The sequence below is a fragment of the Oligoflexia bacterium genome (assembly GCA_035326705.1).
Lineage (GTDB): Bacteria > Bdellovibrionota_G > JALEGL01 > JALEGL01 > JALEGL01 > JALEGL01.
The window spans coordinates 1-57,671 of the sequence record DAOLES010000005.1; the positions used below are offsets into that span (position 1 = coordinate 1).

Below are 57,671 nucleotides of genomic sequence, written 5' to 3' on the forward strand. Positions count from 1 at the left end.
ATGATGACCCGCTTCCTACTTTTTTACAACCATACTACTTAAACCTGGCAAACGCTTACCTTCTAAGAAACTTAAAGTTGCGCCGCCACCGGTTGAAATATGTGCCATTTTTTGGGCATAACCAGACTTAACCACGGCCGCCGCAGAATCACCCCCGCCAATGATACAATTGGCATCTAAATTGGCCAGCTCTTTGGCTAAGCCTATACTGCCAGCATCAAAGGGCTCTTGTTCAAACCAGCCCATAGGACCGTTCCAGAACACTGTTTGACAATCTTGCAACTGCCCAGAAAAATAGTCTAAGGTTTTAGGTCCAATATCCAAAGCCATGACATCATCATCAATTCTGTCATTTTTAGTCACATAAGCTTGATCAATGGCATCCATACTGCTTGCAACCTGATAATCCTTTGGAAAACAAACTCTTACCTTACGATCTCTGGCCATTTGTAATAATTTTTTAGCATAGTCCACTTTATCCGCTTCAAATCTGGATAAACCCACGCTTTTTCCTTCTGCTTTGAGAAAAGTAAACACCATGGCTCCTCCCAAAAATAAATAATCCACTTTTTTAAGCAAGCTTTCTAAAACTTTAATTTTATCAGAAACCTTAGCTCCACCCATGATCAATGCAAAAGGTTTGGGCGCATCTTTTAGCAATGGTTCTAAAGCCTTAATTTCTTGTTCAATTAATTTACCAATACATTTCTGACTATCTTTAAACAAACGTGGCAAAGCATCTACACTGGCATCCGCTCGATGACAAACACCAAAGGCATCGTTGACAAAAACATCATGGTTGGCTTTTAAACCCTGAGCAAAAATAGTATCGTTATCATTCTCTTGGGTATGAAAACGCAAGTTTTCCAGCATCAATAATTGTTGCTGATCTCGCGTATGCAAAATCTTTTTAACAGCATCGCCCACGCAATCATCTGCCAAAATCACTTCGCGATCAAGCACATCACATAAATAAGATGCTACCGGCAGCAACGAATACGCTTTAGTAAACTTACCTTTAGGCCGTCCCAAATGTGAAATAAGGGTTACATACGCCCCTTGTTCCAAAAGATAATTCAAGGTAGGCAAGCTGGCCTGGATTCGCGTATCATCTGTAATGTTACCCTTTTCATCCAAAGGAACATTGTAATCCATACGGCACAAGACTCGTTTTCCAGCCAAATCAATATCTTCTAAGCATGTAATGTGATCTTGATAAAGTGAAATCATGCTTTGTCCCTGAGCTGGATAGAATCTATTTTATGAAAGGGTAAAAAAATGTGTTGTGGGGGTACTTTTTGCAAATTAATCAAGGTACTGCCTACAGCATTGATTTCAATAAGCAGACCTGATTCTTTTTCTACCACAACCTTGCCTGAAATACTTTCAACCGGCACTTGCAGTTCTCTCATATTGTCAAAATAGCTTGTAGGCAATGGCGTGCACAACCATGCAATCACAGCCTTACCCACCAATGAATCTGATATTTTAGTCATGGCTTGGTGTTAACGTCACTCCAGCATAAATGCAAGCAATTTAAACTTTTAACCACTCCAGACTTGAAGTTAAACCAATTGTACTGGCTGATCTTTCTTTTTGAAGAACTGACATTCCGTTAAGTAATCAGCAATATCTTGAGAAAGTAACAAAAGCACCTCTTCATCCCAGTAAAAAAGTTTTTCTTTAGACCCAGCTTCTTGCAATAAGCTATTAATTAACTCTACAATGCGTGTAAATGCAAACTCCCAAGAATTTTTTGCCTCATCTGCAGTCCACATAATATATTCTTTATCCGCAATATAAATCCGATACCCATGTTTTTCAGGCTCATAAACTTGTCTTAACTTTTTCAATTTTACACCATTAATTTTTAAATGCGGCTGAATTGATTTTAATAAGTCAAAAGCTCCACCTTCAGCTATATGTTCATACTCAGCAAAAAATTCTCTTTCTACAACATCAAATAACTCATAATTATTGTCTTTAAAATAATCATACAACTCTTGATCAACTTGGTTATCAACATATTTAAAAAAACCCAATTCAAGTAATCGTTCAATCCGATCATCTTTTATATCTATGGCTTTATGAGAATCAGCATTTTCCTTAAGTACTTTATCCAGTTGTTTTAAATCGGTATCAAAAATTTGAAACTGCTCTGGTTTTAGTTCCGAACGTAAAAATTTTCTTTTTTTAATGCTCTCTTTCAGTTTCTTTCCTTCCCAGCTAACACTTAAAATCATATCGTTAGCGCCAGAAACTATTTTTAAATTTTCAGAAACATCTTCTTTATAAACCATGCATCTAAAATCAATCAATGCTAAAATTTGGCCTGATTTACTTTGTAGAAAAAAACACTCCACATCTTCATGGCGGTCTGAAATAATCCGAAAGGCTTCAACATCCAGTTTTATTTCTTTCACTTTTTCAACCTTCAAAAAAGGTTCCCACTGATGGCGACTCCAATTTATCCCTCTTTTATATTCTTGAATTGCCTTGATGATATCTGAAGCAGGTAACATCAAGGCAAAACCGATCAAGACGACTTGTATCAATAGATTATTAAAAAAACCTTGCGCAAGCTCATCTCCAGAATTCAACATCAATTGTCTTATTAAGAAATATATTCCTACATATATAACAATAAAAATAATTTGTTCAATGATAGCCTTACGACATTCACTGTAATAGGATTGATGATGTTGTTCCTTCTCATTTATAAGAGTTGTTCTTTCTTCATGACTAAGCTCTCTTAACGTTTCTTTGATCATCTGATTGATACAACCACAGTTTTTTCTTGCTTTCAAAGTAAATTATCAATCACAAATTAATTATATGATATGTTAGTGATAGCGAGTCACGTAGCACACATACCCTAACAAGCCATATACAATGTAAATAGTGCCCTGCACCTATGCACAATCTTATTTTTATTATTTTTAAATACTTGTCATCAAATTTTTAACTACATCATAGTCATTTAATAAGGTGTTAATCCACAAAAAGAGAAAATTGTTTTTTGTGAAAAATTAAGGGGTTGAGGGTTTTAGTCCAATCAGCTTGGTGTTTATAAAAAATAATGCATCCTAAATTTTTTATAGCCCTATAATAAACATAAAACTAACTTCACAATAAGACCAGAACCACAAAACTCATATGATGACTTTAGTTTTAATTGTGTCTAATGCTGATGTGAGTGCCCTGGATGACCGTGATCCGCATCTGCTGCTACTTGCGCTTGCGCTGATTTTAAAACTTGGACTTGGTATGCATTGCCCTCTTGTTCAATTTGCACAGGTGCCGTAACTTTACACCAACTGGGTTTCCTCTGACCTCGCAGTTGTTGATAAACGGCAAAACTGATGTGTGCCCCTTCATACTCATGATCCTCTACCTGATCGTGATCATGGTCATCATGATTGTGACTATGGTCTTCATGATCATCTTGCTCATCATGTGCCTGACCATTGCCAGAGTGAAATGCAATCCTCACCAGAGCAACATGTAAATTTTTGCTTTCAAGGATTTCTTTTGCAATGTCGTGCGTGACAAAAGCTCCACCTTCTTGCTTAATCTCAAGCAATTGCCAAGTATGATTGATATGCTCACCATTGTTATCGGTTGATTCAAAAAGCAAATAATCTGAGTTTTTCATTAAATCTTGAAACTCCAAAAAAGGACTTTGTGGTTCATCGCTACCTATTTCAAAATCATTTAAGATTAACCTTAAATGTTCTCCATCCATACTTAAAGATGCCATAAAACCTGCCATTGCCAAACCACATTGATAGCTTTGCCTGTGTTGCTTGGAAATAACATCATCGCTTTGAGGGAGCTTACACGCTGCGCATAAAACCATAGCAATTAAAAAAAATACACTCTTGTACTTTATCATCATTCATCCTCCTTGTTTGCAAAGACAGGCATGTCAGGAACTTCATTTTTTTCAACAACTTGGCAATCAATATCACCTTGATGCGCCTCACATGAAAAAAACAACATCTGATTGGCGTCTGTTAATACAGCTCTTGCCCAAATTTTTTCTTGTGCTTGCCAAATAACCAATTGTCTAAGCTCTTTGTTTTCCAGTTGATCAACAAGATGATCAGTGACACTGTCATACCAAGTTTCCATTTCAACAATGCTTAAGTTTTTAAGATCTTGGCTATGATCATGGTCATGCCCATCTTGATCATAGTCATGTTGTTGATGATCCTCACTATGATTGTTTGTTTTATCTTCGTGATCGTGAACATGCAGATCTTCTGCATCTCCATCATCACTTTTGAGCTGCACAACACTTTGATCTTGACGTAAAGCTTTTACAGCGCGAACCGCTTCTAGCGAGTCTGTACTTTTCATGCCTGTGCAAGCAAACAACAACAAAAGACTCAATGCAACTATACTATTGAGACTGTTCTTAGCTCTCATCTTTAGCCTCCAGAGCTCCAAGCAAGTCTTTGTTGTCTTCTGCTAAATCGCAATGATAGTTTTGATCATTCCCATGACAAGAAAACCTTAAATTGAGTTGATCAGGAAAAAGTAAGTTAACCACAATCCTACCTTGCATATATACAGTATTAGAGCCTACAAGATGTTGTTTGATCCATGCTGCATCACGGGTTTGAAGTCTGCTTTCCAAATCTTCAACACTTAAATTCACCGACTGAACAAAAATATCAATGCCTTTGGCACTGACAATAGAGTTAAAAAAGAAAATTAGAGTTAATAATAAATATTTTATTCTATGCATTGCTTCCCCTTCTTTAAAAATCATGAGCAGGATGTGCCCCAAACAAAAATTCAATTCCCAACCATAGACTATGCGCATACATTTCTTCTAAGTGCGTAGCCTGGTCATAATTGTACTGTAATCTTACTCTGGAAAACTCACTGGGATAAAAAGCCAACATCGGAGAAACACGAATCCGGTTATCCCTAAATGGATCAAAATCTCTAAATCCTACAGAAGACTCACTGCCACTTGCATATTCAAATCGAACACCTGCGGCCCAACGCGGACGGAATCCATACAAGACTTGAGAGTAGTAACCCCAATCACTTAAGGTGCCGCCAAAATTGAGTATCGTACTATCGATCATACCCAAGTTACTTTGATTCAAACCTGGATCAACATGATAATTTCTTAATAAAAATTCGCTTTCCCAAGTCAGAAATGGCCAGCCTCTTTTAGCATTCAATGGAACCCACTTTAAAACATAGTCCACCCCATAAACTTGAGTAAATGTATTTGCTCCAGCGCTGTTGGGTCCTGTTAACAATGAAAACCCTAGTCGTGATGCTGTGGTTTCAGAAAAATCCCAGCCGTTGACCCAGCGCAAAGCAAAAACCAATTCAGTCAAACCATTAACATCTCTGTCCACCAGATCTTGACTTCCAACCGCTGACTCTTGCGCTCCAGCAAAGCTGATCATGGTTGCCCCCGTTGCATTTTGTGCAGAAAAATACACTTGCGAATACCATGATACTGGCAGTAACCACGCTAACTGTGCCCCCAAACCGCGCATTCCATCTGCACCCAGAACTCTGGAATTAATAATGGGTTGATCTTGCCAATTCCAGGCATGAACATGATAAGGGTTGCTGCGTCCAATTTGTGTTAAAAACTGACCGCCTTTTAACTCTAAACCACCAGGCATGGACAAGGTTTTAAAAAAAGCCTCTTCAAGCTCTAAAAAGCTTTCGCCCTCTTTACTCAGTCCAAATAAGATATGTGTTTCTGCGGTAAAATAATGATCAACTGCCCCGGTTAAAGAAACTTCTACAGACTGTAAATTAAAGCCACTGCGCTTGGGGTCATGACCACCGGCTTGCAAAAAGCTTAAAGATTCATCATCCAGACTTGAACCGCCAACTGATAACAAAGCATTGATTGACAGATCAATGTATTTTGTCTGCGCATTTTGCACGCTTGTTTGTCCTCTACTGTCAAAGCTGTACAACCACAACAGGACCATCATGGACTTAAATAAAATATGTTTCATGAAAAAAACCTTCACCTGACCTTTAAATCAAGGGTTTTACGTTTAAAAAGCACCCATTAAAGAGCACGGTCTTTAATTGAATGTCTTCAAAATAATCAATAAAAAGTATAGGCTTGACTTGGCCCTACTTGAAAAATAAGCAATTAAACGTTTTGCGGAGGAGATCGGTTGCCATCAATACTGTAAAACCTGCTTTGTATAGTTAACGATGTATTAAAACAGCTTAATGTAAAAAATTCTGGCTCCGATAAAAAACTGACTGTTTGTTGAAAAGGTTTTTTAGACGTTAGCAAAAAAGTACATAAACCACACTCATCACCGTGATCATGCTCTACTGCATTGATCGAAGATGCATGACTTTGTATTTCATCATGGCAGGTATGGACATGCTCATGCCGATGAAAAAATGGCAGCATGAAAGCTGTGACCAAAAGGCAATGTATAAACCTTTTCAACATGACGCAACACATAACATACAATTTAAGTTTATTCAAGTCACTCTCTTTGGGCATTAGCCTTGTTGAGAAAAATAGCTTTGACTAAAATCAATAGTAAGGGAACGCAGGTAAACACACCCACGATAAATGCCCCTGAGGGTAAGTTCCAATAATATGAACCAAACATGCCAAAAACGCTCAGTATTGCCCCTATTCCCCAACCAAACCATAAACGTTTGGCGACATCTTTAAAGAACACTGCGCTAAGCAAAGCCGGGACAATTAAAAAAGAAAAAACAATGAGTATCCCTGCCACTTGCACCGAGCTGGTGATCACCACCGCAAACAGTGCATAAAAGAGAAAATCCATGCTCCAAAGGGATGCTATACCCAAGCTATTAGCCAACAGTGGTTTACGAAAAATATAATACAGCCCAGATACCCCAGAATATATGATAAAAACTTTGAGAACATCCGCCCATGTCGTCCACAATAATTGACCAATCATGCTGTGTTTAAGATGTTCTGAACCATGCGGCATTTGATCGGCCAAAACAATTAAGCTAGCAGAACAAAAAGCAAACAAAACACCTATGACCGCTTCCTGTGATAGTGTTTGCCTAAAACGATTGGATAAGGTTAAAAATGCCGCTGCCCCCAATGTAAAGCCAAGTGAAAATAAATATTTAACAAGTGATGACGGTTCATGAAAAAAGAAAAAAGGCACCGTAGCCCCTAATGCTGCAACTTGCGCCAAAGCCAAGTCCACAAATATCACACCACGTGCAAGAACGTGAATACCCAAATAACAATGGATACCCACCAAAATCAAACACATCAGCAAGGGTGCTGCTAAAAAATTAAGGGCTTCCATCACATTGCTTGTAAACAATTTGAAGCTGCACCGACCACATCATTCATCCAACTAAAATAACTGCTTTGTTTTTTCAACCCCCCAACCTCAGGTGCAACATTAACCACCCGCATTTTGGTTTTTTGCGCAATGGTATTGGCTGGCGTTTGATCAAAAATACTTTCCATTAAAATACAGGATATCTTTTTTTGTTTTATTTGAGCAATTAAGTCCTGAATATGCTTTGCAGTAGGTGGAATACCTGGTTTTGGTTCAATTGAAGCAGCATGCTCAAGACCAAAACGCTGCAAAAAATAGTTCAGCGTTGTATGGTAGGTAATCACAGACTTATTTTGTAAGAGTGATAATTGCGCCAACCATTGTTTCATATTTGATTGAATTTTATTTTCAAATTGTAAAACATTTTTTTGATAGTATTGACTGCTTTGCGGATTGAGCAGACTGAGTTTTTTTTCAATGGCTTTTGCCACATTAATAACACGAAGAGGATCAAGAAGAATATGCGGGTTACCTTCAGGGTGAACATCCCCCATGGCGCGAGTGATATTTCCTTGAGGAATCTCAATGGGCGTAACTGATTGACCCGCCACCAAACGGCCTTTTTTGCCCTGCATTAAGTCTAGGTTGCGTGCGCTGGTCACAATTTTATCCAACCATGCATCTTCCAAACCCAAGCCTATGGAAATAAGAAGGTCTGCTTTTCTTAGTTTTGCAATGTACGATGGCTTTGCTTGAATGTAATGCGCATCTTGTGAACCTTTAACCAGTGCTGTCACTTGATCCTTTGTTGTTATTTCTTTTACAATCGCTTCTAAGGTACTGGTTGTCGTAACAATTTCCAATACTTTTGCTTGCGCTGTATTAAAACAAAGAGCGCAGAGCAAACACAGTGCAACCCCAATCAACACTTTGTTTATATTTAAATTTTTTAACATTCTTAGTGACCTATCATTTTATTTCAAAAAAGTTGAGTATTCATACTGCAATACAATGCAAAACTATTCCGCTTCAATTTCCAAATCTCTACATGTCACACTATTGTTTTCATTAAAACAAAGTATCTGAGCATTATATATATCCGGATCTTGAGCATTAATTTTAAAGCGTATTTTCACTTGCCAGGCTTGATCATTATTTTTTTGGATGACAATATTATTTGGATTGGTAATATAGTTTTGTCCTACATCTGGATGCTCAGCCAAAGTTTTTTGCGCCATTTCCATAACCTGCCTTTTGATCACTTCATCATTGGCTTGACTTTTACCTTGAGCCAGTTTTTGTTCTAAAATCATAATCTTATTGTTTAGTTTTTGTAAAAGTTTCAAAATTTCTATTTCCGTAAGAGAAGCATCACTTTCTTCATGGCCGTGTTCATGACTGTGCTCTTCGCTTTCTTCAACACCCTCTTCATGATCAACTTCATGCTGTGAATCTTCAATTTGTTCATTCAATTGAGCTATTTTTGATTCTAGACGCCTAAGTTCTTGAGCATAGCTTTCTTCTTCAAAAACTGCTTCTAAACTCTTCTGATTGGAAGAGCAATGAACCAGCGTTAAACTAACGCCCACTATAAAAAAATTTTTTAATGCTAACATTGCTCTTCCCTCATTCAATTTATGGTCTGGATGGGTAGAGAACAAGCTTTAATCTATCACTCCTATTAATGAAGGGCAAAAGCTTTGTTAATTGGCTCACTTCAGTATAAGGAGGGGTTGTACACACGGCGGCCTCACAATGAGCGATCAACCCTTGTCCAGAAGTCTGCATTTCAACATGACAACAATCACAATACTGACTTGAATACCCAAAGCCATCGACGTAAAACACATAATAATGTTTAACTATTGCACTACCATTTAGAATATAAACCATTGCTGGTCGGTGTTCATTGTTCATTGACGTCGATCTTTCACCAAGACCGTATATCATCCATTTTTGTAATTCATCATAATTTGTGGCATCAAATTCACTAGAGTACTTTTCATAAACCACTTGTTTTATCGCTTCAATATTTTCTGAATTTGGGCTTTGGGCAAAACCAATACTTTGTATTGCCAATACTATCAATAAACATACTGTTATTTTTTTCATAAATTTCTCCTACACTATTTTTTATAATGTTATGCGGCTTCATAGCTTATTGATCTAGCAAAAATATTTACATTGTTATTTCATCATCTCTTTTCAACAACTAACTTTTTTGCTTTCAAAGCTGTAAGAAGCTTCAAACTACTTTATTTGATTAAGAATATTTCTAGTTCACCATTATTCAATGATGAATAAAAAATTAAGATTTTTATCCTATAAGATCAATAGGAGGAGAATTTTTAGGTGCCTGTAAAAAACACACACGGTTACGGAAACTGTTTTCATGTGTGTTGATAAATACTGATGTTTTTTCTAAAAAGTTAATCCCTAAGAATTGTGCTGATGGTATTCGATTATAATGATTTGATAAAAATACACACAAAAGACAATCTGAATGACCAACAAAGGAGTCATCTTCAGATAACTTTTCAATAGAAACGTCACTTGCTTGAAAAAATTGGGATTCAACTGCATGATGATGATCACAATTGCCATCCTGAAGACTTTCATGATCATGGCTATGAAAAGAAGCCGATAGGAGCGTGATTAAAAAAAGTACACAGACAAACAGTGAAACTTTTTTTTTGTATTGAATTCCCCAATGATGCATCGAGAAAATGGTTTAGCATAGACAGACTTTAAATGTCAATGGAACCTTGCCTAATAAAATGATCAAATTTTTTAAGGCAATACTTTTGCGTTATAAACGATTTAATAAAAATAAACTTAACTCAACCAACATAATGGTTCCCAGACTCATGAGCAAAGTCATGCTTAAAGGATGAGTAAACGGTTGAAAGTTAAAGGCAGGTGTTCGTACGGTCTTGACTTTGGCTTGCGCAATTTTGGCTTTGCGCAAATAATGCGAATCTTCCTCAATAGAATGCATGGACAAGGTATAATGCATGTCTGGAAACAGTTGATTAAAGTAATTCACCACATTCTCTCTACTGCTGTTGGGGAAATTTTCTTCATAAATTTTGGCAATGGCTTGCTTCATTTCATAAGCATTGGCAAATCTTTTGCTTCTATCTAAACTTAAACCTTTACGTATAACATACTCTAGTTCTGCCGGAACATTGCTTCTAAATTGCTTTAAGGGCGGAATATCGCATTTTCTGACCGCTTGCAGGGTCTCAATTTCACTGTTACGCAAAAATAAAGCGTGGTTGGTCAACAGTTCATAAAATATAATATTGATACTGAATTGATCTGAACGGTGATCCAGTGGTTTTCCCAAAGACTGCTCTGGGGACATGTAGCTAAACTTGCCTCTAATAATACCCGGCTGGGTCAAAAGGTTTTTATCCCTAACTTGGGCTATACCAAAGTCTGTAATTTTAAACACCCCACCCAGATTTACTAATATGTTGGGCGGGCTCATATCTCTATGAATGATATTCAAAGGTCGTTTGTAACGATCCTCTTTAGAATGGGCATAAAAAAGACCATCACAAATATCCATCATCATGATCAAAGCCACGTCAATGGGCATCATTTTATTTAAACGCTTTTGCTCATTGGTTACAGCTGATAGAGCCTTGCCATCCATCCATTCCATGGAAAAATAATAGGCCCCATCAACCAAACCAAAATCCATCAGTTGAACAATATTGGGGTGATCCAATTGAATAACAATCCGGACCTCATCCAAAAACATCTGCACAAATTTTTCTTGGCTGGCTAAACTTGGGTGAATTTTTTTAATGGCCACGGGCTGACCGGAAACATCTGTGGCTTTATAAATCTCTGCCATACCACCAATGGCAACTTTTCGATCAACATCATAGGCCCCAAATTTTTTACCCATGCTTATAAGTTTACGGATTTATTTAGTTTTATACAAGTGATTTCTCAAAAGATACGCTTCTAACTGCTGAGAAATCACTTTAAAATAAGATAATATTTATTTAAAAATCAATTGTCAGCTTTTGCTGGCATCTGAATCACATAACGATGCATGATACGCTCAAGGGGGCCTCCGTTATAAAAAGAAATACTCCCTGAAAGCTGCTGGTGCTCAAACTCACATATAATAATATCACCTGTATTTTTGTAATGGATTGAACAGCCGGACATTTCATCACTGGGATCATTGTTGTCGGTTTCAACATTGACTGCCGCATATCTGTTTAGAAGAAGGTTCAATGGAGTTTGTACATCATTTTTTTCATAGGTCTGTCTCAAAATTGGTGTTATGGCTTTATGATACCAAATTCTTTGTTTCATACCACCATTGTGCGAAAGATTTTCATGTTTAGAAAATAATGCAATTTTGCTGACTTGATTTTCATTATCAATCAAAGCTTGTAAATGACTTACAATTTCCGCAATAGATAGCTTAATATCTTTGCCTGTTCTCCACGGCATTCCTAAATTCCATAAGACATCTTCAGACGCTTGGTATTTTTCTTTAATATCAACACCAGGATACAGTTGAGGATTGGTAAATCTTACATAATAGTAATCAACCATTTGCACCGGTTTACCGCGCTCCAAAGCATGATTAGAAAACTGACACAAATAACCAATATTTTCTTCATCATATCTACAAGGTTGTTCTCTATGGTCTCGAGCATAATTGTATCTAGCCAAAAAGTCTTCACCACTACATTCTGATAAAGAACTCACCTTTGCATTGGTCACCACAAGCTCATTTTTTGAATTAATAAAAACTTCTGCATTAGCATGGTTAATTGTATAATTACTGGGGTTTTGTACTAAGGTTCTAATACTAGCATCAACAATACTGTTGCCTGAGCTAGATGGATAAATAATTCTATTTTTAGCTAAATCACCATAAATCAGATGAAAGCCTTTAAAAATATCTGTTTCTGAACGTTCAGACATGGTCTGGTTTTGTTGAGAAAATACTGTGTTTAGAATAAAAATAGTCACTAAGAGTATGTATTGAATAATTTTTTTCATGGCATAACGCAATACATCATAAAAAAGGGCGCGTCAAATAAAAAAAATTTATACCCACATTAAAGATTTAAGAGAACGATGCTTATTAAGCGTTAGTAGCGTAATAAGCTTTGTATGTTAACTATTCACTTTCAATGACTGTTTCGTCAAGCTCTTTTTTGGTCTTAATCCGACCACTGGCAATTTCACGCAAGGAGGTGACGATATCTTTGTTTTTAGTGATGATTAAGCGGTTTGAACCTCTGGCCAACTGACGGGCTCTCTCTGATGCCAAATGCACCAATGCAAAACGATTTTGTAATTTTTCTAAACAATCTTCAATTGAAATTCTAGCCATAGCTGGTCTTTCTATACTTTTTTATGCATTTGTCAATAGCCTTATTGTTTTTTACCCGTTATGAATATAGGACAAACCCTTAATAATTATATGAAATTTTGAACCCGTTCTTTTTGCCGGTGCATTGAAAATGCTTTTTGATCATCCAAAGCTTGTTTTAGGTCTTTAATACATTGTTCAACATCATCATTAATGATTACCTGATCGTACCAGAGCATCTGTCTTATCTCATGCTTAGCCAAATCTATTCTTTGCGCTATGTCTTTTGCGTCACCCCCACGGCCAGAAATTCTTTTTTTGAGCTCATCCATGGATGGCGGTAACATCAAAATAAACTGGGCTTTTGGATAAAGTTTTTTAATGTTTTTTGCTCCTTGCCACTCTATCACCAATAAAGCATGTTTTCCTTGGGCAACAATAGCTGTTATACCTTGCTTTGAAGTACCATAGTAATTGTCATAGACTTTTGCCCATTCAACAAAGGCATCTTGGGCTATCATCTGTTCAAACTCGTCTTTGCTAACAAAATGATAATCTACACCATTTTTTTCACCGGGTCGTTTTTCTCTGGTGGTATGCGTAATCACTCTAGAAAAGCGTTCATTTTGAGCCAATAAGTGATTGACTACTGTGGTTTTGCCTGCACCAGATGCCGCAGAAATAACAGATATTTTTTCCTTATTACTCAAGATTTTGTGCCTGCTCTCTTAATTTTTCCATATCTGTTTTTAACAAAATCACTTGATTGCTTATTTTAACTTCTGATGATTTAGAGCCAATGGTATTGATTTCGCGATTAATTTCCTGCATCAAAAAATCCATCTCACGTCCTACCACACCAGAAGAACTCAACAAAACTTTTAAGTGCTTAAGATGAATACCAAGCCTATCCAATTCTTCTGTTATATCTGTTTTATCTTTCAGTGCTATCAAATCATTTTCAAATTTCTTATTGTCTTGCACATAGTCTTTAGGCAGCTGGCTTATTTTTGTTTTTATTTTTTGACTTAAACCTTTTTGAAAACGTTTAAATTCCTGCTCAATTTTTTTTACATGCTTAATTACAGCGTTTTGCAATTGAAGCATGACTTTTTCAATGCCCTTACCTTCTCTTTTGCGCGACTCTTTAAGACTATCCAGACCTTTCTGCATCACTTTTAAATAATTTTTTTCCGCTTGATGAATATCTTTTTTTAATGGCTGTTTGTTAATAAAAATACTCCGATCAATATGAACCAAAGCCTCAATGTTTAAAGGCTCTTTTAAACCCATTTTTTTTCTTATGGCATCTAAGCTTTTCCAATGACTGATAATGCTTTTTTCTTCAAAACTAATTTTTTTTTGCTTTGCAATATTGTTTCTTTGCAAGACCACACTAAACTTACCCCGTGAAAAATTCATTTGGATCATTTTTTCTAGCTTATGTTCCAATTCAACCATATCTTTAGGGCATGTACACTTGATATCACGGTAACGGCTATTCACTGACCTTACTTCACAGGAGTATTCATAACCATTCACTTTAATATTGGCTTTGCCAAATCCTGTCATACTATTGGGCATCATTCATCCTTGTTTATTTTGTATTATCACTTGCGCACAAGCATAATCCTGACTGTGACTTAATGAAAGCATTACAGTTCTGGATTTAAAAAAGTCTAGCAGTGCTTTGCTGCAGGTTTCTTTTTGCCATATTGCTATATGTGGCTTATCACCGTCTTTTTGAACTTGAATATCTGTAATTTTAAATTTTTCTTCATTGGCGCAAGCTTTGACAAAGGCTTCTTTAGCACAAAACCGCGCTGTAAAATGCAATTCAGGGTGTTTTTTTGCCATACAATAATCAATCTCTGCACTTGAAAACAAACGCTGAAAAAAACGTGCATTGGCTTGATCCAAATGCATTTTAAAGCGATCAACACGCTCTATATCTATGCCTATTCCAACAATACTCAAGTCAAAGTTTATATCATATTCAATATTAATGTGAAATTTGCCCTCACTCTCTTTTACAATTATGTCAAAATACATTATGACTGAGCACATGAAAGATACACAGGTCATCTTGGGTGAGCATGTTACTATTGGTTCACACTGTACCATCATCAATGCAAATATTGGTAAACATACCCGTATTGGTCACAAAGTTTTTATTGGGAAAAATGTCCGTATTGGTGAACATGCAATCATTGAAGATGCCTGCAATATTGCTGACGACTGTGTTATTGATAATAATGCCTTGGTACCCTTTGCCTCTCAATTAAAGCCAGGCACTCACTTTAAAAAGTAGCTTTTTAAAAACGTTTCTTTACCTACCCATACCGGGTAGTTTTGGATTTTGTAAAAAATTTGTCTTAGCTTAATCTTGTTTTAAATTATGATAGCTTCTAAAAATCTGGTAACCGTCTTCACCCATGTAGTTTTTTAAACTTTTCTCTTCTGTCTGTTTTAAATCTACCAATATCAGCGCATCCAAGGCATTGTTAAATTCTGGGTCTACATTAAAATCAATAAACTTTGCTCCCAACTTAATGTAGTGTTTTATCAACACTGGTATCCCTGCAAACTCTTTTTCTTGATAATCAATGTAATTGGAAATATCCGTTAAACTATTAAAAAACTTAAGCATATCTTGAGAGGAATAATCATATAAAATTTCATCATTGAATGGAACTTTAACCTGGACATGTTTTTTTAAACTTTCCTCTCCATAATGCCTTAAAAGATACTGTTTAATAACTGTCTTGCTTAAAGGAGAAAATTCACCGCTGATGCTCACCGGACCAAAAAGTTTGGTGTATTTTGGATATCTGGCTACAAACTGTCCAATTCCCTTCCACAACAACAATAAAGGCGTAAAACTTTTTTGATACTCTAAGCTAACAAAAGATCGTCCCATTTCAATAGCCGGCTCAATCTCATTGATAAATCGTTGATCAAAACCAAATAAAGTTTGTGAATAAAAGTTTTGTTTTTTCTGTTTAACTTCATCACTAAGTGCAATCCTGTATGCCCCCACAATTTTTTTTGCATCATCATCCCAAACAAAAAGATGCTTATAATATGGGTCAAAGCTATCGGTATCAATGGCTTTACCCGTTCCTTCTCCAACTTTTCTAAAAGATCTTTCTCTTTGTTTGGCAATTTCATGCATGATTTTGGGTATTTGTTCATACTCTGCGACATAAACTGAAAAGTTTTTTGACTTTAATAACAAGGCTGACTCAGGTAAACGATCTATATCTGACTGTAAAACTGAAGTGTCATAGGACTGTTCTATTTCTTCATGCTCTTCTTTATACAACTCTATTTTTTTACCTTGCTTGGCTATGCTGTAGGTTAAAAATCTAAAGTAATCCGATAACTCTTCCCTACTTAAATGTTTGGGCAGTCTATTAAACTGAACCAAATTGCCATAGGTCATATGGATTGTTTGCTTTTGTTTATTGACCAACTCTCTGCCTAAGAGCAAGGTTCTTATTTTTGGGTGCAAAACACCCAAGGCTTGAAACCACTTGCTGTTTTGCCCATGAAAAAAAACAGGTAAAACTGAACATTGTGCTTTTTCAACAAATGCCGCACAACTTTTGCTCCAAACTGGATCAACCACACAGTTTTTATTGAGCTGGTAGCTAGAAACCTCGCCTGCAGGAAACATAGCCAAAACATTACCTTGTTTTAACCATTGAATCGCCTGCTTGGTTGCCTGAACATTTAACTTTTTTGACTCAATATCCTCATAGGGTTCAACAAATAGAAAATTCTCTCTTAATGGTTTAAAAACTTTTAAAATTGGATTGACCAATACTTTGATTGCCGCATTTTGCTCTAAAAATTGCCGGGTTAAAATCATGCCCTCAACGCCACCAAAAGGGTGGTTTGCAACAATTAAAACCTTGTTTAAACGATCATATGTCGTTTTTGTACTTTTATGTTCTCTGACCGAGATTTGCCAATCAGATAAAACTTTTTCTAATAATTCTTTAGCACTTAATGCATGCTCATATTTCAAATAAGCAGCCTCAATTTGATCATAGGCCAAAATTTTTTTTACCAACTGTGCCAACATAATATAAAAGTCATTTACCATAGACATGCCAACATCCAAACCTCTGTGACAAAAAATAATCAAAATCAAAACTTGACATTTACTGGCTTGGTCCTAACTTCCAGATGTAAGCTTACTCGTATAAACCCTATAAAAAGGAGGCTTTAGCATGAGCATACAAAAATACAACAGAGATTTTTTTAACCTACCTTCACATATTGATGGCTTTTTTGATAACTTTTTTTCACCCTCAACATTCAGAGGTTTGGAAAAAAACTTTTCAGATTTTTTGAGCCCCACAAGCTCGATTTCTGAACAGGATAAATCTTATACCATTCATATGGATTTGCCTGGTGTAAAAAAAGATGACATCAATATTGAAATGAAAGACGGTACTTTGTTGATTAGTGGTGAACGCAAAGAAGAAACCAAAGGCAACACCGTGATGAATGAAGTACGCTATGGCAAGTTTCAACGCAGCTTTAAGCTACCGCATCTTAGTGATAACAGTAAAGTCAGTGCTGAGTTTAGAGATGGTCAACTTAATATTGTTGTTGAAAAGGCAGAAAAAGAGCAAAGTAAAATCATTCCTGTTAACTGAATTTAAATATAAAAAAGGGGCTATGGCAGCCCCTTTTTATTAAAATAGCTTTTGATTTTATTGATAAGTTATTTTTGATCTTTTTTCCATTCGCATAAGCTAACAAATTTTTTCATGATATTTTCCATACGTTCTTCAATCTGCTTTTTACCTTCTTCACTTTGAATAAAATAATCAGACGCATAAACAAAATTTGGAACAATTAAACATCTAAAGTCCAACATCATGCTGTTCATAAAAGACATGGCTGACATATAACTGCGCTCACCCCCAGCATAAAAAGCCATAGCCAATACTTTTTCTTTCCAGGCTTGCCCTGTTAATTCAATAAAGTTTTTCAAAGCAGCATTGACGTCGTAGTTGTAAATAGGTGCCGCAATAAACACGCCATGCACTTTTTTAAGAAGTTTCTGATAGCTTGCCAAATTAGGCGCTGTAAAACATTGACCACCATCACACATGGGTAAGCTTACTTTTCTTAAATCTACAATTTCATAACTATGTTGACCTTTATCATTAAAAGAATCCATAATCTCTGCCGCAATATCGGCAAACCTAGCACTTTTACTGTTTGGGTTTAAGCTGGATTTGATAATTAAAATATGAGCCATGATTAAGCAAGCTTACTCTGACGCAATTTCTTTACGCTGATGTCTAACAATCTCACCTTTGACCATATAAATAATATCTTCACAGATACTGGTGGCTAAATCTGCAATACCTTCTAAACGTCTGGTAATGGTAAATACATCCAATGCTACAGAAATATGATTGGCATCATTTTTCATGATATCTTTAAGTTTAGATAAAATATTGGCCTGCAATTCATCCACTTGATCATCTAACTTAATCACAGCTTTAGCCAACACATCATCTCTTTGAAAAAATGCTTTTAAAGTCTGCTCAATCATATTCACTGTTTTTTCTGACATTTGACTGAGTTCATCTGGAATAGCAATAGGAGAACGTTTGGCATAATGCAAACAACGTTTAGAAATACTGGTTGCACTATCTCCCATACCCTCTAAGGCATTGTTAATTTTCATAACGGCTGTAATAAACCGCAAATCTTCTGCCACAGGTTGGTGTAGAGCTAAAAGTTTTAAACACTCTTCTTCAATGGCCACTTCTTTAGCATCAATTTTTTTGTCTTGAGCAATCACTTCATCAGCTAGTTCAGTATTGCTTTCATTGAATGCAACAATTGCTTTTTCAACACTGTCTTTGACCAAAGATCCTATAAATAAAAGATCTTTTTTAATATTATCCAATTCTCTATGTAAATGTCTTTGCATAGCCTCTACCCAAACTTTCCTGTCACATAATCTTCTGTTTGCTTTTTATCTGGTCGTGTAAAGATTTTTTTGGTTTCTCCATACTCAACCAAATCACCCTGATACATAAATGCCGTTTTATCGGACACCCTGGCTGCCTGTTGCATGCTGTGGGTTACAATAACAATTGTATAATCTTGTTTTAACTCAATCAATAAATCTTCTACCCTGCTGGTAGAAATGGGATCCAAAGCTGAACAAGGCTCGTCCATTAAAATGATTTCTGGTTCCATGGCCAAAGCTCTGGCAATACACAAACGTTGTTGTTGACCACCAGAAAGAGATAAACCATTTTGATCAAGTTTATCTTTAACTTCATCCCATAAGGCTGCCCGCTTTAACGCTCTTTCAACACATTCATCCAAATTGCCTTTGTAACCATTGACGGATGGTCCCCAAGCAACATTTTTGTAAATTGATTTTGGAAATGGATTGGGCTTTTGAAATACCATGCCAATCTTTCTCCTTAAATCAACCACATCCACAGCCTTAGAAAAAATAGACTCATTTTGAAAATGGACATCGCCTTCGCAACGAACAGATGAAATAAAATCATTCATCCTATTCAGTGATCTGAGTAAAGTACTTTTACCACAGCCACTGGGCCCAATAATAGCTGTTACACTGTGTTCATCTATATCCAAATCAATATGATTGACCGCCTTAAAATCTCCATAATAAATAGAAAGGTCTTTAATTTTAATAATATGTTGTTTTTTTTTCTCTTCCATCATCTTCTACTTACGTTTTTCAAATTTATGTCTTATCCATATCGCCAGCGCATTCATGGTTAATAAAAATACCAATAACACAATGATTCCAGCTGCGGCAAGATAATGAAACTCTATTTGTGGACGCGAAGCCCAATTAAACACTTGAATGGGTAACACCGCAAACGGATCATGAATACTCTTAGGAACAAAGGCAACGTAAGTCAATGCTCCAATCATAATCAATGGAGCCGTTTCCCCCACCGCTCTGGATAGGCCTAAAATAGTTCCCGTCATCATCCCTGGAATACTGGCGGGTAAAACATGATCCCGTACCATTTGCCAGCGTGTAGACCCTAAAGCCAAAGCAGCATAACGGATAGAATTAGGAACTGCTTTTAGGGCCTCTGATGAGGCTATAATAATGGTGGGCAAAATAAGCAAGGACATGGTTAAGGCCCCAGAAATTACGCTTCTTTGCAAGCCAAACCAACGGACAAAAATAACCAATCCCAACATGCCATAAACAATAGACGGTACCCCAGCTAGGTTGGCAATATTGAGTCTAATGAAATCAGTTAACTTATTTTTTTTAGCAAATTCTTCTAAATAAATACTGGACGCCACCCCTACCGGTACAGAAATTAAACTGGTTAGAACAATCAACCATAAACTACCATACAAGGCTGATTTAATGCCGGCTTTCTTGGCAAAGCGTGATGGAAAATTATTAAAAAAATCGGCGTTGATGTAGGACCAGCCTTGCAGGGCTACACTCACCAATAAAACAATCAATAAGACAATACCCACAGCAACACAGGCCAAACATAAATATTGGAAGAGTTGTCCTTGTAACTGCCGAGAGGCCATACTTTTGGAAAACTGCATCGGCTGTCGTTTTTTTTTGGTCATCAGTCGTATTGCTCCCTGAATTTATGCAAAAATTTCTGAGCCATAATGTTCATAACAAAGGTCATTAAAAACAAGGTCAACCCCACTGCAAAAACAGTTTGGTACGATATACTGCCTGCAGGTGTATCTCCTAAACTCACTTGTACTATATACGCCGTCATGGTTTGAATACTCTCTAAGGGGTTAAGGGTTAACTTGGGGGTTGCTCCTGCCGCTAAAGTTACGGCCATGGTTTCACCAATTGCACGTGAAAGCGCTAAAACATATGATGCCACAACGCCTGATAACGCTGAAGGAAATACCACTTTAGCAGACACATCCAGCTTTGTACCCCCCAATGCAAAGGCGGCATTGCGTAAACTGTCTGGCACCGAGCGCATGGCATCATCCGATAAAGATGCAATCATGGGTATAATCATGATCCCAACCACAATGGCCCCACTGGCTGCATTAAAAATATTGGTGCTTGGAAAAATTTTCTGAATCACCGGGGTAATCACCGTTAAGGCAAAATAACCATAAACCACGGTTGGAATACCCGCCAAAATCTCTAAAAAAGGTTTTAGCACTGCTCTTTGTTTAGCTGTAGCATACTCGCTCAAGTAAATGGCACTGCCGGTTCCTATGGGTAAAGCCACAATAGCTGCCCCAATGGCAATCATTAAGGTACCCCCAATCAGAGGCAATATACCGTAACGTTTAGGTTCAAATAAAGGATACCATTGGGTACCTAAGAAGAATTCTTTTAAGCTAACTTTGTCAAAGAAAGGTAAACTTTCGCTAAATAAAACCCAAACAATCCCAACAGTGGTTAAAATGGAAACAAGCGCACAAGCAAACAGAAAAATTTTAACCAGATTTTCCGTCCTTTTTTTCCCCGCAGTTGGAGAAAATTTATGCTGTTTATTTAACCTGTTGTCTTGCACAATCTTACTTGCCTTGAGCTTGCACCAATTCTAAGATACTTTTTCCTGATTGCCCGGCAAAACTTGAACCTAAAACTTTGTTCTCCCAGCGTTGTAAAACAGCGGCATAAACTTCCTCTTTGAAAGCCACATAACCCACTTGCGGAACCAGTTCTTTGGCATGTTGGATATAAAATTTAACAAAAGCATCCACTGGTTGTTTAGCAAACGATGCTTCACTGATATAAATAAAAACTGGCCTTGATAGCGGTGCATAACTGGCATCTTCAATGGTTTCTACACTGGGCAATATTGGGCCGCTTCCATTATCTATGGCAACTCGGTTCAATTTATCTTCGTTTTCCATCCAATAGGCAAAACCAAAGTAACCCAAAGCATATTCATCTGAAACCACACCTTGAACCAAAACATTATCATCTTCACTGGCCGTAAAGTCAGGGCGGGTGGCGCCAGATTTACCCACAATACTGTTGGTAAAATAATCAAAGGTTCCAGAATCTACGCCTGGTCCATACAATTTGATGGCTTGTTTTGGCCAATCTTTGCGCACATCGCTCCACAACTTAATTTTGCTTTCAGGCTCCCAAATAGATTTAAGCTCGGCAACCGTTAAATCTTTTGCAAAGGTGTTTTTGTGACTGACAACCACGGCAATACCATCATAGGCTACCGGTAATTCAACAAATTTACGGTTTTTTTCCTCTGCCATTTTAATTTCAGAAGCTTTGATAGCGCGCGAAGCACCCGTAATATCAATCACGCCTTCAATAAACTTTTTCATCCCCCCACCGGTACCAGAAAGGCCCACAGTCACCCGGACTTTAGGATTTTCTTTACCAAACTCTTCTGCCATGGCTTCAGTGATAGGAAACACTGTGCTTGAGCCATCAACTTTAACACTGCCCTCCAACTGGGCGTGGGCATGCTCATGTGTCCCGGAATCTGCTGTATGCTGATTATGACTGCTTTTATCACATGCAGAAAACAGCCCCACTGCCATAACAAGCGCTAAATTAAAAACTAAACCTTTGATATTATTCAACATAAATCCTCCAAAAACTGGCCTATTCATAACGACTATCGCCCCCACTAGCAAATTTTTGTTAAGATTTTGTTAAGATCTTGGCTTTTAGGTGCATGAGGCAATAACCCAGTGCACCTAATTAATTTAACTTACTTTTCTGAATTTGTGGTTGAAGTGTATTTATTTAATTTTTGATTTGATTTTATTGACTTGATTTTCACATAAAGCCCTGACAATTCAGTCAATGCTATACTTTGCTCACTTAATGCTTGTCCATTGATAGTACCATAAATACTGTATTCATTATTTTCTTCATCAATTTCTATATACAGCTCTTCCACAGATGCTCTTGGCGTATCTTGAGGAACATGATTTAACGCACCATGCTTCATGAGAATTGCCACTAAAACTGCCGCTAATATCGGTGCTGTTGCTCCTAGACTAGGCAAACTACCCCCGCCTGTTATAAAAGCAAGAAATGCATTTCCGCCAAAATACAAGATAACAACACCCAAAATAGCTAAAACCAATCCTAGAGAAAACTCATCCCAATGATTCTTGATATAGTCCATCACCCAAGCTAAATCAGGAACTGGAATACGAGGACTTTGCGGTGTATAGACTGGGTCAAGATCACGCAAGTCTCGATAGTTTTGGTTTTGATTAGCTCCATCAAGCAAATCTTTAAAAAAATTATCTACCCCATCGGGTAACTCAATTGGGTCTCCAGGAGCGTGTGTGTCTGGCATATAACATGCTCCACCATCATAAACGACTTCATTGCCATACAATATTCCTTTATTCTTGCACTGTCTATACAGGTCAGCTTCACATAACTGTTTAGTAGCAAAAAATTGATTAGAACTTACAGCAAAAGTATAGTACCCATCGACAAGACCTCCAGATAAATCCTGAGGTAAAACAAAGTTATCATTAACCTTGACGGTACATCCCCCGACGCCTTGCCAAAACATATCTTGAGAAGCCTTGGAAAGGCCTACATATAAAAAACTAACGACCAACAAAAAATAAATATTTTTTTCATTTTAAATTTCCCCTAAAAAATTTTAATTTATATACAATAAATTATATTGTGCGTCAATTTTTAATTATTGCCAACTCCTGAAAAATCTTCCTTCATCTATCTTGTTGAGATATTAGTTTTAAGTGTCTATTCCTAACCACCTCAACCACGCTAAAAAGCTCTTGGCCATGAAATTTATCAGTCATGCCATGACCTTTATCATTCCTTTGTTGCCGGCTTTTTTGGTGCAGGTCAGTGCTTTGCCTGAAACAACCGCTTCTTTATTGTTAGCTTGTATATTTTTTGTCTCTGGCTGCACGCAAATTTTTATAGGTAATTCTTTTGATGAAGGTTACGGTAAATCTGCTCTGATTTTTTCTTTTTGTAGTGCCTTGGTTGGTATTTTACTGGTGATGTTTCTTTATCAAAATCTGTTTGCCATAGCTTTGGGTGCTATCTTAACCATTATCAGCTTGGATATTGTCAGCACCGCTATTTTAAGAAGCTTGGTTGCTTCAGCCCCTGACCATCTGCGGGGTGAAGCTTCTGCCAAACTTTACCTGACCCATAACTTAGGATTTTGTTGTGCCTCTGTTCTTGCTTTTTACTTTCTGGAAAGTCATCGTTTATTGTTATTCACGGGTGATCTAATCACAACATTGTCCATGATTGTTTTATTGCTGTTTTTATTCAACTCTCTTAAATTTGCACCCAAAAAACAACGCAAAAGTTTGTTTACTGTCATTGATAAAGCCTGGCTCAAACGCAATTGGAGCATGTTAAGCTTTCACTATTTAATGTACATCAATATTTTTATTCATGCCATCATCATTCCTATGATCTTTGCTAAAGCTGGTATCAACGCTATTAAATGGACAACCTTTCTTTTAGCCATCAATACTGGTATTGTTGTTGTACTTGCTCTACCCATCACCCGTTTGACCAAAACTTGGAACGATAAGTATACTATTTTATTAAGCTGCTTCTTGTTTGGTTTGGCTCATGCCTTGGTTCCGTATTATTTAGAACCTTGGGGCATTGCCATGACAGCGACCATTGGCGTTTTAGGAGAAATCACCTGTGTTCCCCCTTTGACCAATATTTTGTACCGTTGTTTTAAGCAAGAAAACATGGGACTGGCTTCCGGTTTAAAAGTAAGCTTGCGGGCCATTAGTATGTTTAGTATGCCTCTACTGGGTTTGTTTTTATTTAGTTTCTTTCCTATACACTATAAACCAGCATTTTCAGTTATGTGTGTTGTGCTGGCGATCATCACTTTTTTGTTGGGTGCTGTTGCTATTCATAAAGGCCAACAAAATTTAGCCAGTATTACGAATTAATAATTTTAAATTCAATTTTAAAGCGGGTTCCTTCATTGGGTTTAGAACTCACTGTCCAATGAGAACTCCACTGATCTAAATAAGCTTTAACAATTGATAAGCCAAGACCTGTACCGGATTCTTTTCTGGATTTATCAATTCTATAAAAACGTTTAAAAATATTTTTCTTTTCATGTGGCTCTATACCAGCGCCTGTATCATGAACCTTGAGCAGTAAGTTTTGTTCATCTTTCCTAATCACTACTTTGACCTCGCCAGAAGGCGTATATTTGATACTGTTATCCACTAAATTTTGTACTACCTGGTAAAATTGCTCTTCATTACCATTGATTAAAAGTTGTTCTTCTGCCTCGCTTTCACTGGACAAATAATTTTTTAGGTGCAAGGCAATACCTTTGGCTTTGGCAATGTTTTGGTAATTTTCAACAACTGCAATAATGGCTGGTACGGGATTAAATGCTTTATTGCTTTTTTTCAAATTGTGTTGCTGCCATCCGGAAGCTTTTAAAATATCTTCTGTTAAAACAATCATTCGCTCAACATTTTCACGTATCTTAGTATAACTGTTTTGTTCTTGTTCACTTTTGTTTTGTTGTAAAATATCCAAATGCCCAAGAATAACGGTGAGGGGTGTGCGCAATTCATGCGAAACATTTTCCAACATGGTGTTTCTATTTTTTTCAAGGGTTTTATCTCTAGAGACATCCTGCAAGCTGATTAAAATTTTTGATTTTCCTTTATGACCCAAGCTTCGCATCTGGACGTAAACATACTTCGCTTCACCTTTATCAAAAAATTGAATGTATTCTTCAATGGGTTTGTGTTCAATTTTTACGGTTTTTATGGCTTCTAAGATCTGGGGTCTAAACACAAGTTCTCCCACAAAGGCACCTTGCATATTATGCTGTTGTTGTTGAATACCTAAGATTTTTTTAAAAGCTGGATTGTAAAATAAAATTTTATCTTCTTCATCCAGCATCATCACCCCATCAACCATCTGTAAAAGAATTGCACTGAGTTTATCTTTCTCATCTAACAATTCATCAATAATCTTTCTTTGGGTTTTTTTAAGTTTATGAACCTTACTTTCTACATCCAATAAACTGCCTGAAAACAATTTTCTCAATGTCCCAAGATGTCGTATTCTAATATCTGAAGACCGCTTGGAATCTATGTTATCACTCAATTGTACAATGCGTTTTTCTAAAGAAAGATAAAAACCATAACTGATGGCCAAAGATATAACAAAAGCCAATAAACCAACAACACTCCAATCTTGATCGGATAAAAGCCAAGCAAAACAAAAAGTAGCCATGAGTATCAAAAAAATAATACTGCTGTATTTATACTGTTTCATTTTTTTCATTATTCTAACTCTGTAATAAACCTATAGCCAATTGATCTGATGGTTTTGATATGATTACCATAAGGCTTTATTTTTTTCCTTAAAGAAAACATATGCACATCAATATTTCTATCATACACCATGGCATCTTCACCTTTGATTGCATCTAATAGCTGATCTCGGGTATACACTCTTTCAGGCTTACTGATAAAACACCAAAGCATATCAAACTCAGTTTTGGTTAAATGAACTTCTTTTCCATCCACTTTCACAGCCCGTGCAGATTTATCAATGACCAAGGTTTTAAATTGTATCGTATCAGTATTGTTTTGTGAGCTATGCTGATAACGCTTGAGAACATTGTGAACTCTTGCCTTTAACTCTCCACTGCGAAAAGGCTTGGTCACATAATCATCTGCGCCTAAACTTAAAGCTTTAACCACACTCTCTTCATCTGATTTGGCCGAGAGCATGATAATCCCAATTTTTTTAAAGTCTGTATTTTTTCTAAGTCGCTTGCATACATCCAAGCCATTGATTTTAGGCATCATGATATCCAATAACAGTAAGTCTATTTGAGAATTTTGCGCTAAAAAGTCCAAAGCTTCCTCACCGTCATAAACCTGAAAAACTTTAAATTCTTCTGCTAGCTGCGCCGCCAATATATCTGAAATATCTTTGTGATCTTCCACCACCAAGATCTTTTTCTGAACCATTGTCACCAGAATTATACTGAAAGCCGTTAAATGTGAAGTTAAAGCTTATTCACTAAAAAAAACCTTTAATCTTATAATTTAACCTTTTGTCTTTGCTGTTTTTTTTCTGATTGCTTTTTCTTTTCATCAATTCGTTTTTGCTTGGTTGCTTTGCTGGGCTTGGTAGCAACTCTTTTTTTTGGTTTTTGATTTAATTTTTTTAAGCGTTGAATAAGCGTATCAATGGCTTTTTGTAAATTGAGTTTTTGTGACCGTTCTGTGGTAGCCATAATCACCATACCCGTTGGAATATGCGTTAAGCGAATACCGGTGGCTTTTTTATTGCGATGTTGTCCACCAGGACCAGAACGACGGATTCGCTCTACCTGTAACTCTTCTTTTTTCAGTTTAGGCGGCATGTTTTACTTTTACTTTTTTAGTATCAACTGTTGCCCTATCCTTTGCTTTTTTACGCATCCAATACAAACCTATAAAAATAATACTCATCCCCAGCCACTCGGTTATATTTGGAATATGACCTTTGGCTAGAAAATCCAAAGCAATAGCCACCAAAGGTACGGTGTAAGTGACACTGGCAGCACGTACAGATCCCCAAGTATGCACCAAATGAAAGTAAAAAAACCAAGCAATGGCTGTAGAAAAAACGGCCAAGTACAACAAAGCCCAGGTGCCTGAAGGCTCACTCAACCAATTCTTGGGCCAAGACTCCCCCATGACAAGTGCAGCTGGAATAGACACCAAACATCCACCCAAGCCTTGTGCAAACATAGACCATTTAGGCCCCATAGAAGCCCCTAAACGTTTAATTAAATTGGTCCCTAAGCCATAAAAGATTGCCATACATAAAATAGCCAACAAACCTTTGAGTTCACCCACATTTTGCGTCTGCAACAACGGTTTAGAAAAAATAAAAAAGATACCCACAAAACCTAAGCTTACCCCAACCCACTCTTGGGCTTTGGGTTGATCAGAACGAAAAAAGCTAATGCCCCAAACCGCCACAAAAATTGGAACGCCACTATTAATCATTGAGGCCACTGCTGGCGCCACATACTGCTCACCCCAAAATAAACAAATCCATGGGATACCTAAGGCAATACTTCCACTTAGAACATACAATACAAACTCTTTTTTATTGCTAAAGCCTTTGCTTTGGGTCAAGACTGCCGCCAAACCCATTAAAAGACTGGCAAGCCCCATTCTAACGCTGGCAGCAATCATGGGGGGGAAAACATGCAAAGACTGTTCAATAGCAATAAACGATCCACCCCAAAACAAGGTCAGTAGAATAAAGCGTAAAGTGTTCATGCCCATGCATCTATCATTACTCAATGACAAATGGTATGCTTTTTTGTCTACTTCAAAAATTTGGTCAAATACAATTTTAATTGCAAATGGATAAGCTATCAATCCATTGAATTAACTCTACATAGGATTTTCCCAAGTAATGCTCCACTGCATCCAATACAAAACCATCTTGTTTGGGTTGTGGACTGGCCAAATCATGGGGATGTTGTTCGTCCATTGGCTGTTCAGGTTCTGCAATATTCAACGTAAAAATTTCAACTTTTTGATCAAAACCAAAATAATCTGACAATCTTTGTATTTGTCTTGAAAGTTGTATTTCACTGTGTTTGGCCTGCTCAATACCTTGTGCAATTTTTGCCTCACCCCCCACAAACATGCCCACACCTTCTTTATAAAAGAACGGTTGCTGTTTGACATCTTCTAAATCATACTCAACGGCAGGTAGTACTGCATGCCAAAGGGGGTCACCATCTGACAATAGAATCATACCTCTGTGAATCTCAGCAGGTCTTTCATAAAAAGATTGTTCAAACATGGTTTTTGCTTTTTCTAGAGCTTCTAAAATATTGGTCCCACTGCCTCGGACTAAAGAGGTGATATTTGTTATACTTTGATGGATGGTTTCTTCATCACCGGTTAGTTGCTGCTCATAAACAACCCCATCGTTGAACACAATAAAACCAATACGTATGGCGTTTTCATCAACCTCATAGCGGTCTATCTCAGCCATGAAGGCATCCACCACTTCTTTAGTTGCTTCAGACGAAACACTACCAGAAATATCAATGACAAAGACAAAGTCTGCTTGCACACACAATACTTTATCTTGATTGTATATTTGAGCATGAGCATGCTGAACCATCAGAATTAATACAAACCCAATCAACCTAAGCCAAGTGCTCGTGAACAGCCTTTGTTTTATTGTTTTTTGCATCTTATTCCCCCCGGATTTTAAATTTTGCAATAGAGATGATTTCTCTTAGCGTTTCAGTAAGTCTAAAGTATTGAACTTTAGACCTACTGTACGGCTAAATATTTAACGCTTAATGAATGGTTTGCATCCACTCTGGCAATGGCGCAACAGTACCTGTCGGTTTTTGTTTTCTAGCTTGCGCTGCAGCCACTACTTCATCAATATCTTCAGTACGGATAAACACATTTTTAATTTCATGAACATGATTTTTTCCGTCAATTATCACCAAAGACTCTTCATTTATTTTTAAACGCTCTTCATCAAAACTTATTCTAGGACCGTCAATTTCTACCAACTCACCTTCATTGATTGTATACAAGCTTACATCAGAAGTACCAATCGCAGACAAATCGTAAACAAGTTCATTATCTAAATTTTGAAACTCTGATGTGTCTTGTGCAAAGGCTGTCCCAGCCAAAAGTAGCATTACAACACCCATTAAAAGAAAATTAATATTTTTCATAGATACCCCCATGGTTTGGTTACATTATTAAAATTAATTGTATATTGTCTAACATAATAAATTCTTATATGTCAAATCAAAAACTTCATCAAAAAAACCCTAAACACCTAATCTTTATTTAAAATTGAATTGGCACGTCTTATTGAAATGATGACTTGGTCAAGTCTATAAACCTCTCCATCATACGGATTCATCTGTATGGCATCTTCTTCATCTATTTTTAGCTTCTCTTCATCAATCCTAGGATTGTATTTTTCTTCAACAATCAATAAAGTTCCTGGTTCTGCCTCAGGTAAATCAAAATCATCTGAGTTGTGAGCCTCAGACAGTTCCTCTATGCTTTTAACATAGGCACTACCTAAACTCATCCAGCGGCCATTTTTCTGCACCAACAACTTGTAATGATATAAATTTTTACCTTTCAAGGCTTGTGCAATTTCTTGATTAACACGCATATAGTTCTGAGCATGTGCTAAATTAGAGACCCCCAGTACCATTGCAAAAATAAAAAATCCTAAATGTTTCATTGTATCAACTCCTAAATTTTAAGGCAGGCATTGTTTGTCTGAAATAAAAACCATCCCCTGATCATACAGACTTTGCTTGAGCAGCAATTAAAGCAGCTAACAGGCTAGCTCAGTTGTTTCTCTTAAACATAGTTAATTTTGTTTTGCGTCATTGTCAAGCCGTTTTAAAGCCGTTAAATTATGGCTTTATGAGAGCTTGGGCAGCCTGTAAAGCCTACGTGGCTTCTATTCATCTTCTTGGCTAGCAAAAGGATCACGCTGACCAATAAAGGCTTGAACCGTTTCAAATTGTAAATATGGATTATCCTTTTTTTCTTCTCGCATTTTTCTTTGCTTTACATCAGCATAGTTATGGCCAGGACATAAAATCACTTCATCATCAACCTTACTTAAACGATGATACAAGCTCTCATAAAGTTTTTCTGCATCGCCTCCAGGTAAATCGGTTCGGCCACAGCCCCCTATAAATAAAGTATCTCCAGAGACCAACCGTTCATCTACCATAAAACATTGAGAACCCGGCGTATGTCCTGGGGTGTGAATGCAGCGAATAGGAATTTGTCCAACGTTAATAATGGTTTCATTATCGGTTTTAATGGCGGTTTCCTTAAATTCTCCCAACCATGGCATTTCATCCTTGTGCATGTGCACCTTAGCTCCAGTTTTGGCAATCATATCCTCTACCCCGTTGATATGATCTGGATGACCATGCGTAATCAAAATATCACTGATCTGATAACCTTCTTGCTCCGCTAGCTTGATAATGGCGTCCACATCCCAAGCTGGATCAACCACGGCTGCTGTTCTGGTTTTAGGATCACCAATCAAATAAATAAAATTGGCCATGGGACCAATTTCAAACTGTTTAAAAAAAATGGGGTTGTTATTCATTGTACTATCTTTACCTCTACTGATGTGTTGGATATCAGCCTTTCCTCAGCCAGAGCCGCCCGATCAATCATCGCCAAGGCCCAATCTTCTTGTTTTACTTGATCATGCCCAACACTACTTACACTTCCTATCACCTTGTCTTCATTGCTTTTATACAATGTATTTCCAACTTGTAAACTGTTCAATGGGGCTTTTAGGCTTAATAATTTACGCGCTACCCGTTCCCCTCTTGCGTGTACTCTTGCTACAGTTTCTTGCCCCAAATAACAACCTTTGTCCAAAGCCACGCCTTGCTTTAAAAAATCACTTTGTAACACCAACATTCCTGGTTCAACATCTTGCTGCCACTTTGGCCAGATTTGGGCAATTCTATAGATATTCCATAGATCATCACTCATATATTCTATACTTTTCAGTAGATCATCTTCTTTAGATGAAGCAATTTCATATTTATACAGTACCAGTTGATTAACCTTGATCTGATGTTCAATACAATCAATGCTGGTAGACAGTGGTTTAAACGCAAAATAACTGTGTTGCTCTGGCATAGCCTTAAACGCCACCTTCATTCTTAACTTGTATTGATTGAGTATATTTATAACATTATCCACCATAGTCGTATGCATGTCCAAACAGAAACCCCCTTCACTCAGACTTACCCAAAAATAAGCTTCCACACCGCCTTTTTGATTAAGCAGACAAGAGAGAAAAGCCTGTTGTGGATTTTGCTGGCACAGCTTAAGGTTTTGACTCAGTAAATTATTTAAAAACTTTTCTGCATCTTCGCCTTCCACCTTGATAAAAGCTCTGTTTTTTCGTTGATAGATTTGCATGTCTTGACCTTATGTTAAAAACTATACACACTCTACCCTAATGTCCACGCAAAAAACTTTAAACTTAAAACAAAAAAAATTATTTATCTTTGACCTGGATGGCACCCTCATCGACTCTTCTTTAGATATTTGTAATAGTCTCGCAGCCGCATGCAATAAACTAGGCATCACCCCCCCAAGCATTGATGAACTCAAACAATATTTACATCAAGGCAGCCGACAAATTCTTTTAGATTTACTCAAAGATCGGGCTCTGGCCAAAAAAGTTTACCCTCACTTCACCCACTTTTATCAAAAACAACTTCTGGTTCACACCAAACTTTACGATCAAGTTGAATCTATTCTTACGACTGTCAGTCAATATGCCAAAATTGCATTGATGAGCAATAAACGTGAAGCACCCTGCCACACCATTTTAGAGGGTCTTAATATCAAGCATTTATTCAGCATGATTGTAGGAGGTGACACCTATCCAGTAAAAAAACCTCACCCCCTGCCTTTACAAAAAATCTGTCAACATCTTGCAATTGATAGCAAAGACTCGGTCATGATTGGCGACAGCCCAGTAGATATTATTGCTGCCCAAAAAGCCAATATGGATAATATTGCGGTCCTTTCTGGTTTTACCGCTAAAAAACCGCTTTTGGATAGCATGCCTAGCATTTACCTCAATCATGTTTCTGACATGATTAATTATATATAGATATATAGGTAAATATTTTTATTGTTCTCTTTAAAGCTAATAATAACAATATCATTATTGATTTAATCTTTTAAAAAGCTTATTAAAAGAGATTTCAAAGCTTTTGTTGCAAACTAAATATTCTTTGACATTTATATGTGCTCTAAGTCGTTATGGTTTTTCATTTAAAGCAGTTTTCTTTTTAATCTTGGGCGCTTATGAATTATTGAAAATTGTACTTGATTTACTGGCGTATTTTGCCATAAGTTAAAATACATATAGTGCATGGTTATGTACCTTAACCAAATGCCCTACATTGAGTTTATTCGACCAAAGGACACAGCAAAAACAATTAAAACTGCGTCCAGGGGGTTTTATTCTCAAAAAGAAAGATTGAATAATAAACTGTTTTAGGAGGACCTATGGAAACATCCGCGATTAACCGCTCAACACCCAACTCATCTTCGCGTAAAAAGACTACACAGAAAAAAACCAGTAAAGGCTTAAATTTTAAACGTTATTTTACACAAGAAGGTGTACATCCGTTTGATGCTATTGAGTGGGAAACACGTGAAGCTTTGATTGCCAATGAAAAAGGAGAAGTGGTTTTTTCACAAAAAAATGTTGAGGTCCCAAAATTTTGGTCCATGTTGGCCACCAATGTTGTGGTCTCTAAATATTTTAGAGGCACTTTAAATACTCCTAGTCGCGAAACTTCTGTTAAACAACTGATTTCACGTGTTGCTAAAACCATGGCAGCTTGGGCAAAAAAACAAAATTATTTTGCCAGTACCCAAGAAGCTGAAATTTTTGAAGACGAATTAACGCATCTTTTGGTTCACCAAAAAATGGCCTTCAATTCTCCAGTTTGGTTTAATGTTGGCGTTGAAGAGCATCCCCAATGCTCTGCTTGTTTTATCAACTCAGTTGATGATTCAATGGCTTCTATTTTAGATTTAGCAAAAACCGAAGGGATGTTATTTAAAGGTGGCTCAGGTACAGGCACCAACTTTTCTAGTATCCGCTCTTCTAAAGAAGGTCTAGCTGGTGGTGGTGAAGCTTCAGGTCCAGTTTCATTCATGAAAGGCTATGACGCTTTTGCCGGTGTCATTAAATCTGGTGGTAAAACACGCAGAGCTGCTAAAATGGTTATTTTAAATGTAGATCACCCTGATATTGTTGATTTTATTCAATGCAAAGAGCTAGAAGAGAAAAAAGCTTGGGCACTGATTGATGCTGGCTATGATGGTTCTTTTAATGGTCCTGCCTATGGTTCTGTCTTCTTCCAAAACTCCAATAACTCTGTGCGTGTGACAGATGAATACATGCGTGCTCTTGAAGAAGATCGCAGTTGGACAACGCTTTCTGTTGTTGGCAAAAAACCTGTGGAAACCATGCCAGCTAAAGAAATCATGCAAAAGATTGCTCAGTCAGCTTGGATTTGTGGTGACCCAGGTCTACAGTTTGATAGCACTATCAATGACTGGCACACTTGCCCCAATACAGATCGCATTCATGCTTCAAACCCATGTTCTGAATACATGTTTCTCAATGATACGGCTTGTAACTTGGCGTCATTGAACCTCATGAAATATGTAAGCCCAGATGGAAAATTTGATGTTGAGTCTTTTAGACATGCCGCAAGAACAACCATTTTAGCGCAAGAAATCATTGTCGATAATGCGTCTTACCCTACCCCCATGATTGAGAAAAACAGTCATGATTACAGACCTTTGGGTATTGGGTATGCCAACTTGGGCGCTTTGCTAATGTCCATGGGCTTAGGTTATGATTCTGATGAAGGTCGAGCTCATGCTGCTGCCATCACAGCTATCTTGTCCGGCCATACCTATAAAACATCTGCTGAAGTTGCTGCTGACAAAGAACCTTTTGCTGGCTATGCCAACAACCGTGAACCTATGCTAAAGGTGATTCGTAAACACGCTGATGCTGTAAATGATATTGACCAAAGTTTGGTTGATCGTGACTTGTACTTGGCAGCTCAAGAAGATTGGGAAGAAGCTTACAGCTTGGGTAAAAAATATGGTTTTAGAAATTCGCAAATCAGTGTGCTTGCCCCCACAGGGACCATTGGTTTTATGATGGACTGTGACACCACCGGTGTTGAACCTGACATTGCTTTGGTAAAATACAAAAAACTTGTGGGTGGTGGTTACTTAAAAATTGTGAATACCACTGTTCCTATGGCACTTAAAAAACTAGGTTATGATAAAACTCAGCGTGAAGATATCTTGGCTTATATTGAAAAAGAAGAAACCATAGAAGGTGCCCCACACATAACAGCAGAACACACAACCGTTTTTGACTGTGCGTTTAAACCCATGAACGGTGAACGTTCTATTCATTATATGGGCCACTTAAAAATGATGGGAGCTGTGCAACCCTTCATTTCAGGTGCTATTTCCAAGACAGTTAACTTACCTAATACCGTGACAGAAGAAGAAATTGCTCAAGCCTACATTGATTCATGGAAAATGGGTTTAAAAGCGGTTGCTGTTTATCGTGATGGTTGCAAGCGTTCACAACCCTTAAACACTTCTATGGATAATAGCAGTGAACAAGCCAAAACGGCTGTAACGGCAAAACCTTATCGCAAGCATCTTCCAGATGAGCGTCAGTCTATCACGCACAAATTTTCTGTGGGTGGTTACCAAGGCTACATTACTGTGGGTATGTTTGAAGATGGTAACCCAGGTGAAATCTTCTTGGTTATTTCTAAAGAAGGTACCATCATTTCAGGAATGATGGACTCCTTTGCAACCGCTATTTCTTTAGCATTGCAATATGGCGTTCCATTGCGGGTTTTAATTGATAAATTCAGCCACACACGTTTTGAACCTTCAGGCATGACCAGCAATAAAGAAATTCCATTTGCTAAATCTTTGGTGGATTATATTTTCCGTTGGATGGCTTCTAAGTTTTTAAGCCCCAGTGAAAAAGCGCAAGTGGGTATATTGTCTGAAGATGCTAAGCAAGCTGTTGAACAAGCAGAAAAAGCCCTGAATACTGCCACAACAACAGAAACAAGCAGCAATGCTGTTGCAGGCGCAGAACTGGCACATGATGAGTCTAATTGGTCTATCCAAGTTCAGCAAGATACTCCCCCCTGTACAGAATGTGGGTCTATGACCATCAGAAGTGGTGTCTGTTATAAATGTCAAAACTGTGGTGCCACCAGCGGTTGTTCATAGAACATCCTTTCATCAATGCTATGATAAAAAAGGGAGCTTAATCGCTCCCTTTTTTATTGGCCATCTTTAAAAAATCTGTATATTTTAACTTAAGATTTTATCTTCAACCTTTAAAGGAGGTCATGATGTTTTGTTGTGAAAAACTATGTGCGGGAATCAACAAAAAAAGTGCTTGGATCACCAGCATTGTTGTTTTTATTTTTATCTTTGTTTCTGACTTTATCATTCATGGAATATTTTTAAAAAGTGCCTATGAACAAACTTCCCATTTATGGCGAACTGAACAAGGCATGCATGATCATTTTTTATGGATGCTTCTGGCTCAGTTCCTGATTGCCAAATTTTTTACTTTACTTTACGCCCGTGGTTGTGAACAAGGTGGCATCAAAGAAGCCTTAAGGTTTGCTTGCTTTATAGCTCCCTTTGCCATTGCTCCGTATTTCATCCAATATGCGGTAATTCCTTTACCTGCCAATATTTTATGGGCTTGGGTTGGGTTTGGTATTTTACAAATTGTTGGCGCTGCTGCAGTGGTTGGCTTGGTTTATAAAAAATAAATAGCTGGGTCTTAATGCAAACAATTGATCTCAACAATTTTCCCCATCTAGATTTTGCTCAAAGTCACTTAGAATTTTGTCAACCAGAACATTACCCCCAACTCCAAACTATTCTCAGTGACACAAAAACCATGCAAAATTTAATGTTCATGTCCAATCACAATAAAGGGGGTTGGACATTGGAACAAGTTACTGAACGTGAAACCCGTTGGAATAAATTACGTGAAGAAAACAAAGATATCAGCTACATCATTAAAGATAAAGCGTCTGAAAAAATTGTAGGAACCTGTGGCTTAAAAGATGTCAGTTTTTTGCACCAAAGTGCTGAGTATGGAAATATTATTCATCACCCCTATTGGGGAAAATCTTTTGCAGCAACAGCACATTACTTGGTATTGGATCTAGCATTTTCACAATTAAACTTACATAGAATTCAATTTGTCACTTCAATTCACAACACAAGAAACATTACATTTAAGAAAAACTTAGGGATCACTCAAGAAAGTATTTGTAAAGAAAGTATTTATAACCCTCAAACTCAAACCTTGGATGACCAAGTTATTTTTAGTTTAATGTCTTATCAATGGCCAAAGGTTAAACAAAACTTGTTAAAAAAAATACAAAAACAAAGCCAAGAAATTTCTTTTTAAAAGCGACAAACGCAAAAAAGCCAAGCACTGAGCTTGGCTTTAAAACACTTAAAAAGCTTAGATTTTTATTCAAAATATTTTTTATTTTTTTCAATATAGGGTTGCCATTTCTCTGGTACTTCTTCTTCAATAAAAATGGCATTCACTGGGCACGCTGGCTCACAGGCTCCACAATCAATACATTCTTCAGGATGAATATACAACTGTTCATCAGAATCTTTACCGTGAATACAATCCACAGGACACACTTCAACACATGCTGAGTCTTTCACACCTATGCAGGGTTCAGTAATAATATAGGCCATTGTCTGGTCTCCCTTCAAACACTAAATCAGATTTGGTTTCACACATGCTCTCACTTCCACGAAAGCTTGATTATGATACCATTTGTAGCTGTACTTGCAAATCTTATCTCTTGTGTTTTAAAATAACGCTTACCATTTGTTTACGTGCAAAAATATTCAATATTGTTTAGAGTAGCTGCTATGAAGATTTACACCAAAACCGGTGATAGTGGTGAAACCTCTTTGTTTTCTGGAGGCCGTGTTCAAAAAAATCATCCTCGGGTGCGTGCCTATGGAGAAGTTGATGAATTGAACAGCTTACTTGGCTGTGCCCTCAGTTTTTGTGTACAAAAAGAAATTATGAGCAAACTTATTCGCATTCAAAATGAACTGTTTTCTCTTGGTGCTGTATTAGCAAGCCCTAAAGAAAATGAGTATGTTCAAAAACTTGAAAGCAAACATATTGAAGCCTTGGAAAAAGATATTGATGCCATGGAATCTCACCTTCCTGCCTTAAAAAATTTTATTTTACCCGGTGGCACCCAATGTGCCGCATTTTTACATTTTGCACGGACGGTGTGTCGCCGAGCAGAGCGCATGTGTCTTGACCTACATCAACAAACTGCAATAGATGCATGGATTATCCAGTATCTAAATCGCTTATCAGACTGGTTGTTTGTTTGCGCACGTTATGAAAATCATTTAAATAAAGCCCCTGAGATCCAATGGCAACAACCTCAAGCATAAAAATTTCTTGATGCTCTTCAAAACAATTGTGCTTAACTTGCTTGCGTTATATGATAGCTCTTACTGATGCTTGAAATAAACCATAAAAATGACATTATCATACCCTTTAAAAAAATAGGTGAACCCGGTTGGATTGAAAAAACCAAACTTATTATCCAATCTTATGCGGATGTGTGGGGAGAGAAAACACCTAAAACAAAAACTCAACAATCCATTGATCAACTTGAACAAAAACTAGGAACCCAACTGCCTGATTCTCTCAAATTATTTTATACAGAATTTGGTGTTGCTGATATCGGAGAACAACTGCTGGATTTTTCTAAGATTGGTTGGTTAAAAAATATTTGGGCAAAAAATCCAGAGCAGGGACCCAATTTCAGTAAAGAAGAGTTGTCTATTCTGCCACATTTGGTTGTATTTAGCGATTACCTTGGTAACGGCAATATGTTTTGTTTTCATAGTAAAAACAAAGCGGTTTATTATTTTGATCACGATCAAAAACCTCTACTGCAAAAACTGTTTAATAGTGTGGATGACTATATCAAAGGATGTTTAATTTTTTCTCAGGCAGCTTTGTGCAATGAAAACCTACAAGAAAAAGTTGATAGCTGGGTAGAAGCTGTTGCCATTGATTGCTTTGGTAAATCTACAGTTAAAAAGTGGCGTTATTAAAATACTGTGCCGCAAGTAAACTGGTTATTTAAATCAAAGTAGCCCTAAAGCAAGCTATAACAAGCTTCTTCAGCGTATGTGCCTTTTGCTACAAATCAAATAAAAATTTTCTTAACTCTCAAAAAGACCCTTGAACACAAACCAAATATTTTCTTTGCGTTCTTTTAAACGTCTAACAAAATAAGGTAACCACTGTTGACCAAACGGTACGTAGACGCGAACAGGATGCCCTTCACTGGCTAATTGGGCAATGGTAACCCGTCTTAAACCATACAGCACTTGAAACTCATACAAGCTTTTGTCTACCTTGTGTTCTTTAATATAAGACAAGGCCCAATCAATAAGCTCTTGGTCATGGGTAGCAATGGCTGCTTTACATTGTTTGTTCCACAGGATTTTAACCAACTCTTTATAGTTGGCTCTAATTTCATCCATATTTTGATAAGCAATGTGCTTTGATTCTTTGTATGCGCCTTTACATACTCGCACTGAAGCACCCATCTCAGCCAAACGTTCTATATCTTGTTTACTGCGATGCAAATAGGCTTGAATCACAATCCCTACACTCTGACCATGCTTTGCAAACAACTGTTCAAAAACAGCAATTGTTTTTGATGTATGGGATGAACCTTCCATGTCAATACGAACAAAATTATTGCTCTGTTTGGCTTTGGCTATAATATCATCTACTTGTTGTAAGCAAAAATCTTGCTCCAAATCCAAACCCATCATGGTTAACTTTAAAGACACATTGCTATTGAGCTTCTCCTCTTCAATAGTATCTAAAAGATCTAAATAAGCTTGAGCAAAAGCTTGCGACGCAACTTTATTATCAACATCCTCACCTAAAACATCCAAAGAAACTGCAATCTTATCTTGATTGAGTGCTTTAACAGGTTCAATAATATCCGCTACTGTTTCTCCAGCAACAAAACGTTTGGCCAACTTTGCTAAAAATCCCATTTGCTCTCCATATATTACAAGGGGATCTTTAGCAACTGTTAGACCCTGTGTCTTACAGTTGTTTATGCAGAGCCCCCTTCTTGACCAGCTTTGCATAAAACATTCTGGTTCGTTCCTCACAAGAATGTCTAAAAAAACGTGGTTTTTGATCCTATTCATAAAGCTGTACTTATAAAGAGCAAGGTATAACCTTGCCATGATCTAGTACAACTTACACCCTTAGGCTGCCCCACCCAGAAGGTTTATTTATCAATGCTCACTATTTCCAATTCGCGCTCACCCCCTGGGGCTTGCACAAGCGCAATATCACCTTCTTGTTTACCAATCAATGCTCGTGCAATAGGTGAATTAATAGAAATATCACCTTTTTCCAAATTTGACTCTACATCACCGACTATTCTGTACTTCATTTCTTTATCTAAATTAGCATCGTACAAAGTTACAGTTAATCCAAAAACAACCTTATCTGTAGACAAACCACTCACATCTATAACTTCAGCACGCGCAACCTGATCTTCTAAAAATCTAATTCTTGCTTCTACCAAGCCCTGCTTTTCTTTGGCGGCATGATATTCTGCATTTTCTTTTAAATCACCATGACCACGGGCTTCTTCAATATCAGCAGATATCTTTGGTCTCTCTACATTTTTCAGTTGATTCAATTCTTCTTGTAAGTTTCTCTTACCTTGTTCTGTCATAGGTACACGATCCATAAACTTATCCTTTCGTCCAATTAATATAAAGGGAGATTATTACAAACAGCTGTCTCTAAGCCCAATATCTTATTATACAAAGCTGCTATCCTTTTTCTTTTTGTTATTTAGTTCATCTTGAACTGTTATATGTATGCCTTAGCCTACTCAACTATTCTCTCGCCACCATCAACACCTAAAACATTACCCGTTAACCAATGGGTATGCGGTAAAGATAGTGCAAGAATTGTGTCTGCAATATCTTGTGGTGTCGTTAAACGTTTGTAGGGATTTTTCTGGCTAGCAATTTCAATCATTGCATCATTGCCAGGAATTTTTCTTAAAGCTGGCGTATCGGTTACGCCTGCCATGATAGCATTGGCTGTGACTTGCATTGGAGCTAACTCTAATGAAAGTTGTCTGATATGTGATTCCAAAGCAGATTTAGCAGCAGACACAGCGCCATAACTTTTCCAAACTCTTTCTGATCCAGCGCTGGTCATCGCAAATATACGACCACCTTTTGCCAATTGGCCAGATTTAACTAAATCTTGCACCCAATACACCAAAGAATTGGCCATAACATCCATGGTCATATTCATTTGTGACTCTGTCAGTGCTGACTCATCAATAAAGGGTTTCAAAGCGCCAAACGCTAAAGAGTGTAAAACAATATGTGCACCTTGACCGCCACTCACTTCTTTAAGTTGCGCAATTGCCTCTTGACGTTTTTGCGCATCTGACGCATTCATATTATTAAAAACAGCTTGCACACCATTGGCTTCAATTGCAGCAATCGTTTTTTCTACTTCTGGCATGGTTGATTTACGATCCAAATGGACACCATAAATATTTACGCCTGCTTCACTTAAACTTTTAGCTACCGCAGCTCCAAAACCGCTAGAAGCACCTAGTACCAAAGCCCACTTACCTTTTAAATCTGAAAACTGATTATTCATTCTTCATCCTTTATACCATTAATAAGAAAAAGCACCTGCAATTTTATTGTGATGCTATATCTAACTTGAGTCAGGCTATATCTAACAGTCTAATCTTATCCGTCAACAAAAAATACAGCCTTTATTTTTCAAGCACTATACCTTTGTTTTTATATTTTGACAGCAAAAAATGCTTTAAAAGCAATGATTTACCTAAATCTTTAGGCAGTTCAGGCTGCTTCTGGGCATCAACTATATTTTTTAAGAGTTCATATTTGATATGCACTGGATACTGAGGATCAGCTAATTTTTCTAAAATATAATGTTCTGAAACATCATTTAAAGGTTCCCCTACAAAATTGGCAATAATTGCTTTAATATATGGATTATTGTTTTCATCTTCTAAAATAGAATCGCTCCCAATGTAGTACTCTTGCCCTAAATTCAATGTATTTTGTTTATCTTTTGGTTACTGTTTTAAAATACTAAAAACAAGAAGCGTATTCACAAACAGTAAAAATAACAGAATGTTTTTCTTTCTACTCATTTGTATTTCTAAAATGTTTAAACAACTCGATCTGTTGACCTAAGGGAACAGCTTTCTCTCGGTTTTTAGGCACTTGAATATGCTCTAAGTCTATCGTTGCAATACTCAAAGGATCGACATCATAAGCTTTGTCTTTTAAATGAGCATCTAGTAAAACTCCGCCCATATAATAATAAGCACTTTTTTGATACAAACTTGCAAACTTTTTCACTCTACTTAGAGTATTATCACTTACTTGCACAATGGATAAATCTTTTACAGCTATAGCTAAAGATACATTATAAAAAGTACTGTTCTGTATCTGAGCTAAACTTGCTTCTCCAACACTAATTCCTTTATCCCTATTGTTTTTAAAGAAACTGTTTTTAATATTTACTTGGCTGCCCATCATATCTAAGCCGTCATTACCGGTATCAATAAACTGACTATTGATAATTTGACCTTTGGCATAATCCAAATCTAAACCATCGGCATAGGCTTGCGCATAGACGCAGTTATCCATCAAAAAAGACTTAACATGTTTTAGATTGGCCATATCATCATAAATATGATTATTTTTTAGATGCACATGAGAAAAACCTACCCTCTTTGCATTGTATATAGACAACATGCCCGTGTAGTTAACGCCATTGTAAGCTGCTCCACTACCATTTTCTATATGAACATGTTCCATCGTAACAGTATTTGCTGATTGAACAACAACAGCCCCAAATGCTTTGTTTTTATCCAGAGCATAAATACGAATAGGCTGTGCTTGACTGCCTTTAGCAACAAGATCTCCTTGTATGATTAAATTTTTTCCTGGTGCCAAAACAATATTGGTTCCAGGCATAATCTGAACTTTTTGACCTGGAGGAAAAATCTTATCTTCCTTAAAGTTGTACTGACCAGGACCTATCACAACATCTTCTAAAACTTTTACCTTTGGATCAATATTGTAATATTGATTGTTTTTTAGTTTATGTTCTTTTTCAATGGCGTTGATTTTTACATCAACATCAAACTTTCTCTCTGTCACCAAGTTAACAAACTCTAATTTTTTTGGCTTAACTTTAGACTTTAAATCATAGTAATAATATTTTTTTTGCCATTGTGCTTTAAAAGAAGAATGCCATATTTTATATGGTTCTATACTAACCGCTGGGTATAAAACGCTTGGCTTTTGATCGTCTATAAATGAATAGATACTTTGACCATCAATGTTTTTTAATTCAACTGCTGATTCTCCCATGATACTGAGTTTTAATTGATATTTTGATCCTGTGCTTATTAAACTTGCTTCTACATTAACATCATTTAAAATCTGCTTTAAGTTTTGATTTCTTGCATAATAGTAATCACCTATTCTTCTATAAAACTGATCTATGTCTGATCGTTTTTGTTCTAAAGCTGTTCCCACCTCTGTCCAGGGATCAAGCTTAATCCAAATGGGTCTATGAATGTGTTTTGCATATTGATAAAGAGGCAAAACTTCTTTTTTTAAAAAATGCAGCGTATTAAGTGTGACTTCTTGCTCTTCATCAAGTTTTAGCAGTTGATATAAAATCTGATTTTTCCTTAAATACAAATCTGAATGCTTAAGCACATTCAGTTGTGGCAATGCCAATGGCCAAAACAAATCTTTATCATCTGCTTTTGCTCCTTGACCATGTCCCCACATATCCCAAGCTATTGCTCTTAATTTACCATTGGCTGGATCATGTAAAAGCTTCCAATTGTGCAACCGGTCTGTATGTCTACTACCAATATAATTTTCCAATGCCATGAGCTTTAACAAACTTTCAACATCAAAATATTTTTCAAAATTTTCTCTGCTGTTAGGACTTGCTTGTAAAAAACCATCTTGTAAGGCTTGGCTGCCTTGTTGCCACCAAGAAAAATCATCTCTTTGAATGGCATTGTTGTAACTGACTTTTTCCCAATACTGTTGCTTAAACCAAATATCTTCCTTGGACTCTTTAACCACAATGCCTTTGGCTTTACTGACGGGCTCAACCTCACCAGAATAGACATCTCCTGGAAGTTGTTTCTGTTTTCTTAACCATGCTTCTTCCAGTGAACCCACAAACTGAAAGGGCCCCCAATTTTCACCATTGACAAAAACCCTTACAAAGGCAACATCTTCACTGAGTAAACCTATGGTTGTTGCCAATTGCGCTCCTATGACCCGCTCAAATCCTGTGGCACTTCTTGGGTTGATCAAGTTAAACTTTCTATAACCCAAGAAACTCTGGCCTTTGGGCATTTTTATTTTAAGGGAAGGTGTTTCCACCCCCCAGTGATAAGAGTAATCTCCTCTTACCCTGACTTTTATGGGTTCGTACTGCTGTGCCCAGGTTTTGGATAAAGCATTTTTCCAATCTGCTGTGGGCTTTTGCTTAGACTTTCTCCAAGCATCCAATATATTTTGTGGAATTTTTAATTCTATGCTGGGTATGTTGATTTTTCCGATACTGGGCCGCCAGGTCAAAGCATTGTAAATATTGCTTTTGGTCTGTTCTTTGATGTATTTATTTTTTTGTTGTTTTTCGTGCCCGGTTAATGGCGCACCATCACGGACAGCTGTAGAAAAACGTTGTATATCAAAATACAAACGCAAATGACTGCTTGTAAAAAAGGTCCCTATAAAGATCAGCACAACCATAAAAAAGTGCATGATTGAAAATGAAGAAAAAATACGCATACAATTTTTAGGATACTTTATCCATCTTCATTTAATTTGCCTAAAAATTATCCAATTCAAACCATAAATTTAGATCACGATACTGACATTAGCTTGTCAAGCTCACTTTTTTTTCATAATCTTTGCCCAACATGGATCAGTTATTTTCTTATTTTGACTACAGCCAACTTCAATCGCCCCCCATGGGATCTTTTGATATGGTTCGCTTGAGTATGGCTATTGTTCTGAGCTTCATATTGAGCTTGATGGTCAGTAAATTTTACCAACGTTTTCATCGCAGTCGAGGCCTAGAACTTCACTTTTTAATTTCATTGGTTTTACTGAGCATGGTTGCTGCCTTTATCATGCAAGCTGTGGGCAATAACTTGGCCAGAGCTTTTTCTTTAGCTGGAGCTTTATCCATTGTCAGGTTTAGAAACGCCGTTAAAGACATCATTGATATTGTTGCCATTTTCTTTGTCATGGCCATAGGAATTGCCTGCGGGGCAGGATTTTTTGCTTTAGCAATTTTATCAACTGTACTTATTAGTTTTTTATGGTGGGTCATCAGTGAGAGCATGTTTGCCATGACCCATGAACAATTGATTACCTTACAATTTAAAGCTTCTACTCCAGACTTAATGATTCAAACCTTTAAAACTGATTTTAAAAAAACTGTTTTGGCTGCGGATTTAAGACAGATTAATCAAGCGCAAAACAATGAAAACCTTTATACCTTTGATTTAAAACTTAACGGTAAAATTCCAGCAGACCAATGGTTTGAAAATCTCAAAACATTGGTAGAGCGTAAAAATATCGCTGCAAATGATTTTTCTATCTACCTCTAAAGAGTTATGCGCATAAGCTCAAGAATAGAGTTAAAATATCCCTGTTCAGAGGATCATTTACAAAAAATTAAAACGATTTTGTGGAACCATCCCAGTTGGCAATTAGACAGCCATTGTCATGATCAAAAACCCTACTGGGTGGCTTCCTTGTATTGGGATACACCCAATTTAATCAATTATCATGACTCCCAAGATGGCGTCTTAAAAAAATCAAAGTTGCGTTTACGCAGCTATGCCAGCTCAGACATCAATGACACTGGTTTTAAAGTTATAAAAGCTGAAGTGAAACATAGACAAGGCAGAGTATGTTACAAAGCCGTTAAAACTTTACACCCTCATATCCTTGAACAAGACAATCTATTACACAATGATTGCCAGTCTATCTTTGGCCCAGATCTCTGGCATTTTTATAGAAAAAATACGCCATCCTATAAAAAACAAAGCTTGCAAGCTGTGGTTACCGTATTGTATGAACGACTAAGCTTTATTCACAGCAATCAAAAAAGTAGAATCACTTTAGATTCAAATATTATTCCCTTATCTCCAGATTTATTTTTAAATGCTTTTACACAGCGCTGCCAGACACAAAGCATGCTTGGTGTTTTGGAGTTAAAAGATTGTGATCTTAAATATGCTGAAATCAATAAAATTATTGCTTTAAGTGATTCTAAAAAAGAAAAATTCTCTAAATACAATCAAGCTCTAGATACAATTGTACAAAAATCCATTTTCCCTATGCTTAATAGTATTTGAACAGCAATATATTTACAATTTTAGTAGACCTTGTATATCATTTGTTATGCAACTTTCGTCAGAATCTGTCGTTGTCATTACCGGTGCTTCAAAAGGCATTGGTCGGGTTACGGCTTTACGTTTAGCTCAATACAAATGCAATTTTATTCTTGTTGCAAGATCTGAGAACCTTTTACAACAATTGACCCAAGAATTAGCGCATATAGGCGCTAAAGCCATTTACATTGTGGGAGACCTTTCAAAAAAATCTACGGCAACAAAAATAGTCCATTCAATTCACCAACAATTCAAACGTATTGATGTACTCATCAATAACGCTGGTTACGGGTATTATGCCCCCATTGAACAAATCAATGATAAAAATCTAGAAAATATTTTTAGATGCAATCTTTTAGCGCCCTTATGGTTGATGCAAAAGCTAGCACCCTTATTTAAGCAGCAAGGTTATGGACATATTGTTAATGTCTCGTCTGTTATTGGTATTCGTTCTATCCCTGGGAGCAGTGCCTACTGCATGAGTAAATTTGCGCTCAACGCCTTAGATGAATCGGCTTATCTTGAGCTTAAACCTTATGGAGTTAACTTCAGTTTAATTTGTCCAGGGCTTACCAAAACAGAGTTTCAAGAAAACTCTAACAATCCCCATTTAAATCCAGGCTTATCAAACAAGCTTGGTGCAAGCGCAGAGTCTGTAGCAAAAGCCATAGATCATGCCATTGCATCCAACAAAAGAAGGGTCTATTTGACTTTTTGGGGAAAACTATTAGTCTACTTACAACGCTTGTCCCCGTCATTGCTTGATTGGATCATGCTTTACCATTATAAAAAAAGATCCCAAGAAAAAAATGCGCCTCAAGCTTTCATGCACAATACAAGGAAGTCTTCATGAATAGAAAAACAAAAGTTATTGCCACTTTAGGCCCAGCAAGTTCAAGTGAAAAAAATATTGCTCGCCTCATTAAACTTGGGGTCAATATTTTTAGACTTAACTTTTCTCATGGTACACATGAGCAACATGCCCAGCTGATTAAACGGATTCGTATGCTTGCCCAAAAAGTCAATCACCCCGTGGGTATTTTAGCGGACCTTCCTGGACCCAAATTACGCTTGGGCTTATTTGAAAACAGTGAAACACTTTTTTTAAAAGCCAATAGCCGTTGGCTTCTGACAACAGAAAAAGTTTTAGGTAAAGAAGGCGTTTTACCGGTTGATTTTCCTAAGCTTCCTTCGTTACTAAGCAAAAATGATAAAATCTTATTGGCTGATGGCAAATTACAGTTGATTGTAAACAAAATTGAAGGGCAAAATATTTATTGTAAAGTGACGGTTGGTGGTGAACTTAAAGAACGTCAGGGAATCAATATCCCCGGAAAAAAACTGGATATCCCGGCCTTTACCTTTAGAGATAAAAAAGCCATTAAAATGCTTAAGGATGTTCAGGTTGATTTTATTGCTTTGTCTTTTATTCAAACTGAAAAAGACATCATCAATGTACAAAAAGAAATGAAAAAACTGGGCATTGATATACCGATCATTGCCAAAATAGAAAAACCTGAAGCCTTACGTCGTATAGATAGCATTATACAACTGGTTGACGGAATCATGATTGCCCGTGGTGATTTAGGTGTAGAAATAGAAACTGAAAAAGTACCGGTGATTCAAAAACAGCTCATACGTTTGGCCAATAAGGCATTTAAACCCGTGATTACCGCTACTCAAATGTTAGAATCTATGACGCATAATTCACGTCCAACCAGAGCAGAAACAACGGATGTGGCCAATGCTATTTGGGATGGAACTGATGCTGTCATGCTGTCTGGCGAAACCGCTTCTGGCAAATATCCCATGGAAACCGTTAAAACCATGATTAAAATTATTAAGTATGCAGAAAGCCATCGTGATTTTTCTTGGCATCCAGATTTTCACGATCCAAAAAATCCACAACACTCCGTTTTAAATGCTGCTGCAAAAATTGCTGACCCAAAATTACATAAGGGTATTGTTACCTACACAGAGAGTGGCAACACCGCCATGATGTTATCCAAAATGCATCCAGAGGTCCCTATCTATGCCCTAACCCCGCATGCAAAAACTTGTCAAAAAATGAGCTTGATTCGTAATGTTAGAGCCTATATTAGTCCAGCTGCAGAATCTATGGATAATCTTATTGCCTATGGTGATCAAACCTTAATCAAAGAAAAGGTCTTTAAAAAGAAAGATACAGTTGTTATCACTGCTGGTTCAAAACTCAGCGTAGGTGCCACCAATATGATGAAAATTCATAACATTGGTGATTTTGTTTAGTTGTTTTGCAAGGGGGAATCTTTAGTCATTGTTAGACCATGTGTCTTACAATAACTTATGCAGGCCCCCCCTTCTTTGACCAAGACGCGGTCTCGGTCAAATTTAAAGCTATACTTGTGAAGAGCAAGGCTTTGCCTTGCAATGAGCTAGTATAACTTATGCCGCACCTTGCGGCCATCCCACCCGGGGAAAATTCAGGATAAACCTTCTTTTCTTTTCCTTCTCTTCAAATGTATTTGTTTGCTATTCATTCTCTAGTTTAATTTTGACAATCAAAATCTGTAGACGCTGCATGGTTCATCAGATATAAGCTATGCTATGTCTCAACCAGCACCCAGTTCGAGAACTCAAGTTAAACGCAGAGCCCATCGTGGCCACTATGATATTAAAACCATTTATTCTATTATTGATGAAAGTAAAATTTGCCATCTTGCCTTTATGGTAGAAGGTTATCCTGGTATTTTGCCCATGGCTTTTTGCAGAGTTGATGATTTTGTCTATTTCCATAGCTCAAGTAAAAATCGCATGTTCCAGTCTTTAGCTGACCATCCACAAATAAGCTTGGCTTTCACCCATTTGGATGCTTTGGTCTTGGCACGATCAGCCTTTCACCATTCTATGAACTATCGTTCCGTCATTGTATATGGCCAAGCACAGATGGTGACAGAGCAAGAAGAAAAACTTCTGGCTTCTAAAGCTCTGATTGATTTTATTGCACCTGATCGCTGGCCACAGATCCGCCATCCTAATGAACAAGAACTCAAAGCCACTGGTTTTTTTAAAGTAAGCCTAGCTGAAGCCTCTGCTAAAATCAGAACAGGTCCTCCTGTTGATGATGAAGCCGATTACGCTTTGCCCGTTTGGGCTGGAATAATCCCTTGTTCCTTAAAATTTGAAGACCCCATTCCTGATCCAAAAAACAACTAATTTTTTATTAAGAATATATACCTAAACTAAACCCTATTATAAATTAGGTTTGAGTGCAGATCCCTATAAATACAATTGTATGAAGTGACCTTAAGACATTTTTCTGCTATGACAGGCGCATGCTACAGCACTTTGACCAAGAATTGGCCCAAAAAGTTCTTGATTTAATTCATGAAAGTTTAGATCTTGATAAGCCAACACCAATTATAAACTATCTAGATCCGCAAACCCGGCACAATCAGGTTGCTTTAGATTTACCGCAAACGGGACTTAATGCAGATCAACTTTATGAACAAATTAAAACTTATATTAACAACAGTGCAAAAACCTATCACCCCTATTTTTGTAATCAACTATGGTCAGGCTTTTCTTTTCCTTCATTTTTAGCAGAAATGGTCAGTACAGCATTCAATACATCAATGTACACTTATGAAACTGCCCCCATTGCTACCATGGTAGAAAAAAAAGTTATTACCGAATGTTTAAATTTAGCCCATTTCAAACAAGGGGAAGGTATCTTTACCACCGGAGGCAGTGCCTCAAATATGTCCGCACTTTTGGCAGCAAGAAACCATCTTGACCCTAGTATCGCTATGGATGGCTACAAGCACCAAGCCTTAAGTCTTTTTGTTTCAAAAGATGCTCACTACTCTTTTGCTAAAGCAGCCAATGTCATAGGTCTTGGCATCAATAATATTTACAAAATTAATACTTTAGATAACGGGAAAATGGATGTCTCCCATTTACAAACATGTATTGAACAGAGTTTGAAAAAAAATCAAACACCTTTTTTTGTATCCGCTACCACAGGGACAACTGTGAGAGGCGCTTTTGACTCTATCAATGATATTGCAAATATAACTGACCGTTATAAATTATGGTTGCATGTTGATGGCTCCTGGGGAGCTTCAGTCTTGTGGCATAAAAAATATAAAGACTTAATGCAAGGCATAGAAAGAGCTGATTCTCTTGCTTGGGATGCTCATAAAATGCTGGGTCTACCCTTAATGTGTGCAATGCTTTTATTTAAAGAAAAAGGAATGTTAGCCAAGGCCCATAAGCATGGCAATTCAGATAAATATATTTATAGAGATGAAGAGGCCAATTATAATTTAGGCCCAATATCTATTCAATGTGGACGTAAAGTTGATGCACTTAAGCTCTATCTAACTTGGCAAGCCTTAGGGCATGAAGGCATGCATGATCATATTGATGGTCTTTATAAACAAGCTGATTTTTTTACTCAATGGATAGAAGAGCACCCCAGCTTTAAACTTTTTGGTCCAGTGGAATCTTTGAATATATGTTTTCAATATATTCATCCAGGTTATACCCAACAACAAACCAATGACCTTAATCTTGCTATTCGCACTAGGCTACTTCACACAGGGCAAGCCATGATTAATTATGCTTATATTGACGATGATTTAATTATTCGTTTAATTCTTGCCAATCCCAATATGCAGCAAGACCAATTGCATCAACTGTTTAAGATGATAGAAAAAACTGCACTAGAAATTTTATCTCAAAAGGTACGGCCTTACTTTTGAGAAGCAAAACAAATATATCTCAAAAGTAAGGCCGTACCTTTTGAGGTAATCGTTTAATAATGTTTGGTTTGCTTGATATAGGCAAGCCAGTCTTTTAAAAAAGATTTTGTGTTCCATGCCACTTGTTCTTTTTGGTAATTTTTTTTTCCAACTTGAAACATATAATCGTATTGTTGGAAAAGACTTGAAAACATCTCAAACAAGCTCGTATCTTTATCATAAATATGCGTGGGTTCAGCACTGCCACCATTAAGCTCAATGATTTTTATACTTTGTTCATCTATCTCATTGCCATTTAAATTGTACTTCAAATCAAATCTACCAATGTTAATACCTTTTACATCATTTAATATTGCATTGAGTATAATCCTTAAATTTTCATTGTTATAACGAATACCATTTTTAAAAATACAGCCTTGGTTATGATTACCTGTATCAGTTAAGAAAAATTTTTCATTATTTTTTAAAACAGTGTTCCAATTATTCCAATGCTTTTTAAAATAATTGGGTGAAAACAACTTTAAATAAGAATCTTTCATAATAAGCTGCTTTAAACTTTTCTTTCCATCTCCTATCACATAAGGAAACTTTTTGTCTGTAATGGAAAATATAGAAAATTGACCTTCTTTTTTTAAAAAATACAAACCCATTTCTTCCTGAGCAGAGCAAAGTTCCTGAATTAGAAAGTCAAACTGAGCAATATCACTGTATTCTTTTAATTCTTCTTCAGTATTAATTCTTTTTACCATCAACCCTCTATGACCCAAAATAGGCTTAACATAACAGGGCAATTGAATATTTTTTTCATGCATTAATTGCTTCAGGTCTGAAAAATTCAGTGTTGATTTTTTCTCAACCATAACTTGAGCCAATAAAAATTTTTTAGGTATAGCTTGTAACAATTTATCCAGATCATCTTTACTTTCACCAACAATTCCGCTGTTTATAATAGCTGGATTGCAGTATAAAAAATAACTAAAGCCTCTGTATTTTATGATTAGATAAATAAACCCTGGGATCATCAAACTGTACATCCATAACGAAGGCCAAAACTCTTTGTATATCAATCTATAATAAGCAATCAACTTCACTTTAAACGCATCAATACTTAAATCTTTCCACTTTAAAATAAATACAATACTTTTAAACACGAGAATACTGCATACCATTGCACATAAGGCTACCAGTGCTTTATGTAACCATTTTTCAATATTAAACTGATGTGCAAAAAAGTTTACAAAGCCAAAACCAATACTGATTTGAAAAAATGTTGCCAAACATAAAATACCAATAAACCTTACTATTGAATAATTTTGATACCCTAAATAGGTATAGGTCAGCAAACGCGTCCCAGGTAAAAAGCGGGTCATCATCAACCAAATATCCATAGATTCTACATGTTTTATCTTTTTTAAGTCAGTAGGGACTTTTTTTAAAAAAAATCTCGTGTGCAATACTCTTGATAAATAACCAAGAAAATACAAGACTGTATCTCCAACAAGAATGCCTCCAATATATGCTATTGCTAAATTGCTGCTATTGAGCTCATGAGAAAATAATGCATAAAAAAATGCAGCATCCTCACTGATAAAGGTTGTAAAAAATAAGCTTAAATATGGGTGTGCCATAATAGATTGTTTTATGGCTTCAAATAATGCTGTCATTTTAGTTTTATTAATTTTTTAGTTATTTGTATCTCTAAAGCTTATTAAGGCTAGGTTTCACAAAAGTCTTAATAAATAAACATTTTCAATAAAAACTTTATCAAACATAAGTTATTATTCTATATACAGTCTTTGGTGTAATAACATAGATCTAAATGCGATACCTCATATTTTATATTTTAATACTATTGTCATTGACGGCTTGTTTTCCCTATCAAAATCTGATTCATGAAAGCTCAGCCTCAGCCAAAAAAAGTCCTTTAAACCAATTTAAACATTTAAAATTTAAAAATAGAGACCTTAGCTATGTTTATTCTAATCCTGACCAACATAAGAATATTTTGGTTTTTGTCCATGGATCACCAGGATCATGGAAAAGTTTTTCTTATTATCTCAATAGCAAAAAACTCAAGGAAAATTTTGGTTTATTGGTCTTTGATCGCCCCGGTTATGGCACCTTTATAGATCAAGGTTCAGAAAAGTTATTGGGCAGTCAAGCACAGATGCTTAATGCCATCTTAAAAAAAGAGTTTAATTTAAATCATTCTATCACATTAATTGGTCATTCTTACGGTGGTCCCTTAATAGCAAAAATGGCTATTGAACTTGCAGACACCCTCAATATCAATACACTTTATTTTTTAGCTGCTTCAATGGACCCTGATTTAGAAAAAACCAAATGGTTTCAGTATCCCGCTCAATGGAAAATTTTTAAATGGCTTATACCCAAACCTTTAGTACACTGTAATGAAGAGATTCTTCACCTTAAGCAGGACTTATTAAAATTAAAGCCTCAACTAAAGTTATTGGCAAAAAAAAATATCTTGGTCTTGCATGGCAATAAAGATGATTTGGTTCCAGTAGAAAATATTTCTTATATGCAAAAACATATGCATATTTCCAATGAAAACATTACAATTTTAAATAAAGCAAATCATTTTATCCCTTGGTCACAGAGCAATCTTATTATTGAGAATTTATTAAACCTGATAGACAAAAAAAATATTTAACCAAGTCGTAAGACATGTGATAAGGCATTATTATGCACATGCACTCCCGGCATAAAAGTCAGCGTGTACTTTGGTTGGCATTATTTCTTAATCTTTTTGTATCTGCCTTAAAACTAATATATGGCCTTTGGTCTTCTTCTTTGTCTGTACTGGCTGATAGCGTACACTCTTTTGCTGACAGTGGGGCCAGTATTATTGGACTGGTATCCATCTACTTTGCTTCTCAACCAGAAGACGACAATCACCACTATGGTCATCAAAAATTTGAGACTTTGGCTATCTTAATCATTTCTTCACTGATCACTTTAACTGCTTGGGAATTATTTACCCATGCCATTGAAAAAATCATTCATGGATCAGAACCAAAATTTCACCCAATTGGCCTTGCCATCATGCTTATGACCATGACCATTAATATTTTACTCTCACGTTATGAACTTAGAAAAGCAAAAGAATACAACAGTGACATTCTTCATGCTGATGCTCATCATACTGCCAGTGACTTTTGGATTTCATTTAGTGTTCTTGTTGGCTTGGTATGTGTATACTATAAAATATATTGGCTGGATTCTCTATTAACCATATTCATTGCTTTATTTTTAGCTTATACTGCTTTCAAGCTTTTTAAAGAAACCTTATTGGTTTTATCTGATGCAGCTTTTATCAACATAGACGATATTTATGAGATTGCCTACTCAGTCAAAGGTGTCTTAAAATGTTACAATATTAGAACGCGTGGTAAAAAAGGTAGTGCTTTTGTTGATTTGAGTATTCGTGTAGATCCTAAAATGACCATCTATGATGCGCATAAATTGGCACACATCATTGAAGATAAAATCAAAGCCAACATTCCAGGTATATATGATGTTCTTATTCACACTGAGCCGCATGTTAAAGAAGTGCACACATGAAAAAAATCTCCCTTATTTTTTCTTGTTTCAACGAAGAACATAACCCATTTTTTATAAAAGCCTTAAAGCTTTATAGTTCCAATAAAAATCTTGAATTAATTTGTATTGACGGTGGTAGCACTGACAAAACATTATCTATCATTGAACAATATCCCAATATAATTTATGCGTCTCTTGCAAACAGCTCAAGAGCAGCTCGGCTTAACCTTGGCTTACAATATGCTACAGGTGATATTATTATTTTGCACCACCCACGTTCCATTCTCAGTTTAGATGCTTTTAAACAATTAGAATCTCTCAAATCTGATACGTGGGGCGGATTTACCCACTGTTTTGATCACAGTGGGTTATTGTACAGTTTTACCTCTTGGTACTCTAATCATATTCGTTTACGATATAAGCAAATTGTTTACTTGGATCATTGCATCTTTTTACACAAACAATTTTTAACCTATCAACCCTTGTTTGAAGACGTTAAAATTTTTGAAGACACCTTATTGTCCAATAAACTAAAACAATACGCTAAACCTATTTTATTGCCCGCAATTAGCACAACATCATCCATACGTTTTAAAAAAAATGGTCTATTCAAACAAGCCTTACTAAACCAAATAGCTAAAATATTATTTATTGTTGGGATTCACCCTAACAGTATTGATAAACTTTATGAAAAAAACTTATCCTTAAACTCTCGCTATCAAAAATAAACTTAAAAAGGATTCAGAAAAATTAAGGCAATACTTTAGTTAAGTATTGATAGGCATCTTCTACCGTATCTGTAAAGTGAATCAAGTCTATGTCTTTATCACTGATGGTGCCCCAATCAGCCATGGCATTCATATTCATCACATCATTCCAATATTCTGTACCATAAATAACCACAGGAATTTTTCGTTTAATCTTTTGAGTTTGCATTAAGGTCATTAATTCTGCTAACTCATCCAAGGTACCAAAACCACCTGGAAAAATCACCAAGGCTTTGGATTGATAGGCAAACCAATATTTACGCATAAAAAAGTAATGAAACTCAAAATTCAACTCCGGACTGATATAAGGATTGCTATTGGGTTCAAAAGGCAAAGAAATATTTAAACCAATGGATCTTCCTTTAGCTTGCTTTGCTCCCTTATTGGCGGCCTCCATCATGCCGGGACCACCTCCAGAACAAATATAATATTTTTGTTTTTTGCCGTGAGTTTTTTGTGTCCATTGCGTTAAACGTTTGGCTAAATCCACTGCGTCTTCATAATATTGGGCAAGCTTCACTTTTTTTTCTAGGCGATGAACTTTTTGTGCTTGTAGGGATGTAGGATTTTTTTTGTCCAATTTATTTAAAAACTCTTTTTGCTCTTTTTTTGCTTCTTTAAGTGGAATAGAACGCGCGGAACCAAAAAAAACAATGGTATCTTCTACGCCTTCTTTGGCCAAAGCTTCTTCAGGCCCTAAGTATTCTGCTAAAATTCTAAGAGGACGTGCTTCCCGTGAATGAATAAAATATTGGCTTTCATAAAACTTGTCCAATTGACGCTTTGATATTTTTTTCATCGTGACAAAGTAACAGATACAATTTTAAGCGTATAGTTTTATTCAAGTTTATGGCCAGATAAAAATTGAACTTTTATTTTAAAACTTCTTCTGTGCGTTTACCTAAAACATAAAGACAGATTAAGCCCGGTATTGCCATTAACATACCACTGACAAAAAACTGCGCATAACCGGCATGTTGAACCGTAAGTAAAGTATGGGCTTGCATGTATTCAATTAATTGGCCGGCAAATCCTGAAAAAAATGTGCGCCCAAAAGAAGCCAAACTGGCAAATAAAGCATATTGGCTGGCTGTAAAACTTTTATTGGTTAATTTTCCCATCAAAGCCACCAACGCAGCTGTACCGATGCCACTGGACATATCTTCAAAAAACACTATACCTGCAAAAACCATTTTGGTTGTTACGTAAGCCAAGATTGCATAGGCCCCTGTTGATAATGCTTGCAAAATACCACCAACCCATAGACCTGCTTTATACCCAAAACGATAAATCACACCGCCACCAATAAAAAGTCCGGCCATGGTAGAGAAAAACCCAACTGTAGAACTGATAGCACCAATATCTTTATTGCTATAACCCAAATCTGCATAAAATGGCGAGGTCATTGATCCACAAATGGCATCACCAAACTTGTACAATAAAATAAACAATAAAATTAAAATCGCTGATTCTCTTTTAAAAAAATCAAGAAAGGGATGAACAACAGCCTGTGTTAAGGATGATACTTTTTTGCTGTAGTTTTCTGGCTCATCTGCCCAAAAAGTTACCAATAAACCCAAGAGGGCAAAGAAGGATAATAAACGAAACATTTGATTGAATGTCCAATTCCAGGTGTCAGCATCAACAATCCAGATACAAAAACCACTGGCCACCCACATGGCAACACGATAGCCATAAACACCAAACGAGGCCCCAACACCAAGTTCGCTTTCATCTAAAATTTCATTACGATACGCATCAACCGCAACATCATGCGTGGCACTAAAAAAACACAGTAAAAAGCCGGCAATTGCAATCAAGGTCAACGATTGTTGGGGTTGAGCAAAACTCAAAGCTAAAAAGCTTAAAGCTAAAGCAATTTGAGTGATGGCTAGCCAACCTCTTCTGCGGCCAAATGATTTAAAGAAGGTATACCTATCCAATAAAAATGCCCAAACAAAATTCCAAGAATACGGTACCGCTAAAAACGACATAAAACCTATGGTTGATAGATCGATGCCTTCCCTACGCAACCATAACTTTAAAGTTTTATAAATCACCATGATGGGTAAACCGCTTGAGAACCCCAAGAGTAAAACAACCAACATTCGCTTTTGTAACAATAAGACCAATAACTCTTTAAACGAATGCTTTTGTTTTTCCATAATCAATGACCTCTTTATTATATTGTTTAAGCTTCTTTTTTTACATGAACGTCCATTTGTGGGAACGGAATTTCAATTTTTGCTTTATCCAAAGCTGTTTTAACTTGATACACCATATCTTCATGTACTGACCAGTAATCTTTTACATCACACCAAAGACGCACCTGCCAATTAACTGCGGAATCCCCCAAACTTTGTAGCATAACTTGCGATGCCGGCTCACTTAAGCCCAGTTTTGTATTGGCCACCGCTTGTTCTAAGGCTTTTCGAGTAGCATCCATATCTGCGCTGTAAGAAACGCCTACAGAAACATCAACTCTTCTGGTTGGAAAACCAGCATAATTTTTTATAGTTGAACTGAAAATATTGCTGTTAGGAACAGTAATCTTAATATTACTGATACTTTTAAGAACTGTACTGAAAATTTGAATTTCTTCTACGGTTCCAGACTCACTACCGGCTTCAATAAAATCACCTACTTTAAACGGTCTAAACAACAAAAGCATAAAACCTGCTGCCAAGTTAGATAAGGTTCCTTGTAGC

Annotated in this window: 64 protein-coding genes (1 of these 64 running past the window's edge); 18 read left to right on the forward strand and 46 right to left on the reverse strand. The window is 36.6% G+C overall.

The genetic code is table 11. From position 1 onward, the window contains the following. Window positions 1-15: 15 nt before the first annotated feature. From PKC21_07860 to acpS, 19 genes are all read right to left on the reverse strand, one after another. Window positions 16-1,230 (reverse strand): phosphoglycerate kinase, encoded by a 1,215-nt coding sequence (locus PKC21_07860; GenBank protein HMR25252.1) that lies wholly within the window; start codon window positions 1,228-1,230, stop codon window positions 16-18. Further along, the gene (locus PKC21_07865; GenBank protein ID HMR25253.1) at window positions 1,227-1,496 is read right to left on the reverse strand and encodes a hypothetical protein; all 270 of its coding nucleotides are present in this window, start codon (window positions 1,494-1,496) and stop codon (window positions 1,227-1,229) included. The genes PKC21_07860 and PKC21_07865 overlap by 4 nt, the downstream gene beginning before the upstream one ends. Window positions 1,497-1,565: 69 nt before the next feature. Then, complete coding sequence (locus tag PKC21_07870) at window positions 1,566-2,771, reverse strand: hypothetical protein (protein HMR25254.1); 1,206 nt, start codon at window positions 2,769-2,771, stop codon at window positions 1,566-1,568. 410 nt (window positions 2,772-3,181) lie between these two features. Further along, window positions 3,182-3,898, reverse strand: a complete 717-nt coding sequence (locus PKC21_07875) for a hypothetical protein (protein HMR25255.1) — start codon at window positions 3,896-3,898, stop codon at window positions 3,182-3,184. Beyond that, the gene (locus PKC21_07880) at window positions 3,895-4,431 is read right to left on the reverse strand and encodes a hypothetical protein (protein ID HMR25256.1); all 537 of its coding nucleotides are present in this window, start codon (window positions 4,429-4,431) and stop codon (window positions 3,895-3,897) included. Before PKC21_07880 ends, PKC21_07875 begins: the two co-directional genes overlap by 4 nt. After that, window positions 4,421-4,753 (reverse strand): hypothetical protein, encoded by a 333-nt coding sequence (locus tag PKC21_07885; GenBank protein HMR25257.1) that lies wholly within the window; start codon window positions 4,751-4,753, stop codon window positions 4,421-4,423. Before PKC21_07885 ends, PKC21_07880 begins: the two co-directional genes overlap by 11 nt. A gap of 13 nt (window positions 4,754-4,766) precedes the next feature. Beyond that, window positions 4,767-6,005, reverse strand: coding sequence for a hypothetical protein (locus PKC21_07890; GenBank protein HMR25258.1), 1,239 nt, complete (start codon window positions 6,003-6,005; stop codon window positions 4,767-4,769). Window positions 6,006-6,148: 143 nt separating this feature from the next. Then, window positions 6,149-6,421: a hypothetical protein gene (locus tag PKC21_07895; GenBank protein HMR25259.1), complete on the reverse strand. Its 273-nt coding sequence runs from the start codon at window positions 6,419-6,421 to the stop codon at window positions 6,149-6,151. Between the two features lie 79 nt (window positions 6,422-6,500). Continuing rightward, window positions 6,501-7,334, reverse strand: coding sequence for a metal ABC transporter permease (locus tag PKC21_07900; GenBank protein HMR25260.1), 834 nt, complete (start codon window positions 7,332-7,334; stop codon window positions 6,501-6,503). Continuing rightward, a complete protein-coding gene (locus tag PKC21_07905; GenBank protein ID HMR25261.1) occupies window positions 7,316-8,251 on the reverse strand; it encodes a metal ABC transporter substrate-binding protein in 936 nt (311 codons plus the stop codon). The genes PKC21_07900 and PKC21_07905 overlap by 19 nt, the downstream gene beginning before the upstream one ends. Before the next feature lie 63 nt (window positions 8,252-8,314). Next, on the reverse strand, window positions 8,315-8,911 hold the full coding sequence (locus PKC21_07910) for a hypothetical protein (GenBank protein HMR25262.1): 597 nt from the start codon (window positions 8,909-8,911) through the stop codon (window positions 8,315-8,317). Window positions 8,912-8,930: 19 nt separating this feature from the next. Next, the gene (locus tag PKC21_07915) at window positions 8,931-9,407 is read right to left on the reverse strand and encodes a hypothetical protein (GenBank protein ID HMR25263.1); all 477 of its coding nucleotides are present in this window, start codon (window positions 9,405-9,407) and stop codon (window positions 8,931-8,933) included. Window positions 9,408-9,612: 205 nt separating this feature from the next. Beyond that, window positions 9,613-10,014, reverse strand: coding sequence for a hypothetical protein (locus tag PKC21_07920; protein ID HMR25264.1), 402 nt, complete (start codon window positions 10,012-10,014; stop codon window positions 9,613-9,615). A 90-nt stretch (window positions 10,015-10,104) separates the two neighbouring features. Beyond that, the gene (locus PKC21_07925; protein HMR25265.1) at window positions 10,105-11,214 is read right to left on the reverse strand and encodes a serine/threonine-protein kinase; all 1,110 of its coding nucleotides are present in this window, start codon (window positions 11,212-11,214) and stop codon (window positions 10,105-10,107) included. Between the two features lie 107 nt (window positions 11,215-11,321). Next, complete coding sequence (locus tag PKC21_07930; GenBank protein ID HMR25266.1) at window positions 11,322-12,332, reverse strand: hypothetical protein; 1,011 nt, start codon at window positions 12,330-12,332, stop codon at window positions 11,322-11,324. Window positions 12,333-12,453: 121 nt separating this feature from the next. Continuing rightward, window positions 12,454-12,669 carry a DNA-directed RNA polymerase subunit omega gene (rpoZ, locus tag PKC21_07935; protein HMR25267.1) on the reverse strand — a complete coding sequence of 72 codons (216 nt, stop codon included), beginning with the start codon at window positions 12,667-12,669 and terminating at the stop codon, window positions 12,454-12,456. A gap of 86 nt (window positions 12,670-12,755) precedes the next feature. Next, window positions 12,756-13,358: a guanylate kinase gene (gene gmk / locus PKC21_07940; protein ID HMR25268.1), complete on the reverse strand. Its 603-nt coding sequence runs from the start codon at window positions 13,356-13,358 to the stop codon at window positions 12,756-12,758. Further along, window positions 13,351-14,235 carry a YicC family protein gene (locus tag PKC21_07945; GenBank protein HMR25269.1) on the reverse strand — a complete coding sequence of 295 codons (885 nt, stop codon included), beginning with the start codon at window positions 14,233-14,235 and terminating at the stop codon, window positions 13,351-13,353. The genes gmk and PKC21_07945 overlap by 8 nt, the downstream gene beginning before the upstream one ends. Then, window positions 14,236-14,700 carry a holo-ACP synthase gene (gene acpS, locus PKC21_07950; protein HMR25270.1) on the reverse strand — a complete coding sequence of 155 codons (465 nt, stop codon included), beginning with the start codon at window positions 14,698-14,700 and terminating at the stop codon, window positions 14,236-14,238. 13 nt (window positions 14,701-14,713) lie between these two features. On the opposite strand from acpS, the gene PKC21_07955 reads away from it, so the two are divergent. Then, on the forward strand, window positions 14,714-14,959 hold the full coding sequence (locus PKC21_07955; protein HMR25271.1) for a hypothetical protein: 246 nt from the start codon (window positions 14,714-14,716) through the stop codon (window positions 14,957-14,959). Window positions 14,960-15,028: 69 nt separating this feature from the next. On the opposite strand, the gene PKC21_07960 is transcribed toward PKC21_07955, so the two are convergent. Next, window positions 15,029-16,765 (reverse strand): GNAT family N-acyltransferase, encoded by a 1,737-nt coding sequence (locus PKC21_07960; protein ID HMR25272.1) that lies wholly within the window; start codon window positions 16,763-16,765, stop codon window positions 15,029-15,031. A gap of 121 nt (window positions 16,766-16,886) precedes the next feature. Here PKC21_07960 and PKC21_07965 point away from each other — a divergent pair, with 121 nt between their 5' ends. Next, the gene (locus PKC21_07965) at window positions 16,887-17,318 is read left to right on the forward strand and encodes an Hsp20/alpha crystallin family protein (protein HMR25273.1); all 432 of its coding nucleotides are present in this window, start codon (window positions 16,887-16,889) and stop codon (window positions 17,316-17,318) included. A gap of 68 nt (window positions 17,319-17,386) precedes the next feature. On the opposite strand, the gene PKC21_07970 is transcribed toward PKC21_07965, so the two are convergent. The 7 genes from PKC21_07970 to PKC21_08000 all read right to left on the reverse strand — a co-directional run bounded on the left by PKC21_07970 (window position 17,387) and on the right by PKC21_08000 (window position 23,198). Continuing rightward, a complete protein-coding gene (locus tag PKC21_07970) occupies window positions 17,387-17,929 on the reverse strand; it encodes an NAD(P)H-dependent oxidoreductase (protein HMR25274.1) in 543 nt (180 codons plus the stop codon). Window positions 17,930-17,941: 12 nt separating this feature from the next. Further along, complete coding sequence (gene phoU, locus PKC21_07975; GenBank protein HMR25275.1) at window positions 17,942-18,613, reverse strand: phosphate signaling complex protein PhoU; 672 nt, start codon at window positions 18,611-18,613, stop codon at window positions 17,942-17,944. A 5-nt stretch (window positions 18,614-18,618) separates the two neighbouring features. After that, window positions 18,619-19,383, reverse strand: a complete 765-nt coding sequence (pstB, locus tag PKC21_07980) for a phosphate ABC transporter ATP-binding protein PstB (protein ID HMR25276.1) — start codon at window positions 19,381-19,383, stop codon at window positions 18,619-18,621. 6 nt (window positions 19,384-19,389) lie between these two features. Next, window positions 19,390-20,250, reverse strand: a complete 861-nt coding sequence (pstA, locus tag PKC21_07985; GenBank protein HMR25277.1) for a phosphate ABC transporter permease PstA — start codon at window positions 20,248-20,250, stop codon at window positions 19,390-19,392. A gap of 23 nt (window positions 20,251-20,273) precedes the next feature. Next, on the reverse strand, window positions 20,274-21,200 hold the full coding sequence (pstC, locus tag PKC21_07990; protein HMR25278.1) for a phosphate ABC transporter permease subunit PstC: 927 nt from the start codon (window positions 21,198-21,200) through the stop codon (window positions 20,274-20,276). Between the two features lie 4 nt (window positions 21,201-21,204). After that, complete coding sequence (locus PKC21_07995) at window positions 21,205-22,272, reverse strand: PstS family phosphate ABC transporter substrate-binding protein (GenBank protein ID HMR25279.1); 1,068 nt, start codon at window positions 22,270-22,272, stop codon at window positions 21,205-21,207. Window positions 22,273-22,373: 101 nt separating this feature from the next. Next, window positions 22,374-23,198 (reverse strand): hypothetical protein, encoded by an 825-nt coding sequence (locus PKC21_08000; GenBank protein ID HMR25280.1) that lies wholly within the window; start codon window positions 23,196-23,198, stop codon window positions 22,374-22,376. A gap of 238 nt (window positions 23,199-23,436) precedes the next feature. Here PKC21_08000 and PKC21_08005 point away from each other — a divergent pair, with 238 nt between their 5' ends. Then, the gene (locus PKC21_08005; GenBank protein HMR25281.1) at window positions 23,437-24,588 is read left to right on the forward strand and encodes an MFS transporter; all 1,152 of its coding nucleotides are present in this window, start codon (window positions 23,437-23,439) and stop codon (window positions 24,586-24,588) included. Here the strand turns inward: PKC21_08005 and PKC21_08010 are convergent. From PKC21_08010 to PKC21_08050, 9 genes are all read right to left on the reverse strand, one after another. Next, on the reverse strand, window positions 24,578-25,945 hold the full coding sequence (locus PKC21_08010) for an ATP-binding protein (protein HMR25282.1): 1,368 nt from the start codon (window positions 25,943-25,945) through the stop codon (window positions 24,578-24,580). The two genes, PKC21_08005 and PKC21_08010, sit on opposite strands and share 11 nt — an antisense overlap. A gap of 8 nt (window positions 25,946-25,953) precedes the next feature. Then, entirely contained in the window at window positions 25,954-26,649 is a 696-nt protein-coding gene (locus tag PKC21_08015) for a response regulator transcription factor (protein HMR25283.1), read from the reverse strand. Between the two features lie 71 nt (window positions 26,650-26,720). Beyond that, the gene (locus PKC21_08020) at window positions 26,721-27,047 is read right to left on the reverse strand and encodes a peptide chain release factor-like protein (GenBank protein HMR25284.1); all 327 of its coding nucleotides are present in this window, start codon (window positions 27,045-27,047) and stop codon (window positions 26,721-26,723) included. Next, complete coding sequence (locus tag PKC21_08025) at window positions 27,037-27,957, reverse strand: DMT family transporter (GenBank protein HMR25285.1); 921 nt, start codon at window positions 27,955-27,957, stop codon at window positions 27,037-27,039. Before PKC21_08025 ends, PKC21_08020 begins: the two co-directional genes overlap by 11 nt. Window positions 27,958-28,033: 76 nt before the next feature. Continuing rightward, window positions 28,034-28,891, reverse strand: a complete 858-nt coding sequence (locus PKC21_08030) for a vWA domain-containing protein (protein ID HMR25286.1) — start codon at window positions 28,889-28,891, stop codon at window positions 28,034-28,036. Window positions 28,892-29,000: 109 nt separating this feature from the next. Then, window positions 29,001-29,393: a hypothetical protein gene (locus tag PKC21_08035; protein ID HMR25287.1), complete on the reverse strand. Its 393-nt coding sequence runs from the start codon at window positions 29,391-29,393 to the stop codon at window positions 29,001-29,003. A gap of 107 nt (window positions 29,394-29,500) precedes the next feature. Next, window positions 29,501-29,920 carry a hypothetical protein gene (locus PKC21_08040; protein ID HMR25288.1) on the reverse strand — a complete coding sequence of 140 codons (420 nt, stop codon included), beginning with the start codon at window positions 29,918-29,920 and terminating at the stop codon, window positions 29,501-29,503. Between the two features lie 225 nt (window positions 29,921-30,145). After that, window positions 30,146-30,811, reverse strand: a complete 666-nt coding sequence (locus PKC21_08045; GenBank protein HMR25289.1) for an MBL fold metallo-hydrolase — start codon at window positions 30,809-30,811, stop codon at window positions 30,146-30,148. Next, a complete protein-coding gene (locus tag PKC21_08050) occupies window positions 30,808-31,644 on the reverse strand; it encodes a hypothetical protein (GenBank protein HMR25290.1) in 837 nt (278 codons plus the stop codon). The genes PKC21_08045 and PKC21_08050 overlap by 4 nt, the downstream gene beginning before the upstream one ends. 40 nt (window positions 31,645-31,684) lie before the next feature. Between PKC21_08050 and PKC21_08055 the strand changes: the two genes are divergently transcribed. The 4 genes from PKC21_08055 to PKC21_08070 all read left to right on the forward strand — a co-directional run bounded on the left by PKC21_08055 (window position 31,685) and on the right by PKC21_08070 (window position 36,745). Continuing rightward, window positions 31,685-32,347 carry an HAD family hydrolase gene (locus tag PKC21_08055; GenBank protein HMR25291.1) on the forward strand — a complete coding sequence of 221 codons (663 nt, stop codon included), beginning with the start codon at window positions 31,685-31,687 and terminating at the stop codon, window positions 32,345-32,347. Between the two features lie 401 nt (window positions 32,348-32,748). Further along, complete coding sequence (locus PKC21_08060) at window positions 32,749-35,538, forward strand: vitamin B12-dependent ribonucleotide reductase (GenBank protein HMR25292.1); 2,790 nt, start codon at window positions 32,749-32,751, stop codon at window positions 35,536-35,538. A gap of 122 nt (window positions 35,539-35,660) precedes the next feature. Continuing rightward, window positions 35,661-36,095, forward strand: a complete 435-nt coding sequence (locus PKC21_08065) for a hypothetical protein (protein HMR25293.1) — start codon at window positions 35,661-35,663, stop codon at window positions 36,093-36,095. A gap of 14 nt (window positions 36,096-36,109) precedes the next feature. Next, a complete protein-coding gene (locus tag PKC21_08070; protein ID HMR25294.1) occupies window positions 36,110-36,745 on the forward strand; it encodes a GNAT family N-acetyltransferase in 636 nt (211 codons plus the stop codon). Window positions 36,746-36,810: 65 nt separating this feature from the next. Here PKC21_08070 and PKC21_08075 read toward each other — a convergent pair whose 3' ends face one another. Beyond that, entirely contained in the window at window positions 36,811-37,050 is a 240-nt protein-coding gene (locus PKC21_08075; GenBank protein ID HMR25295.1) for a ferredoxin family protein, read from the reverse strand. Window positions 37,051-37,230: 180 nt separating this feature from the next. On the opposite strand from PKC21_08075, the gene PKC21_08080 reads away from it, so the two are divergent. Both PKC21_08080 and PKC21_08085 read left to right on the forward strand, forming a co-directional pair. Beyond that, the gene (locus PKC21_08080; GenBank protein HMR25296.1) at window positions 37,231-37,776 is read left to right on the forward strand and encodes a cob(I)yrinic acid a,c-diamide adenosyltransferase; all 546 of its coding nucleotides are present in this window, start codon (window positions 37,231-37,233) and stop codon (window positions 37,774-37,776) included. A 66-nt stretch (window positions 37,777-37,842) separates the two neighbouring features. Continuing rightward, window positions 37,843-38,448, forward strand: coding sequence for an SMI1/KNR4 family protein (locus tag PKC21_08085; protein HMR25297.1), 606 nt, complete (start codon window positions 37,843-37,845; stop codon window positions 38,446-38,448). 111 nt (window positions 38,449-38,559) lie between these two features. Here PKC21_08085 and PKC21_08090 read toward each other — a convergent pair whose 3' ends face one another. The 5 genes from PKC21_08090 to PKC21_08110 all read right to left on the reverse strand — a co-directional run bounded on the left by PKC21_08090 (window position 38,560) and on the right by PKC21_08110 (window position 44,271). Beyond that, window positions 38,560-39,411 (reverse strand): proline dehydrogenase family protein, encoded by an 852-nt coding sequence (locus tag PKC21_08090; protein HMR25298.1) that lies wholly within the window; start codon window positions 39,409-39,411, stop codon window positions 38,560-38,562. Between the two features lie 242 nt (window positions 39,412-39,653). Further along, window positions 39,654-40,124 (reverse strand): transcription elongation factor GreA, encoded by a 471-nt coding sequence (gene greA / locus PKC21_08095; protein ID HMR25299.1) that lies wholly within the window; start codon window positions 40,122-40,124, stop codon window positions 39,654-39,656. A 143-nt stretch (window positions 40,125-40,267) separates the two neighbouring features. After that, complete coding sequence (locus tag PKC21_08100; protein ID HMR25300.1) at window positions 40,268-41,062, reverse strand: SDR family oxidoreductase; 795 nt, start codon at window positions 41,060-41,062, stop codon at window positions 40,268-40,270. 121 nt (window positions 41,063-41,183) lie between these two features. Continuing rightward, a complete protein-coding gene (locus tag PKC21_08105; GenBank protein HMR25301.1) occupies window positions 41,184-41,489 on the reverse strand; it encodes a hypothetical protein in 306 nt (101 codons plus the stop codon). Between the two features lie 91 nt (window positions 41,490-41,580). After that, window positions 41,581-44,271 carry a CotH kinase family protein gene (locus PKC21_08110; GenBank protein HMR25302.1) on the reverse strand — a complete coding sequence of 897 codons (2,691 nt, stop codon included), beginning with the start codon at window positions 44,269-44,271 and terminating at the stop codon, window positions 41,581-41,583. Window positions 44,272-44,402: 131 nt separating this feature from the next. Between PKC21_08110 and PKC21_08115 the strand changes: the two genes are divergently transcribed. The 6 genes from PKC21_08115 (at window position 44,403) to PKC21_08140 (ending at window position 50,632) form a co-directional block, all read left to right on the forward strand. Beyond that, window positions 44,403-45,098, forward strand: a complete 696-nt coding sequence (locus PKC21_08115; protein HMR25303.1) for a DUF4956 domain-containing protein — start codon at window positions 44,403-44,405, stop codon at window positions 45,096-45,098. A gap of 6 nt (window positions 45,099-45,104) precedes the next feature. Beyond that, window positions 45,105-45,851 (forward strand): VTC domain-containing protein, encoded by a 747-nt coding sequence (locus PKC21_08120; protein ID HMR25304.1) that lies wholly within the window; start codon window positions 45,105-45,107, stop codon window positions 45,849-45,851. Window positions 45,852-45,897: 46 nt separating this feature from the next. Then, window positions 45,898-46,740 (forward strand): SDR family NAD(P)-dependent oxidoreductase, encoded by an 843-nt coding sequence (locus PKC21_08125; protein HMR25305.1) that lies wholly within the window; start codon window positions 45,898-45,900, stop codon window positions 46,738-46,740. After that, on the forward strand, window positions 46,737-48,155 hold the full coding sequence (gene pyk / locus PKC21_08130) for a pyruvate kinase (protein HMR25306.1): 1,419 nt from the start codon (window positions 46,737-46,739) through the stop codon (window positions 48,153-48,155). The genes PKC21_08125 and pyk overlap by 4 nt, the downstream gene beginning before the upstream one ends. 318 nt (window positions 48,156-48,473) lie before the next feature. Next, window positions 48,474-49,082 carry a pyridoxamine 5'-phosphate oxidase family protein gene (locus PKC21_08135; GenBank protein HMR25307.1) on the forward strand — a complete coding sequence of 203 codons (609 nt, stop codon included), beginning with the start codon at window positions 48,474-48,476 and terminating at the stop codon, window positions 49,080-49,082. Between the two features lie 119 nt (window positions 49,083-49,201). Continuing rightward, window positions 49,202-50,632, forward strand: coding sequence for a pyridoxal-dependent decarboxylase (locus tag PKC21_08140; protein HMR25308.1), 1,431 nt, complete (start codon window positions 49,202-49,204; stop codon window positions 50,630-50,632). 53 nt (window positions 50,633-50,685) lie between these two features. On the opposite strand, the gene PKC21_08145 is transcribed toward PKC21_08140, so the two are convergent. Next, window positions 50,686-52,296 carry a hypothetical protein gene (locus PKC21_08145; GenBank protein HMR25309.1) on the reverse strand — a complete coding sequence of 537 codons (1,611 nt, stop codon included), beginning with the start codon at window positions 52,294-52,296 and terminating at the stop codon, window positions 50,686-50,688. Between the two features lie 155 nt (window positions 52,297-52,451). Here PKC21_08145 and PKC21_08150 point away from each other — a divergent pair, with 155 nt between their 5' ends. From PKC21_08150 to PKC21_08160, 3 genes are read left to right on the forward strand one after another with little or no spacing between them, the layout of a single operon-like run. Then, entirely contained in the window at window positions 52,452-53,306 is an 855-nt protein-coding gene (locus tag PKC21_08150) for an alpha/beta hydrolase (protein HMR25310.1), read from the forward strand. Window positions 53,307-53,338: 32 nt separating this feature from the next. Next, the gene (locus PKC21_08155) at window positions 53,339-54,217 is read left to right on the forward strand and encodes a cation diffusion facilitator family transporter (protein HMR25311.1); all 879 of its coding nucleotides are present in this window, start codon (window positions 53,339-53,341) and stop codon (window positions 54,215-54,217) included. Continuing rightward, window positions 54,214-54,924, forward strand: a complete 711-nt coding sequence (locus PKC21_08160) for a glycosyltransferase (GenBank protein HMR25312.1) — start codon at window positions 54,214-54,216, stop codon at window positions 54,922-54,924. Before PKC21_08155 ends, PKC21_08160 begins: the two co-directional genes overlap by 4 nt. A gap of 22 nt (window positions 54,925-54,946) precedes the next feature. Here PKC21_08160 and PKC21_08165 read toward each other — a convergent pair whose 3' ends face one another. The 3 genes from PKC21_08165 to PKC21_08175 all read right to left on the reverse strand — a co-directional run. After that, window positions 54,947-55,762, reverse strand: coding sequence for an LOG family protein (locus PKC21_08165; GenBank protein HMR25313.1), 816 nt, complete (start codon window positions 55,760-55,762; stop codon window positions 54,947-54,949). A 73-nt stretch (window positions 55,763-55,835) separates the two neighbouring features. Continuing rightward, window positions 55,836-57,128 (reverse strand): MFS transporter, encoded by a 1,293-nt coding sequence (locus PKC21_08170; protein HMR25314.1) that lies wholly within the window; start codon window positions 57,126-57,128, stop codon window positions 55,836-55,838. Window positions 57,129-57,154: 26 nt separating this feature from the next. Further along, window positions 57,155-57,671: the 3' portion of a mechanosensitive ion channel gene (locus PKC21_08175; GenBank protein HMR25315.1), read on the reverse strand. It continues 323 nt past the right edge of the window; the window shows 517 of its 840 coding nt (coding positions 324-840); its start codon lies off the right edge, out of view; it ends in the stop codon at window positions 57,155-57,157.

Coding starts and splice junctions, on each gene's coding strand:
- PKC21_07860 (HMR25252.1), bottom strand. CDS start 1,230: ATGATTTCACTTTATCAAGATCACATTACATGCTTAGAAGATATTGAT.
- PKC21_07865 (HMR25253.1), bottom strand. CDS start 1,496: ATGACTAAAATATCAGATTCATTGGTGGGTAAGGCTGTGATTGCATGG.
- PKC21_07870 (HMR25254.1), bottom strand. CDS start 2,771: ATGATCAAAGAAACGTTAAGAGAGCTTAGTCATGAAGAAAGAACAACT.
- PKC21_07875 (HMR25255.1), bottom strand. CDS start 3,898: ATGATGATAAAGTACAAGAGTGTATTTTTTTTAATTGCTATGGTTTTA.
- PKC21_07880 (HMR25256.1), bottom strand. CDS start 4,431: ATGAGAGCTAAGAACAGTCTCAATAGTATAGTTGCATTGAGTCTTTTG.
- PKC21_07885 (HMR25257.1), bottom strand. CDS start 4,753: ATGCATAGAATAAAATATTTATTATTAACTCTAATTTTCTTTTTTAAC.
- PKC21_07890 (HMR25258.1), bottom strand. CDS start 6,005: ATGAAACATATTTTATTTAAGTCCATGATGGTCCTGTTGTGGTTGTAC.
- PKC21_07895 (HMR25259.1), bottom strand. CDS start 6,421: ATGCTGCCATTTTTTCATCGGCATGAGCATGTCCATACCTGCCATGAT.
- PKC21_07905 (HMR25261.1), bottom strand. CDS start 8,251: ATGTTAAAAAATTTAAATATAAACAAAGTGTTGATTGGGGTTGCACTG.
- PKC21_07910 (HMR25262.1), bottom strand. CDS start 8,911: ATGTTAGCATTAAAAAATTTTTTTATAGTGGGCGTTAGTTTAACGCTG.
- PKC21_07915 (HMR25263.1), bottom strand. CDS start 9,407: ATGAAAAAAATAACAGTATGTTTATTGATAGTATTGGCAATACAAAGT.
- PKC21_07920 (HMR25264.1), bottom strand. CDS start 10,014: ATGCATCATTGGGGAATTCAATACAAAAAAAAAGTTTCACTGTTTGTC.
- PKC21_07925 (HMR25265.1), bottom strand. CDS start 11,214: ATGGGTAAAAAATTTGGGGCCTATGATGTTGATCGAAAAGTTGCCATT.
- PKC21_07930 (HMR25266.1), bottom strand. CDS start 12,332: ATGAAAAAAATTATTCAATACATACTCTTAGTGACTATTTTTATTCTA.
- rpoZ (HMR25267.1), bottom strand. CDS start 12,669: ATGGCTAGAATTTCAATTGAAGATTGTTTAGAAAAATTACAAAATCGT.
- PKC21_07945 (HMR25269.1), bottom strand. CDS start 14,235: ATGATGCCCAATAGTATGACAGGATTTGGCAAAGCCAATATTAAAGTG.
- acpS (HMR25270.1), bottom strand. CDS start 14,700: ATGTATTTTGACATAATTGTAAAAGAGAGTGAGGGCAAATTTCACATT.
- PKC21_07955 (HMR25271.1), top strand. CDS start 14,714: ATGAAAGATACACAGGTCATCTTGGGTGAGCATGTTACTATTGGTTCA.
- PKC21_07960 (HMR25272.1), bottom strand. CDS start 16,765: ATGTCTATGGTAAATGACTTTTATATTATGTTGGCACAGTTGGTAAAA.
- PKC21_07965 (HMR25273.1), top strand. CDS start 16,887: ATGAGCATACAAAAATACAACAGAGATTTTTTTAACCTACCTTCACAT.
- PKC21_07970 (HMR25274.1), bottom strand. CDS start 17,929: ATGGCTCATATTTTAATTATCAAATCCAGCTTAAACCCAAACAGTAAA.
- phoU (HMR25275.1), bottom strand. CDS start 18,613: ATGCAAAGACATTTACATAGAGAATTGGATAATATTAAAAAAGATCTT.
- pstB (HMR25276.1), bottom strand. CDS start 19,383: ATGGAAGAGAAAAAAAAACAACATATTATTAAAATTAAAGACCTTTCT.
- pstA (HMR25277.1), bottom strand. CDS start 20,250: ATGCAGTTTTCCAAAAGTATGGCCTCTCGGCAGTTACAAGGACAACTC.
- PKC21_07995 (HMR25279.1), bottom strand. CDS start 22,272: ATGAATAGGCCAGTTTTTGGAGGATTTATGTTGAATAATATCAAAGGT.
- PKC21_08000 (HMR25280.1), bottom strand. CDS start 23,198: ATGTTTTGGCAAGGCGTCGGGGGATGTACCGTCAAGGTTAATGATAAC.
- PKC21_08005 (HMR25281.1), top strand. CDS start 23,437: ATGAAATTTATCAGTCATGCCATGACCTTTATCATTCCTTTGTTGCCG.
- PKC21_08010 (HMR25282.1), bottom strand. CDS start 25,945: ATGAAACAGTATAAATACAGCAGTATTATTTTTTTGATACTCATGGCT.
- PKC21_08015 (HMR25283.1), bottom strand. CDS start 26,649: ATGGTTCAGAAAAAGATCTTGGTGGTGGAAGATCACAAAGATATTTCA.
- PKC21_08020 (HMR25284.1), bottom strand. CDS start 27,047: ATGCCGCCTAAACTGAAAAAAGAAGAGTTACAGGTAGAGCGAATCCGT.
- PKC21_08025 (HMR25285.1), bottom strand. CDS start 27,957: ATGAACACTTTACGCTTTATTCTACTGACCTTGTTTTGGGGTGGATCG.
- PKC21_08030 (HMR25286.1), bottom strand. CDS start 28,891: ATGCAAAAAACAATAAAACAAAGGCTGTTCACGAGCACTTGGCTTAGG.
- PKC21_08035 (HMR25287.1), bottom strand. CDS start 29,393: ATGAAAAATATTAATTTTCTTTTAATGGGTGTTGTAATGCTACTTTTG.
- PKC21_08040 (HMR25288.1), bottom strand. CDS start 29,920: ATGAAACATTTAGGATTTTTTATTTTTGCAATGGTACTGGGGGTCTCT.
- PKC21_08045 (HMR25289.1), bottom strand. CDS start 30,811: ATGAATAACAACCCCATTTTTTTTAAACAGTTTGAAATTGGTCCCATG.
- PKC21_08050 (HMR25290.1), bottom strand. CDS start 31,644: ATGCAAATCTATCAACGAAAAAACAGAGCTTTTATCAAGGTGGAAGGC.
- PKC21_08055 (HMR25291.1), top strand. CDS start 31,685: ATGTCCACGCAAAAAACTTTAAACTTAAAACAAAAAAAATTATTTATC.
- PKC21_08060 (HMR25292.1), top strand. CDS start 32,749: ATGGAAACATCCGCGATTAACCGCTCAACACCCAACTCATCTTCGCGT.
- PKC21_08065 (HMR25293.1), top strand. CDS start 35,661: ATGATGTTTTGTTGTGAAAAACTATGTGCGGGAATCAACAAAAAAAGT.
- PKC21_08070 (HMR25294.1), top strand. CDS start 36,110: ATGCAAACAATTGATCTCAACAATTTTCCCCATCTAGATTTTGCTCAA.
- PKC21_08075 (HMR25295.1), bottom strand. CDS start 37,050: ATGGCCTATATTATTACTGAACCCTGCATAGGTGTGAAAGACTCAGCA.
- PKC21_08080 (HMR25296.1), top strand. CDS start 37,231: ATGAAGATTTACACCAAAACCGGTGATAGTGGTGAAACCTCTTTGTTT.
- PKC21_08085 (HMR25297.1), top strand. CDS start 37,843: ATGCTTGAAATAAACCATAAAAATGACATTATCATACCCTTTAAAAAA.
- PKC21_08090 (HMR25298.1), bottom strand. CDS start 39,411: ATGGGATTTTTAGCAAAGTTGGCCAAACGTTTTGTTGCTGGAGAAACA.
- greA (HMR25299.1), bottom strand. CDS start 40,124: ATGGATCGTGTACCTATGACAGAACAAGGTAAGAGAAACTTACAAGAA.
- PKC21_08100 (HMR25300.1), bottom strand. CDS start 41,062: ATGAATAATCAGTTTTCAGATTTAAAAGGTAAGTGGGCTTTGGTACTA.
- PKC21_08110 (HMR25302.1), bottom strand. CDS start 44,271: ATGCGTATTTTTTCTTCATTTTCAATCATGCACTTTTTTATGGTTGTG.
- PKC21_08115 (HMR25303.1), top strand. CDS start 44,403: ATGGATCAGTTATTTTCTTATTTTGACTACAGCCAACTTCAATCGCCC.
- PKC21_08120 (HMR25304.1), top strand. CDS start 45,105: ATGCGCATAAGCTCAAGAATAGAGTTAAAATATCCCTGTTCAGAGGAT.
- PKC21_08125 (HMR25305.1), top strand. CDS start 45,898: ATGCAACTTTCGTCAGAATCTGTCGTTGTCATTACCGGTGCTTCAAAA.
- pyk (HMR25306.1), top strand. CDS start 46,737: ATGAATAGAAAAACAAAAGTTATTGCCACTTTAGGCCCAGCAAGTTCA.
- PKC21_08135 (HMR25307.1), top strand. CDS start 48,474: ATGTCTCAACCAGCACCCAGTTCGAGAACTCAAGTTAAACGCAGAGCC.
- PKC21_08140 (HMR25308.1), top strand. CDS start 49,202: ATGCTACAGCACTTTGACCAAGAATTGGCCCAAAAAGTTCTTGATTTA.
- PKC21_08145 (HMR25309.1), bottom strand. CDS start 52,296: ATGACAGCATTATTTGAAGCCATAAAACAATCTATTATGGCACACCCA.
- PKC21_08150 (HMR25310.1), top strand. CDS start 52,452: ATGCGATACCTCATATTTTATATTTTAATACTATTGTCATTGACGGCT.
- PKC21_08155 (HMR25311.1), top strand. CDS start 53,339: ATGCACATGCACTCCCGGCATAAAAGTCAGCGTGTACTTTGGTTGGCA.
- PKC21_08160 (HMR25312.1), top strand. CDS start 54,214: ATGAAAAAAATCTCCCTTATTTTTTCTTGTTTCAACGAAGAACATAAC.
- PKC21_08165 (HMR25313.1), bottom strand. CDS start 55,762: ATGAAAAAAATATCAAAGCGTCAATTGGACAAGTTTTATGAAAGCCAA.
- PKC21_08170 (HMR25314.1), bottom strand. CDS start 57,128: ATGGAAAAACAAAAGCATTCGTTTAAAGAGTTATTGGTCTTATTGTTA.